General features: G+C 68.3%; 54 protein-coding genes, 1 tRNA gene and 1 pseudogene (2 of these 56 running past the window's edge). 24 read left to right on the top strand and 32 right to left on the bottom strand.

All coding sequences use genetic code 11. The annotated features are described in order from the left end of the window. The 13 genes from bpln_RS02545 to mpl all read right to left on the bottom strand — a co-directional run. Window positions 1-402, bottom strand: partial view of an SDR family NAD(P)-dependent oxidoreductase gene (locus tag bpln_RS02545; RefSeq protein WP_042623827.1) — the 5' portion only. Its footprint begins 387 nt before the window's first position; only the first 402 of its 789 coding nucleotides appear in the window; it begins with the start codon at window positions 400-402; its stop codon lies beyond the left edge, outside the window. A 22-nt stretch (window positions 403-424) separates the two neighbouring features. Then, window positions 425-1,441, bottom strand: coding sequence for an L-arabinose ABC transporter permease AraH (araH, locus tag bpln_RS02540; RefSeq protein WP_042623826.1), 1,017 nt, complete (start codon window positions 1,439-1,441; stop codon window positions 425-427). Between the two features lie 71 nt (window positions 1,442-1,512). Further along, window positions 1,513-3,024, bottom strand: coding sequence for an L-arabinose ABC transporter ATP-binding protein AraG (gene araG / locus bpln_RS02535; RefSeq protein ID WP_055138013.1), 1,512 nt, complete (start codon window positions 3,022-3,024; stop codon window positions 1,513-1,515). Between the two features lie 90 nt (window positions 3,025-3,114). Further along, complete coding sequence (locus bpln_RS02530) at window positions 3,115-4,110, bottom strand: arabinose ABC transporter substrate-binding protein (protein ID WP_042623824.1); 996 nt, start codon at window positions 4,108-4,110, stop codon at window positions 3,115-3,117. A gap of 129 nt (window positions 4,111-4,239) precedes the next feature. Further along, window positions 4,240-5,019, bottom strand: coding sequence for an SDR family oxidoreductase (locus bpln_RS02525; protein WP_055138012.1), 780 nt, complete (start codon window positions 5,017-5,019; stop codon window positions 4,240-4,242). Continuing rightward, on the bottom strand, window positions 5,016-5,696 hold the full coding sequence (locus tag bpln_RS02520) for a 2-dehydro-3-deoxy-6-phosphogalactonate aldolase (RefSeq protein WP_055138011.1): 681 nt from the start codon (window positions 5,694-5,696) through the stop codon (window positions 5,016-5,018). The genes bpln_RS02525 and bpln_RS02520 overlap by 4 nt, the downstream gene beginning before the upstream one ends. Before the next feature lie 33 nt (window positions 5,697-5,729). Then, a complete protein-coding gene (locus bpln_RS02515; RefSeq protein ID WP_042623821.1) occupies window positions 5,730-6,737 on the bottom strand; it encodes a 2-dehydro-3-deoxygalactonokinase in 1,008 nt (335 codons plus the stop codon). After that, the gene (locus bpln_RS02510; protein ID WP_055138010.1) at window positions 6,734-7,651 is read right to left on the bottom strand and encodes an IclR family transcriptional regulator; all 918 of its coding nucleotides are present in this window, start codon (window positions 7,649-7,651) and stop codon (window positions 6,734-6,736) included. Before bpln_RS02510 ends, bpln_RS02515 begins: the two co-directional genes overlap by 4 nt. A gap of 494 nt (window positions 7,652-8,145) precedes the next feature. Continuing rightward, window positions 8,146-8,904: a monofunctional biosynthetic peptidoglycan transglycosylase gene (mtgA, locus tag bpln_RS02505; RefSeq protein WP_055138009.1), complete on the bottom strand. Its 759-nt coding sequence runs from the start codon at window positions 8,902-8,904 to the stop codon at window positions 8,146-8,148. Window positions 8,905-8,934: 30 nt separating this feature from the next. Next, on the bottom strand, window positions 8,935-9,804 hold the full coding sequence (gene aroE / locus bpln_RS02500; RefSeq protein ID WP_042623818.1) for a shikimate dehydrogenase: 870 nt from the start codon (window positions 9,802-9,804) through the stop codon (window positions 8,935-8,937). 31 nt (window positions 9,805-9,835) lie between these two features. Beyond that, the gene (locus bpln_RS02495; RefSeq protein ID WP_055138008.1) at window positions 9,836-11,977 is read right to left on the bottom strand and encodes a ribonuclease catalytic domain-containing protein; all 2,142 of its coding nucleotides are present in this window, start codon (window positions 11,975-11,977) and stop codon (window positions 9,836-9,838) included. 120 nt (window positions 11,978-12,097) lie between these two features. Continuing rightward, window positions 12,098-12,676: a YqiA/YcfP family alpha/beta fold hydrolase gene (locus tag bpln_RS02490; RefSeq protein ID WP_042623816.1), complete on the bottom strand. Its 579-nt coding sequence runs from the start codon at window positions 12,674-12,676 to the stop codon at window positions 12,098-12,100. Next, complete coding sequence (mpl, locus tag bpln_RS02485; RefSeq protein ID WP_420807351.1) at window positions 12,673-14,184, bottom strand: UDP-N-acetylmuramate:L-alanyl-gamma-D-glutamyl-meso-diaminopimelate ligase; 1,512 nt, start codon at window positions 14,182-14,184, stop codon at window positions 12,673-12,675. The genes bpln_RS02490 and mpl overlap by 4 nt, the downstream gene beginning before the upstream one ends. A gap of 204 nt (window positions 14,185-14,388) precedes the next feature. Here mpl and bpln_RS02480 point away from each other — a divergent pair, with 204 nt between their 5' ends. The 10 genes from bpln_RS02480 to bpln_RS02435 all read left to right on the top strand — a co-directional run bounded on the left by bpln_RS02480 (window position 14,389) and on the right by bpln_RS02435 (window position 22,751). Then, window positions 14,389-15,051, top strand: coding sequence for a hypothetical protein (locus bpln_RS02480; RefSeq protein WP_055138006.1), 663 nt, complete (start codon window positions 14,389-14,391; stop codon window positions 15,049-15,051). Next, window positions 15,041-15,586 carry a TlpA family protein disulfide reductase gene (locus bpln_RS02475; protein ID WP_055138005.1) on the top strand — a complete coding sequence of 182 codons (546 nt, stop codon included), beginning with the start codon at window positions 15,041-15,043 and terminating at the stop codon, window positions 15,584-15,586. The genes bpln_RS02480 and bpln_RS02475 overlap by 11 nt, the downstream gene beginning before the upstream one ends. Window positions 15,587-15,779: 193 nt before the next feature. After that, window positions 15,780-16,232: a type II 3-dehydroquinate dehydratase gene (gene aroQ / locus bpln_RS02470; RefSeq protein ID WP_042623812.1), complete on the top strand. Its 453-nt coding sequence runs from the start codon at window positions 15,780-15,782 to the stop codon at window positions 16,230-16,232. A 69-nt stretch (window positions 16,233-16,301) separates the two neighbouring features. Then, a complete protein-coding gene (accB, locus tag bpln_RS02465; RefSeq protein WP_042623811.1) occupies window positions 16,302-16,766 on the top strand; it encodes an acetyl-CoA carboxylase biotin carboxyl carrier protein in 465 nt (154 codons plus the stop codon). A 55-nt stretch (window positions 16,767-16,821) separates the two neighbouring features. Then, a complete protein-coding gene (gene accC, locus bpln_RS02460; protein WP_042623810.1) occupies window positions 16,822-18,189 on the top strand; it encodes an acetyl-CoA carboxylase biotin carboxylase subunit in 1,368 nt (455 codons plus the stop codon). A 2-nt stretch (window positions 18,190-18,191) separates the two neighbouring features. Next, a complete protein-coding gene (prmA, locus tag bpln_RS02455) occupies window positions 18,192-19,094 on the top strand; it encodes a 50S ribosomal protein L11 methyltransferase (protein WP_042623809.1) in 903 nt (300 codons plus the stop codon). Between the two features lie 45 nt (window positions 19,095-19,139). After that, window positions 19,140-20,618 (top strand): DUF3426 domain-containing protein, encoded by a 1,479-nt coding sequence (locus tag bpln_RS02450; RefSeq protein WP_055138004.1) that lies wholly within the window; start codon window positions 19,140-19,142, stop codon window positions 20,616-20,618. A 94-nt stretch (window positions 20,619-20,712) separates the two neighbouring features. Then, window positions 20,713-21,216: a thiol peroxidase gene (gene tpx, locus bpln_RS02445; RefSeq protein WP_042623807.1), complete on the top strand. Its 504-nt coding sequence runs from the start codon at window positions 20,713-20,715 to the stop codon at window positions 21,214-21,216. A 99-nt stretch (window positions 21,217-21,315) separates the two neighbouring features. Continuing rightward, window positions 21,316-22,254 (top strand): carbohydrate kinase family protein, encoded by a 939-nt coding sequence (locus bpln_RS02440; protein ID WP_042623806.1) that lies wholly within the window; start codon window positions 21,316-21,318, stop codon window positions 22,252-22,254. Between the two features lie 20 nt (window positions 22,255-22,274). Further along, complete coding sequence (locus tag bpln_RS02435) at window positions 22,275-22,751, top strand: outer membrane lipoprotein (protein ID WP_042623805.1); 477 nt, start codon at window positions 22,275-22,277, stop codon at window positions 22,749-22,751. A gap of 255 nt (window positions 22,752-23,006) precedes the next feature. Here bpln_RS02435 and bpln_RS33525 read toward each other — a convergent pair whose 3' ends face one another. The 7 genes and pseudogenes from bpln_RS33525 to bpln_RS02405 all read right to left on the bottom strand — a co-directional run bounded on the left by bpln_RS33525 (window position 23,007) and on the right by bpln_RS02405 (window position 30,931). After that, window positions 23,007-23,645 (bottom strand): histone H1-like DNA-binding protein, encoded by a 639-nt coding sequence (locus tag bpln_RS33525; protein WP_042626390.1) that lies wholly within the window; start codon window positions 23,643-23,645, stop codon window positions 23,007-23,009. Window positions 23,646-23,673: 28 nt separating this feature from the next. After that, window positions 23,674-24,001 (bottom strand): annotated as a pseudogene (locus bpln_RS37565) (hypothetical protein). A gap of 75 nt (window positions 24,002-24,076) precedes the next feature. Continuing rightward, a complete protein-coding gene (locus bpln_RS02425) occupies window positions 24,077-25,288 on the bottom strand; it encodes a ribonucleotide-diphosphate reductase subunit beta (RefSeq protein WP_042623804.1) in 1,212 nt (403 codons plus the stop codon). Between the two features lie 367 nt (window positions 25,289-25,655). After that, window positions 25,656-28,661: a ribonucleoside-diphosphate reductase subunit alpha gene (locus bpln_RS02420; RefSeq protein WP_055138003.1), complete on the bottom strand. Its 3,006-nt coding sequence runs from the start codon at window positions 28,659-28,661 to the stop codon at window positions 25,656-25,658. Between the two features lie 458 nt (window positions 28,662-29,119). Beyond that, a complete protein-coding gene (gene ampD, locus bpln_RS02415; RefSeq protein WP_055138002.1) occupies window positions 29,120-29,701 on the bottom strand; it encodes a 1,6-anhydro-N-acetylmuramyl-L-alanine amidase AmpD in 582 nt (193 codons plus the stop codon). Beyond that, window positions 29,698-30,018, bottom strand: a complete 321-nt coding sequence (locus bpln_RS02410; protein WP_055138001.1) for a PP0621 family protein — start codon at window positions 30,016-30,018, stop codon at window positions 29,698-29,700. The genes ampD and bpln_RS02410 overlap by 4 nt, the downstream gene beginning before the upstream one ends. Window positions 30,019-30,031: 13 nt before the next feature. Continuing rightward, on the bottom strand, window positions 30,032-30,931 hold the full coding sequence (locus bpln_RS02405; protein ID WP_055138000.1) for a cytochrome C assembly family protein: 900 nt from the start codon (window positions 30,929-30,931) through the stop codon (window positions 30,032-30,034). An 87-nt stretch (window positions 30,932-31,018) separates the two neighbouring features. On the opposite strand from bpln_RS02405, the gene ffh reads away from it, so the two are divergent. Both ffh and bpln_RS02395 read left to right on the top strand, forming a co-directional pair. Then, the gene (ffh, locus tag bpln_RS02400; RefSeq protein WP_042623799.1) at window positions 31,019-32,386 is read left to right on the top strand and encodes a signal recognition particle protein; all 1,368 of its coding nucleotides are present in this window, start codon (window positions 31,019-31,021) and stop codon (window positions 32,384-32,386) included. 128 nt (window positions 32,387-32,514) lie between these two features. Beyond that, the gene (locus tag bpln_RS02395) at window positions 32,515-33,066 is read left to right on the top strand and encodes a hypoxanthine-guanine phosphoribosyltransferase (protein WP_042623798.1); all 552 of its coding nucleotides are present in this window, start codon (window positions 32,515-32,517) and stop codon (window positions 33,064-33,066) included. 115 nt (window positions 33,067-33,181) lie between these two features. On the opposite strand, the gene bpln_RS02390 is transcribed toward bpln_RS02395, so the two are convergent. Further along, the gene (locus bpln_RS02390) at window positions 33,182-33,784 is read right to left on the bottom strand and encodes a MarC family protein (protein WP_042623797.1); all 603 of its coding nucleotides are present in this window, start codon (window positions 33,782-33,784) and stop codon (window positions 33,182-33,184) included. A gap of 102 nt (window positions 33,785-33,886) precedes the next feature. Continuing rightward, window positions 33,887-35,623: a proline--tRNA ligase gene (locus bpln_RS02385; protein WP_055137999.1), complete on the bottom strand. Its 1,737-nt coding sequence runs from the start codon at window positions 35,621-35,623 to the stop codon at window positions 33,887-33,889. 220 nt (window positions 35,624-35,843) lie between these two features. On the opposite strand from bpln_RS02385, the gene bpln_RS02380 reads away from it, so the two are divergent. Further along, the gene (locus bpln_RS02380; RefSeq protein WP_042623795.1) at window positions 35,844-36,476 is read left to right on the top strand and encodes an RNA pyrophosphohydrolase; all 633 of its coding nucleotides are present in this window, start codon (window positions 35,844-35,846) and stop codon (window positions 36,474-36,476) included. 81 nt (window positions 36,477-36,557) lie between these two features. Beyond that, window positions 36,558-37,127, top strand: a complete 570-nt coding sequence (locus bpln_RS02375; protein ID WP_055137998.1) for a CNP1-like family protein — start codon at window positions 36,558-36,560, stop codon at window positions 37,125-37,127. Between the two features lie 99 nt (window positions 37,128-37,226). Here the strand turns inward: bpln_RS02375 and proB are convergent, their stop codons facing one another. From proB to rplU, 4 genes are all read right to left on the bottom strand, one after another. Continuing rightward, window positions 37,227-38,345 carry a glutamate 5-kinase gene (gene proB / locus bpln_RS02370; protein WP_055137997.1) on the bottom strand — a complete coding sequence of 373 codons (1,119 nt, stop codon included), beginning with the start codon at window positions 38,343-38,345 and terminating at the stop codon, window positions 37,227-37,229. Window positions 38,346-38,539: 194 nt separating this feature from the next. Next, window positions 38,540-39,661, bottom strand: coding sequence for an Obg family GTPase CgtA (cgtA, locus tag bpln_RS02365; RefSeq protein ID WP_055137996.1), 1,122 nt, complete (start codon window positions 39,659-39,661; stop codon window positions 38,540-38,542). Window positions 39,662-39,838: 177 nt separating this feature from the next. Further along, a complete protein-coding gene (gene rpmA / locus bpln_RS02360) occupies window positions 39,839-40,102 on the bottom strand; it encodes a 50S ribosomal protein L27 (protein WP_042623791.1) in 264 nt (87 codons plus the stop codon). Window positions 40,103-40,126: 24 nt separating this feature from the next. Continuing rightward, complete coding sequence (rplU, locus tag bpln_RS02355; protein ID WP_004194344.1) at window positions 40,127-40,438, bottom strand: 50S ribosomal protein L21; 312 nt, start codon at window positions 40,436-40,438, stop codon at window positions 40,127-40,129. A 315-nt stretch (window positions 40,439-40,753) separates the two neighbouring features. Between rplU and bpln_RS02350 the strand changes: the two genes are divergently transcribed. The 9 genes from bpln_RS02350 (at window position 40,754) to bpln_RS02310 (ending at window position 48,602) form a co-directional block, all read left to right on the top strand. Further along, window positions 40,754-41,746: a polyprenyl synthetase family protein gene (locus bpln_RS02350; protein WP_055139426.1), complete on the top strand. Its 993-nt coding sequence runs from the start codon at window positions 40,754-40,756 to the stop codon at window positions 41,744-41,746. A gap of 30 nt (window positions 41,747-41,776) precedes the next feature. Further along, a tRNA-Pro gene (locus tag bpln_RS02345) sits at window positions 41,777-41,853 on the top strand. Window positions 41,854-42,005: 152 nt separating this feature from the next. Beyond that, complete coding sequence (locus bpln_RS02340; RefSeq protein WP_042623790.1) at window positions 42,006-43,301, top strand: HlyC/CorC family transporter; 1,296 nt, start codon at window positions 42,006-42,008, stop codon at window positions 43,299-43,301. A 163-nt stretch (window positions 43,302-43,464) separates the two neighbouring features. Continuing rightward, the gene (locus tag bpln_RS02335) at window positions 43,465-44,691 is read left to right on the top strand and encodes a GspE/PulE family protein (RefSeq protein WP_055137995.1); all 1,227 of its coding nucleotides are present in this window, start codon (window positions 43,465-43,467) and stop codon (window positions 44,689-44,691) included. After that, complete coding sequence (locus bpln_RS02330; protein ID WP_055137994.1) at window positions 44,688-45,896, top strand: type II secretion system F family protein; 1,209 nt, start codon at window positions 44,688-44,690, stop codon at window positions 45,894-45,896. The genes bpln_RS02335 and bpln_RS02330 overlap by 4 nt, the downstream gene beginning before the upstream one ends. A gap of 52 nt (window positions 45,897-45,948) precedes the next feature. After that, entirely contained in the window at window positions 45,949-46,857 is a 909-nt protein-coding gene (locus bpln_RS02325) for a prepilin peptidase (protein ID WP_055137993.1), read from the top strand. A 4-nt stretch (window positions 46,858-46,861) separates the two neighbouring features. After that, a complete protein-coding gene (gene coaE / locus bpln_RS02320) occupies window positions 46,862-47,470 on the top strand; it encodes a dephospho-CoA kinase (protein WP_055137992.1) in 609 nt (202 codons plus the stop codon). A 149-nt stretch (window positions 47,471-47,619) separates the two neighbouring features. After that, window positions 47,620-48,375, top strand: coding sequence for a cell division protein ZapD (gene zapD, locus bpln_RS02315; protein ID WP_042623785.1), 756 nt, complete (start codon window positions 47,620-47,622; stop codon window positions 48,373-48,375). Window positions 48,376-48,383: 8 nt separating this feature from the next. After that, the gene (locus bpln_RS02310; RefSeq protein WP_042623784.1) at window positions 48,384-48,602 is read left to right on the top strand and encodes a DNA gyrase inhibitor YacG; all 219 of its coding nucleotides are present in this window, start codon (window positions 48,384-48,386) and stop codon (window positions 48,600-48,602) included. Between the two features lie 67 nt (window positions 48,603-48,669). On the opposite strand, the gene bpln_RS02305 is transcribed toward bpln_RS02310, so the two are convergent. From bpln_RS02305 to secA, 4 genes are all read right to left on the bottom strand, one after another. Next, entirely contained in the window at window positions 48,670-49,107 is a 438-nt protein-coding gene (locus bpln_RS02305; RefSeq protein ID WP_055137991.1) for an NUDIX domain-containing protein, read from the bottom strand. Further along, window positions 49,104-49,973 (bottom strand): ATP-binding protein, encoded by an 870-nt coding sequence (locus tag bpln_RS02300; RefSeq protein ID WP_042623782.1) that lies wholly within the window; start codon window positions 49,971-49,973, stop codon window positions 49,104-49,106. Before bpln_RS02300 ends, bpln_RS02305 begins: the two co-directional genes overlap by 4 nt. A 65-nt stretch (window positions 49,974-50,038) precedes the next feature. Next, the gene (argJ, locus tag bpln_RS02295; RefSeq protein ID WP_055137990.1) at window positions 50,039-51,280 is read right to left on the bottom strand and encodes a bifunctional glutamate N-acetyltransferase/amino-acid acetyltransferase ArgJ; all 1,242 of its coding nucleotides are present in this window, start codon (window positions 51,278-51,280) and stop codon (window positions 50,039-50,041) included. A gap of 201 nt (window positions 51,281-51,481) precedes the next feature. Next, a complete protein-coding gene (gene secA / locus bpln_RS02290; RefSeq protein ID WP_055137989.1) occupies window positions 51,482-54,271 on the bottom strand; it encodes a preprotein translocase subunit SecA in 2,790 nt (929 codons plus the stop codon). Between the two features lie 360 nt (window positions 54,272-54,631). On the opposite strand from secA, the gene bpln_RS02285 reads away from it, so the two are divergent. Beyond that, window positions 54,632-55,141, top strand: coding sequence for a DciA family protein (locus bpln_RS02285; protein WP_042623779.1), 510 nt, complete (start codon window positions 54,632-54,634; stop codon window positions 55,139-55,141). Between the two features lie 105 nt (window positions 55,142-55,246). On the opposite strand, the gene lpxC is transcribed toward bpln_RS02285, so the two are convergent. Together lpxC and bpln_RS02275 are read right to left on the bottom strand one after the other, a co-directional pair. Continuing rightward, window positions 55,247-56,164 carry a UDP-3-O-acyl-N-acetylglucosamine deacetylase gene (lpxC, locus tag bpln_RS02280; protein WP_042623778.1) on the bottom strand — a complete coding sequence of 306 codons (918 nt, stop codon included), beginning with the start codon at window positions 56,162-56,164 and terminating at the stop codon, window positions 55,247-55,249. 253 nt (window positions 56,165-56,417) lie between these two features. Further along, window positions 56,418-56,698 carry the 3' portion of a peroxiredoxin gene (locus bpln_RS02275; protein WP_055137988.1) on the bottom strand. Its footprint extends 226 nt past the window's final position, so 281 of the gene's 507 nt are visible here — the last part of the coding sequence; its start codon lies off the right edge, out of view — the gene reads right to left on this strand; it ends in the stop codon at window positions 56,418-56,420.

Here is a 56,698-nt window from a genome sequence, read left to right as displayed (position 1 = left end):
GAAGAACTGGTGGCGCAGGTTGACCGCGATCGCCGCGTCGAACGACTCGGGCGTGACGTCCTCGATGCGGTGGCGTTTGTCGTTCGCCGCGTTGTTGACGAGCACCGCGATCGGGCCGGTCTTCACGCGCAGCTCCTCGATCGCGCGGCGCAGCGCGTCGATGTCGGTGATGTCGGCCGCGACGAAGGCCGGCGCGTGGCGCGCGTCGGCCAGCGCCTCGGCGAGCGCGGTGCCGGCCTCGGCGTCGAGATCGACGAAGCCGACCCGCGCGCCCTGCGCCGCGAAGTGCGCGACGAACGCCGCGCCGATGCCGGTGGCGCCGCCCGTGATCAGCACCGCGCGATCGGCGAGGCTCGGGTAGCGCGCGCCGCGCACCGCGTCGGCCGTCATTGCCTGGTTCATCTGGTGTTCCTCCCGGCGCGCGTCAGTCGCGCGTGCCGCGGTTCTTCAACTGGTCGAGCAGCACCGCGGCGAGCAGGATCGCGCCGCGCACGAGGTACTGGTAGAACGCGTCGATGTTGAGCAGGTTCATCACGTTCTCGACCGTGCCCATGATCAGCACGCCGATCACCACGCCCGAGATCGTCGCGCGCCCGCCCAGCAGCGACACGCCGCCGAGCACGCAGGCCGAGATCACGTTGAGCTCGAAGCCCTCGGCCGCATTCGGCTGGCCCGAGGTGATCCGCGAGGCGAGGATCACGCCCGCCAGCGCGGTCACGGCGCCCTGGACCAGGAAGATCCAGACGCGCGTGCGCTCGACGTTGATGCCGGCCAGGCGCGAGGCTTCCGGATTGCCGCCGATCGCGAGCGTGTTGCGGCCGTAGACGGTCTGGTTCAGCATCACGCCGAACACGATGAAACAGAGCAGCGTGACCCAGATCGGCAGCGACACGCCGAACAGCGCGAGGCCGCCCAGCGCGATGAAGGTCTCCGACGAGACGCCCACCGCCTGACCGTGCGAGACGATGAAGCCGAGCCCGCGCACGATCTCCATGGTGGCGAGCGTGGTGATCAGCGCGTTGATGCGCAGGTAGGCGATCACCGCGCCGTTGACGAAGCCGATCGCGGCGCCGGCCGCGATCGCCGCGACGATCGCGATGAAGGTGTTGTCGGTGGCGTTCAGCACCATCGCGCAGAGCACGCCCGAGAACGCCACCGTCGAGCCGACCGACAGGTCGAAGTCGCGCGAGGCGAGACAGAACATCATGGTGCAGGCGACCATGCCGATCTGCGAGATCGACAGCGCGAGCCCGAGCATGTTGTCGATCGAGAAGAAGTGATCGACCGTCACCGACATGGTGATGAACATCACCGCGAAGATCACGATCAGGCTGTAGTCGGTGATCTGCTGCCACCACTTCTGCCGGTCGTTGCTCTGCGGAATCAAGGCTTCGGCCGCGCGTTTGGCGGCTGCCTGCGTGATACTTTCCTTGGCTTGCATCGTGTCGCTCCCTGCGTCGCGCGGCGAGGCCGCGCCATCTCCATGTTGATTGGTTCGCCCGTGCGTGCCGCTCAGGCGGCCTGCCCGGCCGGCCCCTGCGGCAGCGCGAGATTCAGCACCACCTGTTCGTTCGCCTCGGCGCGCGCGACCTCGCCCGCGATCCGGCCTTCGCGCATCACCACGATGCGGTCGGACACGCCGAGCACCTCCGGCAGCTCCGAGGACACCATCACGATCGCGCAGCCGCGTTCGGCCAGCTCGTAGATCACCTGGTAGATCTCGTTCTTGGCGCCCACGTCGATGCCGCGCGTCGGCTCGTCGAGGATCACGACCTTCAGGTCGGGCTCGGCCAGCCAGCGCGAGAGGATCGCCTTCTGCTGGTTGCCGCCCGACAGGAAGCGGATCTTCTGGCGGCGGCTCGGCGTCTTGATCTTCAGCAGCTTGATGAAGCGCTCGGCGGTCTGCGCCTCCTGCCGGCCGTTCAGGAACATCCCGGCGCGCAGCGAATGGCGGCGGCAGCTGATGTTGATGTTCTCGGCGACCGTCGCCATCGCGACGATCCCCTCTTCCTTGCGGTCTTCCGGACACAGCACGATGCCGTGGCGGATCGCGTCGCCGGTGCGGCGCACGTCGATGCGCTTGCCGTCGAGCGTGACGGTGCCGCCGCGCTTGCGGTCGGCGCCGTAGATCACGCGCATCAGCTCGCTGCGCCCGGCGCCCACCAGCCCGAAGAAGCCGACGATCTCGCCGGCGCGCACCGTGAAGCTGGCCGGCGCGCGCAGTTTGTCGGCGGCCAGGCCATCCACCTCGAGCCGCTGCTCGCCGAGCGCGCGCGGCCGGTAATGATAGATATCGTTGATCTCGCGGCCGACCATCTGGCTCACCAGCTGCTCGCGCGACACCTCGGCCAGTTCCGGGTGCGAGGCGATCCGGCGGCCGTCGCGGAAGATCGTGCAGGCGTCGCAGAGCCGGTAGATCTCGTCCATCCGGTGCGAGATGTAGATCAGCGCGCGGCCCTGCGCGCGCAGGTCGTCGACCAGCTTGAACAGCACCTCGGTCTCGCGGTGCGACAGCGAACTGGTGGGCTCGTCGAGCGCGATCACGCGCGCGTTGCGCATCAGCGCCTTGCAGATCTCGACCATCTGGCGCTGCGCGATCGACAGGCGCCGCAGCTTGGCCTGCGGATCGAGGTCGACGCCCATCGCTTCCAGGCGCTCGCGCACGTGGCGCCGTGCATCGCCCTTGCGCACCCAGCCGAGCGCGTTCGGCAGCCGGCCGAGCATCAGGTTCTCGGCCACCGTGAGGTCGGGCACGTACTGCAATTCCTGGTGGATCACCGCGATGCCGGCGCCGATCGAGGCCGCCGCGCTGGTGAAGCGCACCGGCTCGCCGTCCACCAGCACGCTGCCCGAATCGGGCTGATATTCGCCGCCGAGGATCTTCAGCAGCGTCGACTTGCCCGCGCCGTTCTCGCCCATGAGGCCGTGGACCTGCCCCGCGTGGACGTCGAACGAAATGCCGTCGAGCGCCCGCACGCCGGGGAAGACCTTGCCGATATTGTCGAAACGCAGAACCGCAGTCACATCGCCTCCACTGTCTTGTTGCCGGGCCGCCGCACGCCGCGGCGGCCCGCTTTCACGCCGGATGCGCGCCGGCCCGAGGCCGGCCGCGCATCAGTTCGACGCGAGACCCATCTCCGTGCGCACCATGTTCACGTTGGTGCGCGTCGCCAGCATGCCGGTCGTCAGCGTCAGCATCGGCGGCATCTTGTTCTGCGTGATCCACGCGTACATCAGGTCCGAGGTTTCCTCGCCGTGACGCTTCGGGCTGATGATGACGGTGCCGTAGAAGCCCGTCGGCTGCGGCTTCTTGAACTCGTTGAGCGCCGAATCCGAACCGCCGATGCCGATGCCGATCATGTTGTCGGCCTTGAAGCCGCGGCCTTCGGCGGCGCGCACGGCGCCCAGCACCGCTTCGTCGTTCAGGCCGTAGGCCACCCAGTGCTTGAACTGCGGGTTCTTGGTCAGCGCGATGTTGGCCGCGTTGAACGCGTTCTCGGTGTCGGTCTTCGCCTGCGGCGCCGCGATCACGTTCGCCTTCGGGAAGCCGGCCGCCACCAGCGCGTCGGTCGCGCCCGAGGTGCGGTCATGCGCGGTCGGCAGCTGCTCGTAGGTGATGTCGATCGCGCCGACTTCGGCCATGTTCCAGCCGCGCTTCTTGATCTCGGCGGCGATCCCGTCGCCGGCCTGCTTGCCGATGTTGTAGGCGGAAATGCCCATGTGCGGCACCGATTCGATCGGCTTGCCGCTGCCGTCCACGAGGCGGTCGTCCACCGTCATCATCTTCAGGTTGTGCGACTTGGCCTTGGCGACGATGCCCGGCCCGAGCTTCACGTCCGGCGTGCAGATGATGAAGCCCTGCGCCTGCTGCGCCGAAAGGTTGTCGATCGCGCTCATCACCTTTTCGCCCGACGGCGCGCCGATCTTCACGAGCGTGAAGCCCTTGGCCTTGGCGGCCATTTCGGCGAACTTCCATTCGTCCTGGAACCACGGCTCTTCCGGCTGCTTCACGAGGAAGCCGATCTTCACCGGGTCGGCTGCATGGACCACCGGCGCGCCGGCGAGGATGGCCGCCGCCGCGGCGAGCGTGACAAAGGTTCTGCGTTTCATCTGGGTCGTCTCCTGTTGTGCCACTTCTTTCGTTTCCGGCCGCCTGGTTCTGTGACGCAACACGCGCGCGGCCGTCGCGTGCTGCGGTCTTTCCAATCCTGCCTGCCGCCGGCGCGCGGGCCGCCGCCGTCAGTCGTGGTAGAGCGCCGTGCGCCCGCCGTCGATCGTGATGCAGGTGGCGTTGATGAACGGCGCCTCGTCCGAGGCGAGGAACACCGCGGTCATCGCCACTTCTTCGGGCTGCCCGATGCGCTTCATCGGCGGCAGCGCGAGCGTGGCCTCGCGCGCCGCCTGGGGATCGGGCTGAGCGTTCCACCAGTCGTGCGTCAGCTGCGTCTCGATGTAGCCCGGCGCGATCGCGTTCACGCGCACGTTGCGCGGCGCGTATTCGATGCCGAGCGCGCGCGTCAGGCCCAGCACGCCGTGCTTGGCGACCGGGTACGGGAAGCAGCCGGGAATGATCTGGCTCGCGTGCGTCGAGGCGATGTTGACGATGCTGCCGCGACGCCGTTCGACCATGCCCGGCAGCGCCGCGCGGCAACCGTTCCAGACGCCGTCGAGGTCCACCGCGAAGCAGCGCCGCCAGTCCTCGTCGCGCATCGTCAGCGGATCGCAGAACACGTTCACGCCGGCGTTGTTGACCAGCACGTCGAGCGCGCCGAACTCGCGCTCGGCCGCGGCCACCGCGCCGGCCACCGAGGCGCTATCGGTCACGTCGGTGCGCTGCGCGAGCACGCGCGCGCCGGGCACCGCCTGCGCGATCGAGGCGGCCGCCTCGCGGCCCGCCGCCTCGTCGAGCTCGGCGATCACCACCGCCGCGCCCTCGCGCGCGAACGCCAGCGCGATCGCGGCGCCGATGCCGCGGCCCGCGCCCGTCACCAGCGCGGTCTTGCCGGCCAGCCGGTTCATTTGGCGGCTCCGCCGCGCGCGATCGCGAGGCCCTTCACATAGGCCCGCGCGTGCAGCGCCGTGGTGGCCACGCCCTGGCCCGGCCGGTAGAGCGCCGAGCCGAGGCCGAAGCCGTCGGCGCCCGCGCTCAGGTACGGCCCCATGTTGTCGGGCGTCACGCCGCCCACCGGCACCAGCGGCACACGCGCGTCGATCACGGCGCGCCACGCCTTCACGGCCACCGGGCCGAGCTGCTCGGCCGGGAACATCTTCAGCACGTCGGCGCCGGCGCGCAACGCGGCGAACGCCTCGCTCGGCGTGGCCACGCCGGGCGCGCTGGCGAGGCCGAGCGCCTTGGCACGGCGGATCACGTCGGCGTCCGCGTGCGGCATCACGATCAGTTCGCCGCCGGCGCGCGCGACCTCGTCGACGTACTCGGGACGCAGCACGGTGCCGGCGCCCACCAGCACCTCGGCGGGCAGCGCGGCGCGCAGCGCGGCGATGCTCGCGAACGGATCGGGCGAGTTGAGCGGCACCTCGATCAGCCGGAAGCCGGCCTCGACCAGCGCCTCGCCGTGCCCGACCGCCTCGGCCGGCGTGAGGCCGCGCATGATCGCGACCAGCGGACACGCGGCGAACGCGCGAGCGAGCCCCTCGTGCGGCGTGTACGGGGCGGGCAGCGTGAGTTCGGATGACATCGGTTCAATCTCCTGGATGCGGTGGCGCGGCGCTCAGCTCGCCGCGCGGACGGCGGCGCCGACGAGGCCCGCCTGGCTGGCGATGCGCCAGAGCCCGCGCTCGGTCGCGCGCTCGACCACGCGCGCGCCGTCGCAGCCGAACTCGCGCAGCGCCGTCAGATAACGTTCGCACAGCACCACGTCGCCGATCAGGCTCGGCGGCTGCGCGGCCAGCGTGGCGCCGACCCCGGCCAGCATCGCGACCAGCGCGTTCAGTTCGTGGCCGATCAGCAGCCCGGACAGGTAGTCGCCCTGCGCCTGCGGCGCGAGCTGGCCGGTCAAGCCCAGCGTGCGGGTGCTGAAGATGGTGGCGAGCAGGCCCGCATCGCGGCTCTCACGCGCCACGCCGACGCCGCGCCGGAACGCGTCGAGGTCGGCCTCGCCGGCCTGCATGGTGCGGCCGAGGATGGTGTGGTCGCGCAGCGTCGCGAACAGCTCGCCCGTCATGTAGGTGCGGAAGCGCTCGATGCGCCCGTCGCGCACCCAGGCCCACTTGGCGTGCGTGCCGGGCAGGCCGATCAGCGCGCCCGCGGCGCCGCTCGCGAACGCGGCGTCGCCGGCCAGCGCGCCGACGATCTGGGTTTCCTCGCCGCGCATCACGTCGGGCAGCGTGCCCGGCTCCAGCACGCCGGGCACGATCGCCACCGCCACGCCGCGCGAGGATTCGACGCGGATCAGGCCGGCCACCAGCGCGTCGGCGTCGACCGGGGTGTTGACGTAGGGCGCCTCGCGCCAGCCCTGGGCGCTGCCGACCATGCCGGCCGCCAGCACCGGCAGCCCCGGCGCGCGGTCGAGCCAGGCGCCGCAGGCCGACTCGAACGCCGCGTCGAAGGCGGCCGTGCCGCCCGCGCGCGGCAGGTTCATCACGCCGGCCGGATGGGCGTTCGATTCGAGCACGCTGCCGTCGGCGGCGAACAGGAACGCGCGCATCGAGGTGGTGCCCCAGTCGATCGCGATCAAGGCGGGGGCGGCGGGGCTCGGAGCCGGTCGGGACATCGTCATCGCTTGATCCTGCGGGTCGTTTGCGGCGCGCTCCAGCCGAGCTCCGCCGAGATCGCGCGCGCCTCGCGCTGCACGATCGGAATCAGTTCGTCCATCCGGTCGAGCGGCATGTACGGAATCGTGCTGGCCACCGACACCGCCGCGACGATCGCGCCCGACGCGTCGCGCACCGGCGCCGCCACGCAGCGGATCGACGCTTCGTTCTCCTCGAGGTCGAACGTGTAGCCGCCCGCCGCGTAGTGCGCCATGCGCTGCAGGAAGGTCGGCGAATCGGGACGGCGGTCCGGCTTGAAGCTCACGCCGGCCAGCGAGCGGCGCGACGCCTCGAACAGCGCGGCCCAGGTGTCGGGCTTGAGGTCGAGCATCATCGCCTTGCCGATGCCGGTCGAGGCGAGCGGCATCCGGTGGCCGATCCGCGAGCGCATCTCGAGGCCGCGCGTGCCGGGAATCTTGTCGATGTAGAGCACGTCGTCGCCGTCGCGCATGCCGAGGTGGATGGTGTCGAGCGTCGCCTCGGCGAGCGCTTCCAGATGCGGACGCGCCACGGCCGTCAGCGGCATCTGCTCGAGCGCGATGGTGCCGAGCTCGATCAGCTTCGGGCCGAGCAGGTAGCCGCCCTGCACCTGGCGCAGGTAGCGCGCCTGCACCAGGCTGCTGACGAGCCGGTGCGTGGTGCTGCGCGTCGTGCCGAGCGCGGCGCCGATCGCGCGCATGTCGCGCGCGCCGCCCGCGATCGCCTCGAGGATCGCGAGGCCGCGCAGCAGCGTCTGGGTGCCGGCCTGCTGCGCCGCGATGTCGAGCGGCGAGCCGGTCACGCTGATGCTGTCGGCGAGCGCGGCAGGGGCCGCAGGCGCCGGCGCGTCGGCCGGATGGGCGCCGTTGGGCGGTGCGACGGAAATCGGGGTCTTGTTCATGAGGGAGTGGGTCGCGGATGGACGATCGGGAAGCGGTGGCCTACGCGGCACCCGAACATCGGCACGCACGGCGAACGGCGGACTGCTGGATCGGCGTCATCGCGTTGTCTCCTGGTTGCGGCCGGCTGCGGCTTCCTGTTTGCGGATCGCGCCGGCGCATATCGAATGGAGCCGATTGTAGAGGCCGTTCGCGCGGCATCCAATATTTGAATGCATCGACCAAATAATGAGATTTTGCGGGAATGACGGGCGCGCGGGAAGGGGCCGGGAGGCCGCGCGGGCACGCTCTTTTCGTGATGGAACAGGTGGCGGAAATGGCGACGCGCGGGCGGCCGAGGCGGCTCGCGACGGCGATGGGGCGCTCGGCAACGACGGCGGGCGGCCCGCTCGCGGCGGGCGGCGTAACCAGGAAAACGGAGCGAAAGTCCGGCGGGCGGCGGCCTCGGTCCGCGCGTCGGCCGGGCCGGCGAAATGAATGCGCGCGTCGTCGCCCGCTACTGCGAAGCGGGCAGCTCGGCGGCCCCCATGCGCCGCGCGATCACGCGCGTGCGCTGGGCCAGATACGGCGAATTGCGATGCAGGTCGAAGTATTTGGGATTCGGCAGCATCACGGCCAGACGCGCGGCCTGCCCTGCGGTCAGCCGGCTGGCCGGCACCTTGAAGTAATAGCGCGCGGCCGCTTCGGCGCCGTACACGCCGCGGCCGAACTCGACCGAATTCAGGTAGATCTCGAAGATCCGCTCCTTGTCGAGCAGCGTTTCGAGCATCCAGGTGATGATCAACTCCTGCCCCTTGCGCAGGTAGCTCTTCTCGCTCGACAGGAACAGGTTGCGCGCGAGCTGCTGCGAGATCGTCGAGCCGCCGGCAACGATGCGCCCGCGCGCCCGGTTCTTCTCCCAGGCCTGCAGGATCGCGTCGACTTCATAGCCGTTGTTGTTCGCGAAATCGGCATCCTCCGAGGCGATCACGGCGCGCTTCAGATTGCGCGAGATCTGCTCGTAAGGCACCCACTGGTGCTGGATCGCCACCGGCGGCGTCTCGGCCTTCAGCCGCCAGGCGTCGGCGCGCATGAACGCGGTCGAGCCGGGATCGATCACGTTCCACGCCGCGATCTGCGTGAAATAGTAGAGCTGGGTGACGAGCCACGCCCCGAGCAGCACCGCGACCGCGTAGGCGGCCCAGCGCACGAGGCCGCGCCTGCGTGCGGCACGCCCGCCGGCGCGCGCCCGGCCGGTGCCGAACGGGATCACCATGCGCGTGGCCCGGCCGTGCCGGCGCCGGCTTCAGGCCGTGGCGAGCGCATCGCGCAGCGCCGCCAGCACGGGCGCGCCGTCGGGCCGCACGCCGCGCCACAGCCAGAACGATTCGGCGGCCTGCTCGACCAGCATGCCGAGCCCGTCGGCCGTGCGCGCGCCGAGCGAGGCAGCGTGCTGCATGAACACGGTCGGCCGGGCGCCGTACATCATGTCGTAGGCGAGCGTGCCGGCGCCGAACGCGGCCGCGTCGCACTCGGGCAGCGCCGCTTCGAGGCTGCCCGCCGTGGCGTTGACGATCACGTCGTAGGCGCGTCGTTCGACGATCGCCGCGCCGCCGCCCGCCAGCGCGCAGCCGGCGTCGTGCGCGGCCTGCGTGAACTGGCCGACCAGCTCCTCGGCGCGGCTCGCGGTGCGGTTCGAGATCGTGATCGCGAGCGGGCCGCGATCGAGCATCGGCAGCACCACGCCGCGCGCGGCGCCGCCCGCGCCGAGCAGCAGGATCCGCGCGCCGGCCAGCGACACGCCGAGGTTGTGCTCGATGTCGCGCACGAGGCCCGCGCCGTCGGTGTTGTCGCCGTGGATCGCGCCGTCGGCGTCGAAGCGCAGCGTGTTGACGGCACCGGCCGCCGCCGCGCGCGGCGACAGGGTGTCGGCCAGCGCATGCGCCTCGAGCTTGAACGGCACGGTCACGTTCGCACCGCGCCCGCCCTCGGCGATGAAGTCACGCACCGACGCCGCGAAGCCGTCGAGCGGCGCGAGCCGGTGTGCGTAGTCGACCGCCTCGCCGGTCTGCGCGGCGAAGCGCGCGTGGATCGCCGGCGACTTGCTGTGCATGACCGGATTGCCGATCACGACGTAACGGTCGCGCGCGGCCGGATGCTGGATGGATTCGCTCATCGTGCCGTTGCCCGCGAGGGCGTGGTTGGGTTCATTTCGTGTCGTCCTCGCCGCTGCCCGCTGCCTCGGACGAACCGGAAGCCTCCGGCGCGTCGGAGGCGGCGTCGGCACCGGCGCCCGCGTCGGCGGACTCGCCTTCGGCCGCGTCGCCAGCGTCCGCCTCGGCCAGCGCCTCCGCCTCGCTCTCGGCCGAATCGTCGGGCGCGTCCACCAGCGTGTCGTCGCCGTCGCCCTCGGCGTCCTCGTCGGCCGTCTCGGCACCCGACACGCTCGGTGCGTCGAGCACGTTCAGCAGGCGCACCGAGGCCTCGATCGTCAGTTCGTCGATCGACATGACGTCGAGCAGCACGCGCGTACCGCGCGCGTGGACGCCGAGCCCCGGCACGTGCAGCAGCAGCGGCACGTCCTCGAGCCGCACCAGGTCGCCCTTCACGACCGCGGCGACCACCTGCCGGCGGTTCTCCTGACGCAGCCAGCGCAGGCACCAGAAATACTCCATGCGGCGCTGGTGGTCGGCGTAGGCCGTGTAGGTGTCGTCGAAGCCCTGCACCACCGCGTAGAGATCGGCGTCCTTCGGCTTGAACGGCGCGGCCAGCTTGGCCGTCACGCCGTGCTGTACGCAGGCGAGCAGCTGCCACTGGTTGACGAGGTCGACGTAGCGGCGCAGCGGCGAGGTGCTCCAGGCGTACTGCGCGACGCCGAGGCCCTCGTGCGGCGCGGCGCTGGTCTGCATGCGCGTGCGCTTCGGGCCGGTCGGCACGCCGAGCGCGCGCTGCGAGCGGTAGATGCCCGGCACCGTGTGGTCGTGCAGGAACGCGCCCCAGGTCGAGTTCGCGAGGATCGCCAGCTCCGAGACGATCAGGTCGAGCGGCGAACCGCGCCGGCGCGGCGTGATCGAGATGTGCTCGCCCTCGACGTAGAAGTTGTAGTCGGTGTTGCGCTGCACCTCGCGCTTCAGGCCGTAGCCGGCGCGCGCCACCTGGCGCTTCTCGAACAGCGCCTGCGCGAGCGGCCACAGCACCGCAATGTCGTCCTTGTGAGGATAGTCGCCGCTGCCGGCCGCGAGCGTGTCCTCGGTGACCACTTCCTCGAGCGTGTTGTGGCGCAGGTTGCTCTTCACGAACACGTACTCGGCGCGCGTCTCGTTCGCGACGATGTCCTGCGTCTCGCGATCGACGATGATATAGAGCGACAACGCCGGGCGGAAGCCGCCCTCCTTCAGCGTGAATACCTCGACCACGTCGTCGGGCAGCATGGTGATCTTGTCGCCGGGCATGTAGACCGTCGACAGCCGCGCGCGCGCGACCGCGTCGATCTCGTCGCCGCGCGTGATGCCGAGCGCCGGCGCCGCGATGTGGACGCCGATCCGCACGCGGTTCTCGGGCAGGTGCTCGACCGAGAACGCGTCGTCGATCTCGGTGGTGGTCACGTCGTCAATCGAGAACGCGTCGACGTTGGCGCGCGGCAGATCCTCCGGCAGCGCGCCGACCGTCACGGGCGGAAAGCCCGTGCCGTGCGGGAAGTGCTCGGCGAGGAAGCGCGCCTCGTGCAGCGCGCGCGCCGAGGCCACGCCGCCGCAGTCGAGCATCAGCCGTGCCGGCGACACGCCGAGCGCGAGCGCGGCCGCGTCGAGCGCCTTGTATTCGATCGAGTTCTTGTCCGGACGGGTCAGCAGCGCGAGCGCCTTGCCCTCGAACGCGGCCGGCAGCCGGCGCGCCTTCAGTTCCTCTTCGTAGCCGGCCTGCACCAGCGCCTGCTGGCGCTTGCGCTCGAGCGAGGCGAGCGCCATCTTGAGCTGTTCCTCGGGCGCGCGCTGGTACTGGCCGCGCCCCTTGCGGCGGAAATAGACGGGCGAGCCGTGCATGCGCAGCACCAGCGCCGCGCGCTCGACCGGCCCGTAGCCGCTGCCGAAATACTCGTCGGCGAGCGCGCCGTAGGCGAACTCCTCCTGCGGCGCGCATTCCCACAGAAAATCGAGATCGATCTGCTGCGCGGCCGCGTCGGCCTGCTGCATCAGTTCGCCGGCAGCCGGCTTGTCGAACTCGATCAGCACGTCCTTGGCGCGCACCTTGGCGCGCCGCCCGCCCGGCAACTCGACCTGAAAGGCGTCGCCCTGGCGCGACAGCACGCTACCCGCCTTGAAACTGCCCGATTCCTCGAAAAAAACGTTCACTCGGTTACTCTCGTTGAGACTGTCCGGCGCCGCCTGGCGGCGCCCCGTCCGGATTGGATTGAATTGCGTCGTTCGTTCGCTTGCCGGCCGCGCCCCTCGGGCAGGCCGGCGGGCGGCTCGTCAGCGCGCCGGCTCCGCATCGCAGAACGCGAGCACGTCGTCGACGTAGTCGGCGAACTCGCTGATGCCGTGGTCGCTGCCGTCGATCACGCGGGTTCGCGCGCCCGGATAATGCGCGAGCATCTCTCGATAATCGAGCACCTCGTCGCCCGTCGCGGCGATCAGATAGTAGCGTTCCGGGCGCGTCACCGCCGGCACGCGCAGCGCGTCGAGCTCGGCGAGATGGCGCGGCTCGACGACGACGCTGCCGCCGCCGTGCCAGAGCGGCTGCTCGCCCAGATACTGCGCGAGGTCACGCTGCGGCACGGTGGCCGGATTCAGCAGCACCGCGCGCCAGCCGTGCTTCTCGGCGAGCCAGGTCGCGTAATAACCGCCCAGCGAGCTGCCGATCACCGTCACCTCGTGCGGCGCGGCGCCCGCCACTTCGGACTCGGCCAGCGCGACCGCCTCGAGCGGCGAGACCGCCAGCATCGGGCAGCGCCATTCGGCCTCGCGGCCCAGCGCGGCGAGCCGCTCGGCAAGCAGGCGCGACTTGTAGGAACGCGGCGACGAGCGGAAGCCGTGCAGATAGAGGATCACGCGCCGTCTCCCGTGCCGTCTTGCGCACCATGGGCGGCGCCGCGCGCCGACAGCGCATCGAGCAGCTTCTGGTGGACCCCGCCGAAGCCGCCGTTGCTCATCACGAGGATCTGGTCGCCGGGCCGCGCGGCGGCGGCCACCGCCTTCACCAGCGCGTGCAGGTCGTCAAATGCCCGCGCGCGCGCGCCGAGCGGCAGCAGCGCGTCGGCCAGGCTCCAGCCCAGCGCGTCGCGCCCCGTCGCGGCGCCATAGCCGAACACGAGGTCGGCGTCGGCGAGGCTGGCCGGCAGTTGCGCCTTCATGGTGCCGAGCTTCATGGTGTTCGAGCGCGGTTCGAGTACGGCGAGGATCCGGGCGTTTTCGCGGCCGATGCGGGCGCGAAGCCCGGCGATCGTCGTTTCGATCGCGGTCGGATGATGCGCGAAGTCGTCGTAGACGATCACGCCGTCGACGCTGCCGCGAATCTCCATGCGCCGCTTGACGTTGCGGAACGTCGCGAACGAACGCGCGGCCTGCGCCGGCGGCACGCCGACCGAGCGCGCCGCCGCGATCGCGGCCAGCGCGTTCTGGCGGTTGTGCTCGCCCTGCACGCTCCAGGCGACCTCGCCCATCCGCGCGCCCTGCCAATACACCGCGAAGCGCTCGTCCACCGGCACGCCGTCCCCGGCCGGCAGCGCCTGCCAGCCACCCTCCACGCCGAAGCGCTCGACCTCGCTCCAGCAGCCGCGTGCGAGCACGCGGTCGAGCGCGGCCTCGCGACCGTTCGCGACGATCCGGCCGACGCCCGGCACGGTGCGCACGAGGTGATGAAATTGCGTTTCGATCGCGGCGAGATCGGGGAAGATGTCGGCGTGATCGAATTCGAGGTTGTTCAGCACCGCGGTGCGCGGCCGATAATGGACGAACTTCGAGCGCTTGTCGAAGAACGCCGTGTCGTATTCGTCGGCCTCGATCACGAAGAAGCTCGAATCGGTCAGCCGCGCCGACACGCCGAAGTTCAGCGGCACGCCGCCGATCAGGAAGCCCGGGTTCAGCCCCGAATCCTCGAGCAGCCAGGCCAGCATCGAGCTGGTGGTGGTCTTGCCGTGCGTGCCGGCCACGGCCAGCACCCATTTGTCGGCCAGCACGTGCTCGCCGAGCCATTGCGGTCCGGACACGTAGGGCAGCCCACGGTCGAGGATCGCCTCCATCAGCGGATTGCCGCGCGAGACCACGTTGCCGATCACGAACAGGTCCGGCGCCAGGTCGATCTGCTCGGCGCCGTAGCCTTCGATCAGTTGTATACCCTGCGCCTCGAGCTGCGTGCTCATCGGCGGATAGACGCCCGCGTCGCAGCCGGTCACGGTGTGGCCGGCCTCGCGCGCGAGCACGGCCAGACCGCCCATGAAGGTGCCGCAGATGCCGAGAATGTGGATGTGCATAGAGAGCTGTCGTGTCGCGCCGCGCGGGCGCCATTCGAAATCGCGAACCGGAACCGGCGGCCCGCGGCGCTGCCGCGGTTGCCGCACGCACGCATGCTTGCGCCGCGTCCGCTCCGGCCGCCGGGCGCGCGAGATCGCCGCAAATCGGCCATGCACCGGGCCGGCCGGCGGCCGGAGAAAGGCTGCTATTGTAACTGAGCCGTTCAGGCGCGCCCTGCCCGCTTCGCGCTTCCGGCCCCGCCTGCCGGTCGCCCCGGGGCGGCGGCGCCGATCGAGTATGATTGCCGCATCATGCCTCGAAAACCCCTGCTCGACCCGCGCCGAGTCCGCGAGGAAATCGCGCTCAGCGCCGCCCGCCTCATCGCCGAGGACGGGCTCGATTACGCTTCCGCGAAACGCAAGGCCGCGCGCCAGTTGCTCGGCGACAGCCGGATCTCCGGCGAATGGCTGCCCGACAACGACATGCTCGAGGCCGAACTGCACGAATACCTGGCGCTGTTCCAGAGCGAAACGCAGCCGGCCGAGCTGCGCCAGCTGCGACAAATCGCCCTTGACTGGATGGAACGGCTCGCGCCGTTCTCGCCCTATCTGGCGGGCGCCGTGCTGAACGGCACCGCCAACGCGCATTCCGACATCCATCTGCAGACCTTCTCGGACAGCCAGAAGGAAGTCGCGATCTACCTGCTGAACCAGAACATCCAGTACGACGTGTCCGAAACCCGCCATTTCGCGGGCCGCGGCGATGTCGAGACGCTCAGCTTCCTGTGGCGCGCGCGCCGGGATGCAGAGGCGGTCGGCATCCACGTCGCGCTCTACGACAGCGACGATCTGCGCGGCGCGGTGCGAGCCGACGCGCGCGGACGCCTCGCCCGCGCCGATGCCGCGGCCCTGCGCGCGCTGCTCGACGCGCCGGCCGCTCCCCCCCCCTCGATTCGATCCGAAGATGAACAGTAAACGATTAGTCAGCGTTGCCGCGGTGGCCGCGGTCGCAATTGCCGGCGGCCTCGCCACCGGCTACTGGGTGCGTGGCGACGTGTTCGAGAGCAGTGCCGAGGCGGCGCCGGCCAACGACCCCGTCAGCGCGCTGTGGGCCGCCTCGGTCACCGACCCGGACGGCAAGCCGCAGTCGCTCGCCAGCTTCAAGGGCCAGAAAGTTGTCGTGAACTTCTGGGCCTCGTGGTGCGGCCCCTGCGTGAAGGAAATGCCCGAACTCGTCGCGCTTTCGCACGAATACCGGCAGAAGGGCGTGCGTTTCGTCGGCGTCGGCGTCGATTCCGGCCAGAACGTGAAGGCGTTCCTGCAGAAGGTGAAAGTCGACTACCCGGTGGTCGTCAGCGGCTACGCCGGCGCGGACCTGGCCCGCAATTTCGGCAATACCGCCGGCGCGCTGCCGTTCACGGTCGTGATCGACGCAAACGGCAAGGTACGTATGACAAAATTAGGTCAAATCCAGCCCGACGCGCTCAAAAAGACGCTCGATACGCTGTAGCCTGCAAGTTTTCGCACCGCGCGTTGCCGGTGGTTTGCCCCCGGTTGGCGGCAGATTCGCTGAAATTACCGCGATCTGCACGCTACCGCCTGTAATTTCTGCCGACTTGCGCGCCCTTGTCATGCAGCAAAACTGGACAAATTTCTCGGAACGGCGATAAAGTGCGCGCAACTCCGCAGAATTTGAAGCGACCATGACACGTTTGCTGGTATTGCACGGCCCGAACCTGAACCTTCTCGGCACCCGGGAACCGGAGGTGTACGGCCGCGTGACGCTGGCCGAGATCGACCGGGCGCTGGCCGCGCGAGCGAACGAGGCCGGTGCCGAGCTGGCCGCGTTCCAGAGCAACCACGAAGGCGCGCTCGTCGATCGCATCCATGCGGCCCGCGACGAGGGAACCGATTTCATCGTGATCAACCCGGCCGCCTACACGCATACGAGCGTCGCGATTCGCGACGCGCTCGCGGGCGTCGGCATCCCGTTCGTCGAGGTGCATCTGTCGAACGTGCATCGTCGCGAGCCGTTCCGGCACCACTCTTATTTCTCCGATCAGGCCGAAGGGGTGATCTGCGGCCTCGGCTGGAAGGGCTATCTACACGCGCTCGAGTACGCACTCGACAAGCTGCAGGGCGCGCCGCGCGGCTGAGCTTTTTCAGAACCAATGAATCGCAGCCGGCCCGGCCGGCGCTTCACGTATAGACAAGGGGAACTCCCGATGGATCTTCGCAAGCTGAAAACCCTGATCGATCTCGTCTCCGAATCCGGCATCTCCGAGCTGGAAGTGACCGAGGGCGAAGGCAAGGTGCGCATCGTCAAGAACGCGCCGCCCGTCTACATGCAGCCGGCCGCCGGCTACGCACCGCAGGTCAGCGCCGCCGCGCCCGCCACGAGCCCCGCAGGCGAAGGCGCGGCACCGGCCGCCGCGCCGGCACCGGCCGCGCCGCAGGGCCACGTGGTCACCTCGCCGATGGTCGGCACGTTCTACCGCGCGCCGTCGCCGGGCGCCGATCCGTTCATCCAGGTCGGCGACACGGTCAAGGAAGGCCAGACGCTCTGCATCATCGAGGCGATGAAGCTGCTCAACGAGATCGAGTCCGACAAGTCGGGCATCGTCAAGGAAATCCTCGTCGAAAACGGCCAGGCGGTCGAATACGGCCAGCCGCTGTTCGTGGTCGGCTAAAGCCGAACGCGACGCCTCGCGCCAGGGCGCGTCACCGAAAAGACGAATACCCGCTATGTTTGAAAAAATCCTCATTGCCAACCGCGGCGAGATCGCGTTGCGCATTCAGCGCGCGTGCCGCGAGCTGGGCGTCAAGACGGTCGTCGTGTACTCGGAAGCCGACAAGGAAGCCAAGTACGTGAAGCTGGCGGACGAGGCGGTCTGCATCGGCCCCGCTCCGTCGAACCTCAGTTATCTGAACATGCCGGCGCTGATCAGCGCGGCCGAAGTCACCGATGCCCAGGCGATCCATCCGGGCTACGGCTTCCTGTCCGAGAACGCCGATTTCGCCGAGCGCGTCGAGCAGTCGGGCTTCACGTTCATCGGCCCGCGTCCGGACACGATCCGCCTGATGGGTGACAAGGTCACCGCCAAGCAGACCATGATCCGCACCGGCGTGCCGTGCGTGCCGGGCTCGGAAGGCGCGCTGCCGGACGATCCGAAGGAGATCGTCAAGATCGCGCGCGCGGTCGGCTACCCGGTCATCATCAAGGCCTCGGGTGGCGGCGGCGGCCGCGGCATGCGGGTGGTGCATACCGAGGCGGCGCTCGTGAACGCCGTCAACATGACCCGCGAGGAAGCCGGCCGTGCGTTCGGCAACCCGCAGGTGTACATGGAGAAGTACCTCGAGAATCCGCGCCACATCGAGATCCAGGTGCTGGCCGACGCGCACAAGAACGCGCTCTGGCTCGGCGAGCGCGACTGCTCGATGCAGCGCCGCCACCAGAAGGTGATCGAGGAAGCGCCGGCGCCCGGCATCGCGCGCCGCCTGATCGACCGGATCGGCGACCGCTGCGCCGACGCCTGCAAGAAGATGGGCTACCTCGGCGCGGGCACCTTCGAGTTCCTCTACGAGAACAACGAGTTCTACTTCATCGAGATGAACACGCGTGTGCAGGTCGAGCACCCGGTCACCGAGCTGATCACGGGTATCGACATCGTGCAGGAGCAGATCAAGATCGCCGCCGGCGAGAAGCTCGCGATCCGCCAGCGCGACATCCAGTTCCGCGGCCACGCGATCGAATGCCGGATCAACGCCGAGGATCCGTTCAAGTTCACGCCGTCGCCGGGCCGGATCACGTCGTGGCACACGCCGGGCGGCCCCGGCATCCGCGTCGATTCGCATGCGTACAACGGCTATTTCGTGCCGCCGAACTACGACTCGATGATCGGCAAGCTGATCGCCTACGGCGCGACGCGCGAGCAGGCCATCCAGCGCATGCGCATCGCGCTGTCGGAAATGGTGGTCGAGGGCATCCAGACCAACATCCCGCTGCATCGCGAACTGATGCTCGACTCGAAGTTCGTCGAGGGCGGCACCAGCATCCATTACCTCGAAGGCCGGCTCGCCGCGAAGCAGCAGGTCGCCCCGGAAGAGGCCTGAGCATGAGCTATCGGGAACTCGTCGCCGAGCTGGCGCGCGAACATGCGGAAGCGCTGTCCGACGCGCTGATCGAACTCGGCGCGCTGTCCGTGTCGGTGGAGGACGCCGACGCGGACACGCCCGACGAGCAACCGCTGTTCGGCGAACCGGGCCTCACGCCCGAGCGCACCGCGTGGCAGCATTCGCGCGTGATCGCGCTGCTGGCCGATACGCACGATCCGGCCGTGCTGCTGGCGGCCGCCGCCAACGAGGCGGGGCTCGGCGCCACGCCGCCGTTCACGCTGCGCGAGGTCGAGGAACAGGACTGGGTGCGCGTCACCCAATCGCAGTTCGAGCCGATCCCGATCGGCGAGCGGATCTGGGTCGTGCCCTCGTGGCACGACGCCCCCGACCCCGACGCGCTCGTGCTCGAGCTCGACCCGGGCCTCGCGTTCGGCACCGGCAGCCACCCCACCACGCGGCTCTGCATGGAATGGCTCGAGCAGACCGTCGCGGCCGGCCAGTCGGTGCTCGACTACGGCTGCGGCTCGGGGATCCTCGCGATCCTCGCGAAGAAATGCGGCGCGGGCAGCGTGACCGGCATCGACATCGATCCGCAGGCCGTCGAATCGGCGCGCCACAACAGCGAACGCAATCACGCCGAGGTCAGCTACGGCCTGCCCGACGACTGCCCGCCCGGTGAATTCGACATCGTGGTGGCCAACATCCTGTCGAACCCGCTCAAGCTGATGGCCTCGATGCTCGCGTCGAAGGTGCGCCCCGGCGGCCGGATCGCGCTGTCGGGCGTGCTCGCGCGACAGGCGGACGAAGTCGCGAGCGTCTATGCGCGCTATATCGACATTTCGGTCTGGCGTGAACACGAAGGCTGGGTCTGTCTGGCCGGAACACGACGCGAAAGCCATTAGAATAGGCGCTGTCCTTCACTCCGGCCCCCGTGCTGCCCGGCCATCATGCCCCTCGCGACGCGCTGCCCTCACTGTGAAACCGTCTTCCGGATCAGCCCCGAGCATCTGAAGCTGCACGGCGGCCTGGCGCGCTGCGGCCACTGTCAGCAGGTGTTCGACGCGGCGAACGCGCTCGTCGAACCTGATCCCGACCTCGCCCGGCCGGTCGTCGAGCCGCCCGCCACGGCCGGCGGCGCGCCGCAGCCGCCGCGCGTGTTCCCCGCCACCGCGCCGCAAGCCACGACCGCCCACGCGATGGCCGCCAGCTTCACGCCCGGCGCCTGGGACATGTGGGCACCGTGGCTCGACGGCGGCATCGATCCGAAGCTGCGCCACAATGGCGGCAACACCGGGCTCGACCCGCTCGTGCCGGTTGCCGCGGCCGCCGCGCGCGAAGTCCCCGCGAACGAGGTTGGTCTCGCACGCGGTGAGCCGGCGCCGGCCGCGCCGGAAGTCGTACCCGAAGCGCCGTCCGAGTTTGCGCCCGGATTTGCGTCGGTACCCGCGCCCGCATTCGAAGCCCCACCGGAACCCGCGCATGGATCCGAAGCCGCGCCGGAACCCCCGCACGCGCCCTCATCCGAACCTGTAGCGGAATCCGCCCCCGCGCCCTCATCCGAACCTGTAGCGGAATCCGCCCCCGCGCCCTCATCCGGACCGGTGGTGGAATCCGCCCCCGCCCACGAGCCTGCACCGGCCGCCACGTCCGTCGATCATGGTCACGGCCTCGCCGCGGCGGCGCATGCCGCGAGCGACGCCGACATCGCGGCGCTCGTCGCCGCGTTGCCGCGCGACACGGCCGAGCCCTCGTTCGGCGCCGCGCCGCCCGCCGATCCCGACGCCGACGACGAAGTCCGGGTCCACCTCGGCGCCACCGCGTCTGGCTCGCACCGCGAAGCGGAGCCGTTCGCGGCCGAGCCGGAGCCGGACGACCGCATCCATTTCGCGGTGACACGCGAGTCGCCCGCCGGCCGGCGCGGCAGCCGCGGCCGGCAGATCCTCGGCGGCTTCCTCGCGGGGCTGTTGATCGTGGTGCTGGCCGGCCAGCTCGCCTGGTGGCTGCGCGAGCCGCTGCTCGCGAACTGGCCAGCGGGGCAGCCGCTGTTCGCGCAGGCCTGCGCCGCGCTCGGCTGCACGGTCGAGCCGCCGCGCGCGATCGACGGCCTGCGGCTCGGCGCGTCCGACCTGCGCCAACTCGACGGCCCGCGCGTGCTCGAACTGAAGGTGCCGCTGTCGAACCACGCGGCGCTCGCGCTCGCCTATCCGTCGATCGAGCTGACGCTGCTCGACGCCTCGAACCGCGTCGCCGCGCGCCGCGTGCTCGCGCCCGCCGACTACGTCCATCCGGGCACACGCGTCGAGGCGGGCCTCGCCGCCGGCGCGACCGAAACGATGTTCGTGCGGATCGACACGGCGCCGGGTGCCGCCGACGGCGCGCCCGGCATCGCCGCCTCGAACTTCCGCGTACAGATTTTCTATCCGTGACGGGTCCGTCGCGGACCCGTCCTGCACGGCGTGCCCGCATGGCGCGCCGGCCTCAACCTCGGCGTCGCACGACGCCCCTCTCCGGAGTACGAACATGAGCAAAGTCACGCTGGGCGGCAACCCGATCGATCTCGCCGGCGCCTTCCCGACCGTCGGTTCGCAAGCCCCCGATTTCAAGCTGGTCGGCCAGGACCTCGGCGAGCTGACGCTCGCCAGCTTCGCCGGCAAGCGCAAGGTGCTGAACATCGTTCCGAGCCTCGACACGCCGACCTGCGCCACCTCGACGCGCAAGTTCAACGAAGCCGCCGGCAAGCTCGCCGACACGGCCGTGGTGGTGGTGTCGGCCGACCTGCCGTTCGCGGCCAAGCGCTTCTGCACGACCGAAGGCCTCGAGAACGTCTCGACCGCCTCGACGTTCCGCGGCGGCCGCGACTTCGCGCACGCCTACGGCGTGGACGTGACGAGCGGCCCGCTGAACGGCCTGACCGCGCGCGCCGTGGTGGTGATCGACGCGAACGACAAGGTTGTCTACACGGAACTCGTCGACGAGATCAAGAACGAGCCGAACTACGACGCAGCGCTGGCCGCACTGAAGTAAGCTTCGCGCTCCTGCCGCGCCTCGCGCGCGCGGCGCGGCCTTCGCGACGCGCGCGCCACTCCCTCCTTGCACCGCCTCAAACACTGAACAGGAACGACCTTGGCTACGCTGATTTGCGGTTCGATCGCCTACGACAACATCATGACCTTCGAAGGGCGCTTTCGGGAGCACATCCTGCCCGACCAGGTCCACCTCATCAATCTGAGCTTCCTCGTGCCGACCATGCGTCGCGAGTTCGGCGGCTGCGCAGGCAACATCGCCTACGCGCTGCGCGCGCTCGGCGGTGACGCCCGCGTGATGGGCACGATCGGCGCGATCGACGCGCAGCTCTACCTCGACCGCTTCGATGCGCTCGGCCTTGCGCGCGACTACGTGCGGGTGGTGCCGGACACGCACTCGGCGCAGGCGATGATCACGACCGATCTCGACAACAACCAGATTGCCGCGTTCCATCCGGGCGCGATGATGCAATCGCACCTGAACCATGCGGGCGAAGCGCGCGACATCCAGCTCGCGATCGTCGGTCCGGACGGCTTCCAGGGCATGGTCCAGCACGTCGAGGAACTCGCGAAGGCCGGCGTGCCGTTCGTGTTCGATCCGGGCCAGGGCCTGCCGCTGTTCGACCGCGATACGCTGCGGCGCAGCATTGAACTTGCCACCTATCTGGCGGTCAACGATTACGAAGCCAAGCTGGTGAGCGACAAGACGGGCTGGTCGGAAGACGAGATCGCGAGCCGGGTCCAGGCCCTGATCATCACGCGCGGCGAGCACGGCGCCACCCTCCGCCACCGCGACGGCACCGAGCAGATCCCGGTCGTCAAGGCCGAACAGATCGTCGATCCGACCGGTTGCGGCGACGCGTTCCGCGGTGGCCTGCTGTACGGCATCGAGAAGGGGCTGGACTGGGCAACCACCGGCCGCCTCGCGAGCCTGATGGGATCGATCAAGATCGCGCATCCGGGACCGCAAACCTACACGCTCGGCCGAGCCGAAATCCTGTCCCGCTTCCAGAGCGCGTTCGGCTACAGTATCGAATGAGATTCGTTGGAGAACTACCCATGCTGACCAGAAAAACCCTCACGCTCACCGCGATGCTTGCCGCCTCGGTGTCGCTCGCCGGCTGCTTCACGCCGCCAGGTTCGGCCGACGTCTATAGCGCCAGCCAGGCGCAGCGCGAACAGACGGTACGCCTCGGCACGATCGAGAGCGTGCGCGCGGTGCGTATCGAAAGCGACACCGGCGCCGGCTCGACGCTCGGCACGCTCGGCGGCGGCGCGCTCGGCGCCGTGGCCGGCAGCGCGATTGGCGGCGGCAGGGGTTCGATCCTGACCGCGATCGCGGGCGGCCTCGCCGGCGCGGTGGCGGGCAATGCGATCGGTCAGGGCATGAGTACGGCGAACGGTGTCGAGATCACCGTGCGCCTCGATAACGGTGACCTGCGCTCGATCACGCAAGCCACGACACCGGAAGTATTCCGCGCAGGTGACCGCGTCCGCCTGTTGTCGAGCGGCGGCGTGACCCGCGTCACGCACTGAGCGAGGAGACCTCAGCGCGCGGCGAAAGCCGCGATATCCAGCGCATACGCGATTCGTTTCGCGTATGCGTTTTTTTATGCGCGCGCCTCCGGTAACGCGGGAAAGCGCGGGCGCGCTGACACGCACTCCGCATAAAAAAATCCCGTCGCCGGAAATCCGGTGACGGGATTCGATCGTGCCGATGCAGTCGCTGCACCGGCACGACTTCACGCGCCGAGGCGCGCGGGCTTCTTCTCGTATCGAGCCGGTGGCCGATTACGGACGGCCGCTGGTCGGGAACGGCCATGCCGCTGCCGGGTTCAGCGCCGACTTCGCGCCCGATGCCGGAGCAACCGATGCCGTCGACGCCGTCGTCGTCGCGGGCGCCGCCTTCTTCGCAGCAGCCTTCTTCGCCGGTGCGGCCTTCTTCGCCGCCGGTGCCTTCTTCGCCGGTGCCGGCGTCTTCGCCGCGGCCTTCTTCGCCGGTGCGGCTGCCTTCACGGCGGCCTTCTTGGCCGGCGCTGCCTTCTTCGCAGCCGGGGCCTTCTTCGCCGCAACCTTCTTCACGGCGACTTTCTTCGCGGCAACCTTCTTCGCTGCCGGGGCCTTCTTGGCGGCAACCTTCTTCGCCGCGACCTTCTTCACGGCCGCCTTCTTGGCCGGTGCCGCCTTCTTCGCGGCAACCTTCTTCACCGCGACCTTCTTGGCGACAACCTTCTTCGCCGCGACCTTCTTCACGGCCGCCTTCTTGGCCGGCGCTGCCTTCTTGGCGGCAACCTTCTTCACGGCGACCTTCTTCGCCGCAACCTTCTTCACGGCTGCCTTCTTCGCCGGTGCCGCTGCCTTCTTGGCAACCGGAGCCGCCTTCTTCGCTGCTGCCTTCTTGGCAGCCGGTTTCTTCTTGGCAAGTGCCATCATGTACTCCTTCAGGTTCAGATGAGAGTCAGTTCAAACCACACCCTTCGTCAAAACCCGTTTCTCGCGGACGCTGGTTCAGGACGCGCGCTACGAAGCGGGCTATTCATCGGCGTACGCTTCGCAATCGCGCTTACGCTAATGAATACGGTAAGGCGCGCCGTGCCTTTCGGCACCGCGCGCCAGATCAGGTTGGCAGCCGGCACGCTTCGCGCCGTTGCCCCGAATCGCTTGATAAAGACGGCGGCCACACGGCCGGCCGTCTTTTCCGGAGGGAAGTTTGCCCATCCCACTGAAGGGTTCGCAAAGTGCCTGTCATGTCTGTGCGCCGCGTCGGCGCAGGCCATCCTTTGCATCAGGCGTTCTTGCTCCTAAACCTTGGGCCGGGCTCTCGCCCGGCACTCTCATCTTTACCTCGGTGTCGCGCCCGGTTACTCCCAGGACAGCGCGCCGCCCGTCTGATACTCGATCACTCGCGTCTCGAAGAAGTTCCGCTCCTTCTTCAGATCGATCATCTCGCTCATCCACGGGAACGGGTTTTCCTCGTTCGGGTACAGAGCATCGAGACCGATCTGCTGGCAGCGACGGTTCGCGATGAAGCGCAGATAGCTCTTGAACATTGCGGCGTTCAGGCCAAGCACGCCACGCGGCATCGTGTCTTCAGCATAGCGGTACTCGAGTTCGACCGCATGCTTGAACAGTTCGCGGATCTCGGCGCGGAACTCCGGCGTCCAGAGATGCGGGTTCTCGAGCTTGATCTGGTTGATCAGGTCGATGCCGAAATTGCAGTGCATCGACTCGTCGCGCAGGATGTACTGGTATTGCTCCGCGGCACCCGTCATCTTGTTCTGGCGGCCGAGCGCGAGGATCTGCGTGAAGCCGACATAGAAGAACAGGCCTTCCATGATGCAGGCGAACACGATCAGCGACTTCAGCAACTTCTGGTCCGCGTCCTGCGTGCCCGTCACGAACGCCGGATCGGTCAGCGTGTGGATGAACGGGATCAGGAATTCGTCCTTGTCGCGAATCGAGCTGACCTCGTGATAGGCGTTGAAGATCTCGCCTTCATCGAGGCCCAGCGATTCGACGATGTACTGGTAGGCGTGGGTGTGGATCGCTTCCTCGAACGCCTGGCGCAGCAGGAACTGCCGGCACTCGGGCGCCGTGATGTGGCGATAGGTGCCCAGCACGATGTTGTTCGCGGCGAGCGAGTCGGCGGTGACGAAGAAACCGAGGTTGCGCCGGACGATGCGGCGCTCGTCTTCGGTCAGGCCGTTCGGATCCTTCCACAGCGCGATGTCGCGGGACATGTTGATTTCCTGCGGCATCCAGTGGTTCGCGCAACCGGCCAGATACTTTTCCCACGCCCACTTGTATTTGAACGGCACCAACTGATTGACGTCGGTCTTGCCGTTGATGATGCGCTTGTCGGCGATATTGACCCGCTCCTGCGAGCCGGCGACGGTGGCCGACGCGGAAGCATGCGGCGCGACCGCGAGATCACCTTCGAAAATGTCGCGTACCGACGGAACCTGATGAGCGGCAGGCGTCGTGGCCTGCACTCCGACAGCCATTCCTGCGGGAGCGCGCTGCGCTCCGCTCGCGGGAGTTACGGCCGTCTTCTCGTCATCCCAATTGAGCATAAATTCTCACCATCAATTTAGAACGGTTTGTACCATCTTTTCATGAGCGATAAAAGGGTTCGCTCACGAAAATTCCTTTTTCGATTCGCGTTGCGACCTTGATACAACACTTTGCGCAGCGCGGATTCGATCGCGACATGCAGCTCGCGTGTGATGCGATGTGACCGGCGTGTCGGGCGATGATCGTCGCGGGTGCGATCGACCTCGCTCGCGGCACGCGTTGCCGGCATTCGCGAATGCGTGTCGCGAGGCGGCCAAAGTACGGATTCCTTATCCGTTTTGTAGTCGACGGCGGCGCGCAGTTCAACCGTCGATGTCGATTGCTGCCGGGATTGCGCGCGCCGCCTTCGTCACATGCCGGCCGCCGTTACTGGCAGGCCTCGCATTCCTCGAAGCCAGGATCGCCCGGACGCATCATGCAGACCGGGCCATCGATTTCGATCCCCGCCTCGGCCGCCGCCGCGTTGAGCGCGCCGGAGGACGAACCGCCCGCCGCGCCGAAGCCACCGGCCGCGCCTTGCGCGCCGCCCGCGGCACCACCCGCCGAGCCACCGCCGGTGTCACCCGAGGACGGCACGGCGTTCAACGCGCCGTGCGCGACCGTCGACTTCTCGACGTGCGTGGCCGCCATCGTGCGGAGGTAGTAGGTGGTCTTCAGACCACGCAGCCAGGCGAGCTTGTAGATCTCGTCGAGCTTCTTGCCCGAGGCGCCCGCCATGAAGATGTTGAGCGACTGGGCCTGGTCGATCCACTTCTGACGGCGCGAGGCCGCCTCGACCAGCCACTTCGGATCGACTTCGAACGCGGTCGCGTAGATCGCGCGCAGGTCCGACGGGATCCGGTCGATGCGCGAGAGCATGCCGTCGAAGTACTTCAGGTCGGCGACCATCACCTCGTCCCACAGGCCGCGCTCCTTCAGGTCGCGCACCAGGTACTCGTTGACGACCGTGAACTCGCCCGACAGGTTCGACTTCACGAACAGGTTCTGGAAGGTCGGCTCGATGCACGGCGAGACGCCGATGATGTTCGAGATGGTCGCGGTCGGCGCGATCGCGATGCAGTTCGAGTTGCGCATGCCGTGGACCGAGATCCGCTCGCGCAGCGACGCCCAGTCGAGCGAGCTGCTCATGTCGACCTCGACGTAGCCGCCGCGCGCTTCCTCGAGCAGCTTCAGGGTGTCCTGCGGGAGGATGCCGCGATCCCACAGCGAGCCGCGGTAGCTCGAGTAGCGGCCGCGTTCCTGCGACAGCTCGGTCGACGCCCAGTAGGCGTAGTAGCAGACCGCTTCCATCGAGCGGTCGGCGAACTCGACCGCCGCGTCCGACGAGAACGGCGTGCGCAGCAGGTGCAGGCAGTCCTGGAAGCCCATGATGCCGAGGCCGACCGGACGGTGCTTCAGGTTCGAGTTACGCGCCTTGGCGACCGCGTAGTAATTGATGTCGATGACATTGTCGAGCATGCGCATCGCCACGCTGACCGTGCGCTTGAGCTTGTCGTGGTCGAGCGCATAGCTGCCGTCGGCCTGCTTGACCAGGTGCGCGACGAGGTTGACCGAGCCGAGGTTGCAGACCGCGATCTCGGCGTCGCTCGTGTTCAGCGTGATTTCGGTGCAGAGGTTCGACGAGTGGACCACGCCGACGTGCTGCTGCGGCGAGCGCACGTTGCAGGGATCCTTGAACGTGATCCACGGGTGGCCGGTCTCGAACAGCATGCCGAGCATCTTGCGCCAGAGCTGCTGCGCCGGGATCTTCTTGAACAGCTTCAGCTCGCCGCGCGCGACCTTGTCCTCGTAGCCGCGGTAGGCGGCCTCGAACTCGGCGCCGAACTTGTCGTGCAGGTCCGGGCAGGTGGACGGCGAGAACAGCGTCCAGTCGGTGCCTTCCATCACGCGCTTCATGAACAGGTCGGGAATCCAGTTCGCCGTGTTCATGTCGTGGGTGCGGCGGCGGTCGTCGCCGGTGTTCTTGCGCAGCTCGAGGAACTCCTCGATGTCGAGGTGCCAGGTTTCGAGGTACGCGCAGACGGCGCCCTTGCGCTTGCCGCCCTGGTTCACGGCCACCGCCGTGTCGTTGACGACCTTCAGGAACGGCACGACGCCCTGCGACTTGCCGTTCGTGCCCTTGATATGCGAGCCGAGCGCGCGCACGCGCGTCCAGTCGTTGCCGAGGCCGCCCGCGAACTTCGAGAGCAGCGCGTTTTCCTTCAGCGCTTCATAAATGCCGTCGAGATCGTCGGCGACCGTCGTCAGGTAGCACGACGACAGCTGCGAGCGGCGCGTGCCCGAGTTGAACAGCGTCGGGGTGGAGCTCATGAAGTCGAAGCTCGACAGCACGTTGTAGAACTCGATCGCGCGCGCTTCGCGGTCGATCTCGTTCAGCGACAGGCCCATCGCGACGCGCATGAAGAATGCCTGCGGCATTTCGATGCGCGTGCCGTCGACGTGCAGGAAGTAGCGGTCGTACAGCGTCTGCAGGCCGAGATAGCCGAACTGCAGGTCGCGGCTCGCGTCGAGCGCCTCGCCCAGACGCACCAGGTCGAACTGCAGCAGCTTGTCGTCGAGCAGCTCGGCTTCGACGCCGCGCTTCAGGAACTGCGGGAAGTATTCGGCGTAGCGCGCCTGCATCTCGCCCTGCGCGACTTCCTCGCCGAGGATCTCGCGGCGGATCGTGTGCAGCAGGATGCGTGCCGTCACCTGGCTGTAGGCCGGGTCCTTCTCGATCATGGTGCGCGCGGCCAGGATCGCCGAGTCGTAGACCTGGCTCATCGGCACGCCGTCGTAGAGGTTCTTCACCGTCTCGGCGACGATCGGATCCGGGTTGACGGCGCTGCCGAGCCCTTCGCAGGCCGAGGCGATCAGGCCGCGCAGCGCGCCCATGTCGAGCGGACGCGTGACGCCGGCGTCGGTCACGTTGATGCCGGCCGCGCCGGCCTGTGCGTCGGCCGGGGCATCGCTGTGCGCGCGCTCGAGGTGACGCTTCTCGCGGTACAGCACGTAGGCACGCGCGACGTTGTGCTCGCCGCCGCGCATCAGCGCGAGCTCGACCTGATCCTGGATATCCTCGATATGGAACGTGCCGCCGTTCGGGCGGCTGCGCACGAGCGCGCGCACCACGCTCTGCGTCAGCTGCTCGACGAGCTCGCGCACGCGGGCCGACGCGGCGCCCTGGCCGCCATTGACCGCGAGGAACGCCTTCGTCACGGCGATCGCGATCTTCGAGGGCTCGAAAGCCACCACGCTGCCGTTACGGCGGATCACCTTGTAGTCGGCGAACGTCGCTTGCGGCGCGAGCGCGGGCGCGCCCTGCGAAGCCGTGCCAAGAGGGCGGCTCTGGGCGCTCTCGAATTGGGACGTCCCGGTGTCGGTCGTTTGCATGTGCAAAGCTCCTGGTGCTGGATGGTGCGGAGAGATCCGCGGATGTGAACGATTAACGCGCGCGCTGGGGCGCATGCGGCAGAACGAAAAAGCGGCACGGGCCGCGCGATACCGATGATTCGACGTCTGCTTTCGTCATGCGTATCGCGCCCCTTGCCGCTCGTGTCTGCACGGGTCGCGGTGTGCCGGGCCTGGCCGCACACCGCGCCGCGAGTTTCCCGGCATCACCTGCCGGCCGGAGCGGATCGCCTGAAGCGCCCACTCTCTGAACACTACATCTAGTGAGAAACTCATCAACTAGCACCAAGTATAGTGGACGATAGAGCTATCTCAAAATGGAAAATTTGGCCCTGCCCGGCGCGATTTGGCTTGACATCAGGCGAGTGCAGACGGGGCAACGGATCGGGCCGTTTCATGACGCCCTCGGGTCGGCGCGACGCGCGCCGACGTCGCGCCCGTTAGTGACGGTAAGGAAAGGATTCGGGCGGCAGACCGGTATCGGCCGCCAGGCGTTGCCAATCGAAGTGCGGACCGGGATCGGTCTTGCGGCCCGGCGCGATGTCCGAGTGGCCGGCGAGCGCCTCGACCGGATAGCGGGTCGCGAGCGCGCGCACCAGCGCCGCGAGCGTCACGTATTGGGCGGGCTCGAACGGCACGTCGTCGGCGCCCTCGAGCTCGATGCCGATCGAGAAGTCGTTGCAGCGCTCGCGGCCGAGGAAGGTCGAGACGCCGGCGTGCCAGGCACGCGCCTCGCACGACACGAACTGGATCAGCTCGCCGTCGCGCGCGATCAGGAAGTGCGCCGACACGCGCAGTCCGCGCAGGTTCGCGTCGTAATAGGGATGCACGTTGCAGTCGAGCCGGTTCTGGAACAGCGCGACGATCGCGTCGCCGCCGAACTCGCCGGGCGGCAGGCTGATGTTGTGGACCACCACCAGCATCGGCACCACGCCGGCCGGCCGCGCCTCGTGATTCGGCGACGGCGCGTGGCGCGCGCCCGGCACCCAGCCGTCGGCGCCGACCTCGAACACCGCGCTCATTGCGCGTCGCGCGCCGCCGCCGCGTGACGGGCCGCGTGCTCGCGGCTGCAGAAGTAGTCGCCGCCGGCCGCGATCGCGTCTCCCTTCGGCGTATGCACGCCGCACACCGCGCAGCGCACCATCGGCTCCGGCAGCGAGGGCGCGCGGGCCGCCGACGGACGCGGGCCGCCCTGGCCGGGCGCGCGCGCGCCGGCCGGCCAGGAGGCTGCGCCGGGCGCGGCGCCGCCGCGGCTCGTGCGCTCCTGCGCCTGGCGCAGCTTGCGCGAGACCCAGGAGCCGGCGATGAAGAGGAGGATCAACAGCAGAAGGTTACGCATCGCTTTGAGACCATCAGACCACGGAACGGTGCAGCAGCACCTCGAGCACGAAACGGCTGCCGACGTAGGCGAGCAGCAGCGCGCCGAACGAGGCCAGCACCCAGCGCGCGGCACCGCGCCCGCGCCAGCCGGACAGCCGACGCGCGACGAGGATGCCGCCGAACATGAACCACGAGAGGATCGCGAACACCGTCTTGTGGTCGAAGCGCAGCGCGCGCGCATCGACCTGCTCGCTGAACAGGATGCCCGAGGCGAGCGTCAGCGTGAGCAGCACGAAGCCGGCGCCGATCAGGCGGAACAGCAGCTTCTCGAGCGTGAGCAGCGGCGGCAGCGTTTCGAGCCAGCTCGTGAACACGCCCGCCGAGTCGATCCTGCCACCCTGCCGCAACGCCTGCAGACGGCGCTCGGTCATCAGCATCAGCACCGCGTGCAGCGCCGCGATCGCGAACAATCCATAGGCGATGTTCGCGATCAGGAAGTGCATCTTGAACAATGGCGCGGCGGCATAGGGCAGCACGCGCACGCCGCCGAACACGAGCGGCAGCAGCGAGGCGAGGCAGGCGAGCGGCAGCACCAGCAGGCGCAGGCCGTCGAGCGGGAAGAAGAAGCTCTCGATCCAGTAGATGCCCGCGCCGAGCCAGAACATCGCCGACAGCGCGAACGCGAAGCCGAACACCATCGCGTCGTGCGGGAAGATCGTGGCATGCAGCAGCACGCCATGCGCGAGCAGCGCCGCGAACAGCAGCGCGCGGCCCGTGCCGCCCACGGCGGCGGCCGATGCGCCGGGCTCGCCCGGCACCGGCGGCACGCTCGCGGCGAGCGGCTGCACGAGGCCGGAACGGTGCGCCCGCCATCCCGCGACGGCCAGGCCACCGTACAGGAGCGCGGTGAGGGCATACAGTACAATATCCATGTTCGAAGTTTACACTAGGCCCCTTGCCCGCGACGGCTGTCAATATATAGCACGCGCGCCTTCGGGCCCCACTGCCCATCGCTCCCCATGCTCGACAATCTCACCCAACGGATGGCGCGCGTCGTCAAGACGCTGCGCGGCGAAGCCCGTCTCACCGAAGCCAACACGCAGGAAATGCTGCGCGAGGTCCGGCTTGCGCTGCTCGAAGCCGACGTCGCGCTGCCCGTGGTCCGCGAGTTCATCGCGAAGGTCAAGGAAAAGGCGCTCGGCGAGGAAGTGATCAGCTCGCTCTCGCCGGGTCAGGCGCTGGTCGGCGTGGTGCAGAAGGAGCTGACCGCCGTGATCGGCGGCGACTACGAAGGCAAGGCGGTCGAGCTGAACCTGGCCGTCACGCCGCCGGCGATCATCCTGATGGCGGGCCTGCAGGGCGCTGGCAAGACCACCACGGTCGGCAAGCTCGCGAAGCTGCTTCGCGAGAAGCAGAAGAAGAAGGTCCTGACGGTGTCGTGCGACGTCTACCGCCCCGCCGCGATCGCGCAGCTGAAAACGGTGAGCGAGCAGGTCGGCGCCGATTTCTTCCCGTCCACGCCGGACCAGAAGCCCGTCGAGATCGCGCGCGCCGCGCTCGACTGGGCCAGGCGCCACTACCATGACGTGCTGATCGTCGATACGGCCGGCCGGCTCGGCATCGACGAGGCGATGATGAACGAGATCGCCGAGCTGCACGCCGCGATCAATCCGGCCGAGACGCTGTTCGTGGTCGACGCGATGCTGGGCCAGGATGCCGTCAACACCGCGAAGGCGTTCAACGACGCGCTGCCGCTCACCGGCGTGGTACTGACCAAGCTCGACGGCGATTCGCGCGGCGGCGCGGCGCTGTCGGTGCGCAGCATCACCGGCAAGCCGATCAAGTTCGTCGGTGTGGCCGAGAAGCTCGACGGGCTCGAAGTGTTCCACCCGGACCGGATGGCCAACCGCATCCTCGGCATGGGCGACATCCTCGCGCTGGTCGAGGAAGCGCAGCGCGGCGTCGACGTGCAGGCCGCGCAGAAGCTCGCCGACAAGGTCAAGAAGGGCGGCGACTTCGACCTCAACGATTTCCGCGCGCAGATCTCGCAGATGAAAAACATGGGCGGCCTGTCGTCGCTGATGGACAAGCTGCCCGCGCAGTTCCAGCAGGCCGCCGCGGGCGCCGACATGGGCCACGCCGAGAAGCAGATCCGCCGCATGGAGGGCATCATCAACTCGATGACGCCGGCCGAGCGCGCCAAGCCCGATCTGATCAAGGCCACCCGCAAGCGCCGCATCGCGGCCGGCGCGGGCGTGCCGGTGCAGGAGGTCAACCGGATGCTGAACCAGTACGACCAGATGCGCACGATGATGAAGAAGCTCAAGGGCGGCAACATGCAGAAGATGATGCGCGGCCTCAAGGGCATGATGCCGGGCCTGCGTTAATTTTTCGACGCCCCACGCGGCGCGGTGCGCGGTATATCCTAATGGCGCATCGCCCCGCTCGTCGGGGCGCCCCGCCGCGAGTCAATCCGCCGCGGCTTTCGACTGATCCGGATCGCACGCCACCCCTCATGAATCGCGAAGAAGCCCTCCACATATTCCAGCATTCCGAACAGATCGTCTCCGCCGACGAGGTCAGCGCCTCGATCGGCCGGATGGCCTCGGCGATCCGCGACGAAATCGGCGAGGCGTTCCCGCTCGTGCTGTCGGTGATGGGCGGCGCGGCCGTGTTCACCGGCATGCTGCTGCCGCACCTCGACTTCCCGCTCGAGTTCGACTACATCCACCTGACGCGCTACCGCAACACCACCCAGGGCAGCCCCGAGATGCACTGGCGCGTGGCGCCGCGCGAGTCGGTCAAGGACCGCATCGTGATCGTGCTCGACGACATCCTCGACGAAGGCGAGACGATGGCCGCGATCCGCGACCGGATCCTCGACATGGGCGCCAAGCGCTTCCTGTCGGCCGTGCTCTGCGAGAAGACGCTCGCCAAGGCCAAGCCGCTGCACCCCGATTTCTGCGGGTTCTCGGTGCCGGATCGCTACGTGTTCGGCTGCGGGATGGACGCGAAGGGCTACTGGCGCAACCTGCCGACCATCCGCGCGCTGACGGCCGAGGCCTGAGCCTCGGGCCGGCCTGGCCCCTCGGGCGCCCCGGCGGCGCCCCAAAAGCAAAACGGCTCGCGTAGCGCTACGCGAGCCGTTTTTTCATGCGCCGGCCGGGCCGGCGTCCCGCAGCTTACAGCTGATGCGAGAACGCACGGATCCCCGCCAGGATCATCTCCACGGAGATCGCGACGAGCACAAGCCCCATCAGCCGCTCGAACGCCATCACCGTGCGCTCGCCGAGCCAGCTCTGGATCCGTCCCGCGAGCACCAGCACCGCCGCGCAGACCAGCATCGTGACCGTCAGCGCGCCGATCCACTCGACCGTCTTGCCCGGCGCCTGCGAGGTCAGCAGCATCACGGTGGCGAGCGCCGAGGGGCCGGCCAGCGCCGGGATCGCGAGCGGCACGATGAACGGCTCGCCGCCCGCGCGCGGATCGCTGCCGAACGCACCGTCCGGATGCGGGAAAATCATCCGCAGCGCGATCAGGAACAGCACGATCCCGCCGCCGATCCGCAACGACAGGTCGGTGAGGCTCATCATGCGCAGGAAGCGGTCGCCCACTACCATGAACACGAGCAGGATCACGAACGCAATCGCCACCTCGCGCAGGATCACGCGCACGCGCCGCTCGCCCGGCACATCGCGCAGCGCGGCGATGAACAGCGGGATGTTGCCGAGCGGATCGGTGATCAGCAGCAGCAGCACCGTGGCCGACACGAAGTTGTATTCCATCCGCTATCGGCCCTCCCTGCCCGTTCCGATTCCAATTCCGATTCCAATTCCGATTCCAATGCTGCCCGGCATCACACCGTCCCGCCCGCGTCTGTCACGGGCTCAGCGCGCGAGCGCCGCACGCACCGTCCCGATCACGGTCGTGGCCGCACCATCGGCCGGCAGCAGCGTGGCTTCGGTGTCGCGCCGGCCCTGGTACTCGATCTTGCCGTCCTTCAGGCCGCGCTCGCCGATCACGAGACGATGCGGCACGCCGATCAGCTCCCAGTCGGCGAACATCACGCCGGGGCGCTCGCCGCGATCGTCGAGGATCACGTCAATGCCGGCCGCCGACAGTTCCGCGTAAAGCTTGTCGGCCGCCTCGCGCACCAGTTCGCTGCGGTCGTAGCCCATCGGGCAGAGCACGACTTCGAACGGCGCGATCGCCTCGGGCCAGATGATGCCCTTGTCGTCGAAGTTCTGTTCGATCGCCGCGCCCAGGATCCGCGTCACGCCAATGCCGTAGCAGCCCATCTCCATCGGCTGCGGCTTGCCGCCCTCGTCGAGGAAGGTCGCGCTCAGCGCCTTCGAATACTTGGTGCCGAGCTGGAATACGTGGCCGACCTCGATGCCGCGGCAGATGTCGATCTCGCCCTTGCCGTCCGGCGACGGATCGCCCTTCTTCACGTTGCGCAGGTCGGCGACCACCGGCTCCGGCAGGTCGCGACCCCAGTTCACGCCGGCGATGTGGTAGTCGACCTCGTTCGCGCCGACCACGAAATCGCTCATGTTCGCGACCGTGCGATCGGCGATCACCTTGACCGGCTTCTTCGTGCCGACCGGGCCGAGGTAGCCCGGCGGCGTGCCGAACCATTCGACGATCTCGGCCTCGGTGGCCATCCGGTAGCCGGCCAGACCCGGCTGCTTGGCGGCCTTGATCTCGTTGAGATCGTGATCGCCGCGCAGCATCAGCAGCCAGATGGTCGGCTCGGCGCCTTCGTTCTCGGTGGCCAGGATGATCGACTTGATGGTGCGCTCGAGCGGGATGTTCAGCAGCTCGGCCACCGCCTCGCACTTCGCCTTGCCCGGCGTCGCCACTTTCGCCATCGCCTCGGCCGGTGCCGCGCGGCTCGCGATCAGCGGCAGCGCCTCGGCGGCCTCGACGTTGGCGGCGAAGTCGGAGGTCGGGCAGTAGGCGATCGCGTCCTCGCCGGTGTCGGCGATCACGTGGAACTCGTGCGAGCCGCTGCCGCCGATCGAGCCGTTGTCGGCCGCGACCGCGCGAAACTCGAGGCCGATGCGCGTGAACACGCGCACGTAGGCGTCGTACATCTTGCGGTACGACTCCTTGAGGCCGGCCTGATCCTTGTCGAACGAGTACGCGTCCTTCATGATGAATTCACGGCCGCGCATCACGCCGAAGCGCGGGCGAATCTCGTCGCGGAACTTGGTCTGGATCTGGTAGAAGTTCACCGGCATCTGACGGTAGCTCTTGATCTGGTTGCGCGCGATGTCGGTGACGACCTCCTCGTGCGTCGGCCCGATCACGAAGTCGTTGTCCTTGCGGTCCTTGAAGCGCAGCAGCTCCGGGCCGTACTGCTCCCAGCGCCCCGACTCCTGCCAGAGCTCGGCCGGCTGCACCGCCGGCATCAGCAGCTCGATCGCGCCGGCCCGGTTCATCTCCTCGCGCACGATCGCCTCGACCTTGCGGATCGAACGCAGGCCGATCGGCAGATAGTTGTAGATACCGCCGGCGATGCGGCGAATCATGCCGGCGCGCACCATCAGTTTGTGGCTGACGATCTCGGCGTCGGCGGGTGCTTCCTTCAGGGTGCCGATAAAGAAACGGGAGGCTTTCATGCGGACAGTTCCAGAAACGGCGGCCCAATCCGGGCCGCCAGAAAAAAGCGAAAAGTAATGGAAAGCTGCGAGCAAGACGAGGCTGCGCCGCAGATGACGTAGCAGACGAATCGGGGACAGTGTAGCCGACGCACCTCGCCGAGATTCGGCCCATTGCGGTGCGCGGCGCCCGTTATCTGTTTATAATCAAAGCAATTTTAAAGGATTCGAAGGTGGTTGTATGCTGGATCGTGAAGGCTTTCGCCCGAACGTCGGCATCATCCTGCTGAACGCGCGCAATGAGGTGTTTTGGGGCAAACGGCTTCGTGAGCATTCCTGGCAATTCCCGCAAGGGGGCATCAAGTATGGTGAGACCCCGATGCAGGCGATGTTCCGGGAGTTGCACGAGGAAACCGGTCTGTTGCCGGAGCACGTCAAGATCATCGGTCGCACGCGCGACTGGTTGCGTTACGAGGTGCCTGACAAGTTCATCAAGCGCGAGGTCCGCGGGCATTATCGCGGACAGAAGCAGATCTGGTTTCTGCTGCGGATGGTCGGACGCGATTGCGACATTTGCTTGCGCGCAACCGACCACCCGGAGTTCGACGCCTGGCGCTGGAACGAGTATTGGGTGCCGCTCGACGCGGTGATCGAGTTCAAGCGGGATGTCTATCAGTTGGCGTTGACGGAGTTGTCGCGTTTCCTGCGCCGGCCGGCGCAGCGGCCCGACAACAAGATGCGGGTGGCGCGACCGACGCGTTATCCTCGCGTGATCGGCGTCCAGCCGGTCGATCCGTCGCAGATCTGTTCGGAGGTCGAGCCGGGCGCGAGCCCGTTCGATGAAGCACCGGGCGGCTTCCTGTTGCGCGACTGATATCCGGCCGACCGGGTAGGTAAAATCAGGCATGTCCGGGCGCGGCAGCGTTTGCCGCGCCCTTTTTTCGAGGTGTGCAATTTGAAATCGTTCGCTTTTGCCGCGGCGTCGCTTGCCGCGGTTGCCACACTCGCCGGCTGCGCCCATTCGAAGTCGCCCAGCCAGCCGTCCAACAAGGACGACAGCGCGTTCGTCTATCTGCTCGACCGCCAGCCGACCTGGCACGAGAACACCGTCGATACCCTGCCGCCGCTGCCGCAGCCCTCGAACCTGCTGTCGTTCGAGGTCTCGCAGAACTCGCCGCTCAAGTTCTTCGTCGACGAGAAGTCGATCGCCGTCGGCAGTGACGGCATCGTGCGCTACACCTCGGTGATCACGAGCCCGGCCGGCGCGCGCAACGTGATCTACGAAGGGATCCGCTGCGACACCTACGAATGGCGCCAGTACGCGGCGCTGAACGCCGATCACGACGGCTGGGACCGCACCGTCGCAACCGACTGGCAGCGCATCGAGAACGGCAACCTGAACGCGTACCACGCGGCGCTCTATCAGGATTACTTCTGCGCGAACAAGATGCCCGCCGCGAAGACCGGCACGATCATCGACAACCTGCGCGCCCATCGCACGATCCTGAACCAGCAGGTGCGCTGACGCGTCGGCGCCCCGGCGCTTCCCATCGTCAGGAAAACGAAAAGCCCGCGAACGCGGGCTTTTTGTCGTGACGGCGCGTGCCGCGTGCCGTGGGCTGCGTCAGATCAGCACGAGATTGTCGCGATGGATCAGCTCCGGCTCGAGCATGTAGCCGAGCACGGTCTCGATCTCGCCGCTCGGCTTGCGCTGAATCAGCCGGGTCTCGGCGCTGCTGTAGTTCGTGAGGCCCCGCGCGACCTCGCGTCCCGCGTCGTCCACGCAGGCGATCACCTCGCCGCGCGCGAATACGCCCTGCACCGCGACGATGCCGATCGGCAGCAGGCTCTTGCCGCCGGCCGTCAGCTTCTCGACCGCGCCGGCGTCGATGACGACGTGGCCGCGCACCTGCAGGTGATCGGCCATCCACTGTTTGCGCGCGGCCATCCGCGCGGTGCGGGCGATCAGTTGCGTACCAATCGCTTCGCCGTGCGCGAGCCGCACCAGCACTTCGGCCTCGCGCCCGCTCGCGATCACCGTGTTCGCGCCGCTGTGCGCGGCGCGCTTGGCGGCGAGGATCTTGGTCAGCATGCCGCCGCGGCCGAGGCTCGAGCCGGCCCCGCCCGCCATCGCCTCGAGTTCGGGCGCGCCGGCATCGGCCTCGCGCACCATCGTGGCGGCCGGATCCTTGCGCGGATCGGCGGTGAAGAGGCCGGTCTGGTCGGTCAGGATCACGAGCGCGTCGCCTTCGATCAGGTTCGCGACGAGCGCGCCGAGCGTGTCGTTGTCGCCGAACTTGATTTCGTCGGTGACGACCGTGTCGTTCTCGTTGATGATCGGCACCACGCCAAGGCGCAGCAGCGTGAGCAGCGTCGAGCGCGCGTTCAGGTAGCGTTCGCGGTCCGCCAGGTCGGCGTGCGTGAGCAGGATCTGCGCGGTGCGGATGCCGTGCTCGGCGAAGCGGCTCTCGTAGACCTGCGCGAGCCCCATCTGGCCGACCGCGGCGGCGGCCTGCAGCTCGTCGATCTCGCGTGGCCGCTTGCTCCAGCCGAGCCGCTGCATGCCCTCGGCGATCGCGCCGGAGCTGACCAGTACGACCTCCTTGCCGGCGTCGCGCAGCGCCGCGATCTGCGCGGCCCAACGGCCGATTGCCGCATGATCGAGCCCGCGCCCGTCGTTGGTGACGAGGCTGGAACCCACCTTCACAACCAATCGCTTCGAATCGGCGATGATCGAACGCATCGTGCGCGAACTCCTGTCAATGCGGCGCAAGAAAATCGGGGCGCGGCGAACGCTAGCGCGCCGCGCGGCATGCGGACCAGCGCCGATGCGGGCGCGTCGGCACGACGACCGGTGCGAGCGCCGGGTCCGATATCGCGCCGGCCGGCCTGCTTACTGGTCCATTTACCGGTTCAACCACCGGTTCCGAGGCTGGCTTAGCTGCCGGCTTCGGGCTCCGGCGGCGTCTCGCCGGCACTGGGCGCGGGCGTGTCGCGGAAACGCACGTCGGCGGCCAGATCCTCGGCCTCGGAAGCACGGTGCGCGTCCGAATGCTCGGCGAGGTAGTCGTAGACGGCATAAACAAGGTTCTCGCAGCCCTGCCCTGTCAGCGCGGAAATCTCGAACACCGGGCCGTCCCAGCCGAAGCGGCTGACGAAATCGGCGACGCGCGCGGCGCGCTCGTCCTCCGGCACCATGTCGAGCTTGTTCAGTACGAGCCAGCGCGGCTTCCGGTACAGCGATTCGTCGTACTTGCGCAGTTCGCCGACGATTGCCGTCGCTTCCGCCACCGGATCGACGCCTTCGTCGAACGGCGCCAGATCGACCAGATGCAGCAGCACGCCGGTGCGCTGCAGGTGACGCAGGAACTGGTGGCCAAGACCCGCGCCTTCGGCCGCGCCCTCGATCAGGCCTGGAATGTCGGCGATCACGAAGCTCTTGCTCGGCCCGACGCGTACCACGCCGAGGTTCGGCGCGAGCGTCGTGAACGGGTAGTCGGCGATCTTCGGCTTCGCGTTCGACACTGACGAGATGAAGGTGGACTTGCCCGCGTTCGGCATGCCGAGCAGGCCGACGTCGGCCAGCACCTTGAGCTCGAGCCGCACCATGCGGCGCTCGCCGGGCTTGCCTTCGGTCTTCTGGCGCGGCGCGCGGTTCGTGCTCGACTTGAAGTGCAGGTTGCCGAGGCCGCCCGCGCCGCCCTGCGCGACGAGCACCTTCTGCTCGTGCTCGGTCAGGTCGGCGATCAACTCGCCCGTGTCCATGTCGGTGATGATGGTACCGACCGGCATACGCAGCGTGATATCGTCGCCGCCCTTGCCGTAGCAGTCGGAACCGCGGCCGTTCTCGCCGTTGCGCGCCAGGTGTTTCTTCGCGTACCGATAGTCGATCAGCGTGTTGATGTTGCGATCCGCGACCGCGTAGACGCTGCCGCCCCGGCCGCCGTCGCCGCCGTCCGGCCCGCCGAACGGAACGAACTTCTCGCGGCGCATCGACGCGCTGCCATCGCCTCCGTCACCGGCGATGACCTCGATTCGCGCTTCGTCAATGAACTTCATCCGTCAAGCTCCGCCTGAATTGAACCAATATTGTGCCGCGTGGCGCCGCGCTTGACCAATCGGCCGTTCGGCCGGGTTGCCGCGGTCGGACCGACCCGGCGCGCGACGACGCGCAAAAGAAAAGGCCCCGCGTCGCCGCGGGGCCTTTCCGGCTATGCAGCCCGTGCCTGTGCGAACTTACGCGGCGGCCGGAACGACGATAACCGTGTGCTTCTTCGCTGCGCCCTTCGTTGCGAACTTGACGTGGCCGTCGATCAGCGCGAACAGCGTGTGGTCCTTGCCGATGCCGACGTTCTCGCCCGGGTGCATGCGCGTGCCGCGTTGACGGACGATGATGCCGCCGGCGTTGATCGCCTGGCCGCCGTACACCTTCACGCCGAGGCGCTTCGACTCGGAGTCGCGGCCGTTGCGGGAAGACCCGCCTGCCTTTTTGTGTGCCATTTGATAGCTCCTTGACCGGTGCGCTTACGCGTTGATCGCGTCGATGCGCAGTTCGGTGTAGTTCTGGCGGTGGCCGCCGTGCTTTTGGTAGTGCTTCCGGCGACGCATCTTGAAGATGGTGACCTTGGCATGACGACCGTGCGACACAACGGTAGCCTTGACGGAAGCCCCACTGACCAGCGGCGTACCGAACTGAATCGATTCGCCTTCGCCCACTGCGAGAACCTGGTCGAGCGTGATTTCTGCGTCAATGTCTGCCGGTATCTGTTCTACTTTCAGTTTTTCGCCGACGGCAACCTTGTACTGCTTGCCACCGGTTTTTATGACCGCGTACATTGCAAACCTCACTCTAGATCTGTTTTCTCCATGCACCACGCACGGAAAACGCGTGATTATACAGAGAGTTAGCTTGCCGGTCAAAGCCTATTGACGAAACGCGTTCGCGGCACGGCCGCGCACGATACGACCCCGCCAGCGGGCAGGCGGGGCAGGCGATCCGCCTTGATCCACGCCCCAGCCGCATGGCCATACGGCCGCGTGACGCCGGGCGCGCATCACGCGCGCCCGGTCAAAACCGCCCATCCGCCAAGCTTCGGCCCGGCGCGGCGTCGAATCGCCTTATAATCCCGCGCACTACCCAATTCCATGATCATGTCGTCCACTGCCTCCCCTTCCCTCAGCGCCGCGCAACTGCTGGCTCCGATCGCCGACGATATGGAGCAGATCAACCGCGTCATCCGGCAGAGCCTGTCGTCCGACGTGCTGCTGATCAACCAGATTGCCGAATACATCATCGGCGCGGGCGGCAAGCGGCTGCGGCCGGCGCTGCTGCTGCTCGTCGCGGGCGCGCTCGGCGACGCGTCGAGCCACCGGCACACGCTGGCGGCCGTCGTCGAGTTCATCCACACCGCCACGCTGCTGCACGACGACGTGGTCGACGAATCGGAGCTGCGCCGCGGCCGCAAGACCGCCAACGCGCTGTTCGGCAACGCGGCCAGCGTGCTAGTCGGCGACTATCTTTATTCTCGCTCGTTCGAGATGATGGTCGGCGTCGGCAAGATGCGCGTGATGGAGATCCTCTCGGAAGCCACCACGATCATCTCCGAGGGCGAGGTGCTGCAGTTGCTGAACATGCATGACGCCGACGTCGACGAGTCGCGCTACATGCAGGTGATCCGCTACAAGACGGCCAAGCTGTTCGAGGCGTCGGCGCGCCTGGGCGCCGTGCTCGCCGGCGCCGATGCGAGCATCGAGGCCGCCGCCGCCGAATACGGACGCCGCATCGGCACCGCGTTCCAGATCATGGACGACTGGCTCGACTACGCGGGCACCGCCGAATCGATGGGCAAGAACGCCGGCGACGACCTGCGCGAGGGCAAGCCGACGCTGCCGCTGATCCACCTGCTCGAACACGGCACGCCGGAACAGCGAACGCTCGCGCGCGAGGCAATCGAACAGGGCGGCACCGACCGCTTCGACACGATCTTCGACGCGATCACGCGTTCGGGCGCGCTCGATCACACGCTCGAATGCGCGCGTCAGGAAGCGCAGGCCGCCGCCGATGCAATTTTTTCGTTCCCCTCTTCCATTTTCAAAAACTCGCTGCTAAAATTATGTTCTTACTCGATGACACGAAAGTCTTGAACGAGACAGAAGTGGCAAAAGAGTCCAAATCGGGGTGTAGCTTAGCCTGGTAGAGCGCTACGTTCGGGACGTAGAGGCCGGAGGTTCGAATCCTCTCACCCCGACCAGATTTGTAAAAACCGCGCACACGTTGCGCGGTTTTTTTTGCTCAGCAGAGATTTGCCGGCCGCCAGATCCCGACACCCGGGCGTGTGCCGGGTGCCGCGTCACCCTCTGCTATAGTCACCCTCATTGCCGACCCTCACCGATCCCGATCCGCGTGGACCACATTCCCTTATGGGCGCAGATCTGCGCCGTCTTCGTCCTGCTTCTCTGCTCCAGCTTCTTCTCCATCTCTGAAACAGCCATGATGGCGCTCAACCGCCATCGGCTCAAACTGCTCGCGAGCAAGAACGCGCTCGGCGCGAAAACCACGCAGCGCCTGCTGGCGCGCACCGACCAGTTGCTCAGCGTGATCCTGATCGGCAACAACCTGTTCAACACGATCATCCCGGTGCTGACAACCTCGATCGCGCTGCGCACGTTCGGCCACGACAACCTGGTGCTGTCGATCGCCACCGGGATCGTCGCGTTCCTGATCATCGTGTTCGCCGAGATCACGCCGAAGATCGTCGGCGCGACCTACCCCGAGCGCATCGCGCTGCCGGCCAGCCTCGTGATCGCACCGCTGATGCGCGCCATGAAGCCGGTGGTGTGGTTCGTGAACCAGCTCGCGAACGGCATCCTGCGCCTGCTGCGCATCAACACGAAGGGCGCGCGCGACCAGCGGCTCTCGCCCGAGGAACTGCGCTCGATCGTGCTCGAATCGGGCAGCTTCATGCCGACCAAGCACCGCAGCATCCTGCTGAACCTGTTCGATCTCGAGAACATCACCGTCGACGACGTGATGGTCCCGCGCCGCCAGATCGAGTCGCTGAACTTCGACGCGCCGCTCGACGAGATCCTGCATCAGCTCGAGACCTGCTATCACAACCGGCTGATCGTCTATCAGGGCGACATCGACCGCGTGCTCGGCGTGCTGCACGTGCGCAAGACGCTGACCGCGCTGCACAACCAGGAGTTCGACCGCGACACGCTGCGCGGGCTGCTCGCCGAACCGTACTACGTGCCGTCCGGCACCGCGGTATTCCAGCAGCTCCAGTATTTCCAGGAGAGCCGCCAGCGCACCGCGTTGATCGTCAACGAATACGGCGAGCTCGAAGGGCTCGTCACGCCCGAGGACATCATCGAGGAACTGATCGGCGAATTCACGACCTCGACGCCGCGCAGTGGCGGCTCGCGCGGCGGCTGGAACACGAACGGCGAATGCATCGTCGCCGGCAGCATGCCGCTGCGCGAGCTGAACCGCTGGCTGAACCTGAGCCTGCCGACCACCGGGCCGAAGACGCTCAACGGGCTCATCCTCGAAGTGCTCGAGGAAATCCCCGACGGCGACGTCTGCATGAAGATCGGCGACGTGATGCTCGAGGTCATGCGCAGCGACGATCAGGCCGTGCGCACCGTCAAGCTCTTCAAGCCGCGCGCGCCGCGCGGCGTGCGCGGGCTGCTGCGCTGACGGCACGGCCGGCGTCGAGCTTCCGCATCCGACGTTCGACGCCGGCCGCTCCCCGCCCCTGCCCCGACCTCGCGCGTTAGCCGTTCGGCCGACTGCCGGCCACCGCGCGCCGGCGCGATGATCACCGCATCGTGATCAACAGGCGGCCGCGAGGCCGGTCGAAGTGTCCACGCCCTCCACATCCTTTTCCTCCGAAGCAGGCCGGCCCGCGCCGGCCGGCGACGCGCCGGTGGTCGCGCTCGTCAACGAGATCCTGAACGAGGCCGCGCGACGCGACGCGTCCGACATCCACATCGAAGCGGCCGAACGCGACTGGCGCGTGCGGCTGCGCATCGACGGCGCGCTGCATCCGTTCGCGGCACCGCCCGCGCATCTGCGCGACGGCGTGGTCACGCGCCTGAAGGTGCTGGCGCGGATGGACATCGCCGAGCGCCGCGTCCCGCAGGACGGCCGGCTGCGGATCGCGCTCGGCCGCGGCGTGACCGGCGACTACCGGGTCAGCTCGCTGCCCACGCTGCACGGCGAGAAGCTCGTGCTGCGGCGCCTCGATACGCTGCCGGCCGACCTGTCGCTGCCGGCGCTCGGCTTCGATGCGCGCCAGGCCGAGGCCCTGGAGGCGGCGATCGCAGCGCCGCACGGGCTCGTGCTCGTCACCGGCCCGACCGGCAGCGGCAAGACGATAACGCTCTACTGCTGCCTGCAACGGCTCAATCTGGCCTCGCGCAATCTCTGCACGATCGAGGATCCGGCCGAGCTGCAGCTCGACGGGCTCAACCAGGTCAACGTGCGCGACAAGGCCGGGCTCACGTTCGCGGTCGCGCTGCGCGCGTTTCTGCGACAGGATCCGGACGTGATCATGGTCGGCGAGATCCGCGACGCCGAAACGGCTGACGTCGCGCTCAAGGCCGCCCAGACCGGCCACCTCGTGCTCTCGACGCTGCACACCAACGATGCACCGGGCGCGATCGCGCGCCTGCTCGACATTGGCGTGGCGCCGTACCACGTCGCGTCCGCGCTGCGCGTCGTCACCGCGCAGCGGCTCGTCAGGCGGCTCTGCGCCGCGTGCCGGCGGCCGTCGTCCGTGCCGGCCGTGCGCCTTGCCGCCGGCGGGCTTGACGCCGCCGCGCTCGGCGCCGGCTGGCGTCCGTTCGCCGCCGTCGGCTGCGAGGCGTGCCACGGCATCGGCTATCGCGGCCGGATCGGCGTGCATCAAGTGATGACGGTGTCGGACGCGTTGCGCGAGCGGATCGTCGGTCGCGCCGGCAGCCTCGCGCTCGCGCGGCAGGCGCGCGAGGACGGCATGCGCACGCTGCGCGACGCGGCGCTCGAACGCGTGTACGACGGCACGACGAGCCTCGACGAGGCGCTCGCGATCACGGACGCCGCATGAGCGCGCCGCCCGCCGCCGACCGGCGGTTCCGCTGGGCCGGGCTCGCGCGGGACGGCGCGCAGCGGCGCGGCACGCTGATCGCCGTCGACGCGGCCGCGGCGCGCCGGGCGTTGCGCCGGAACGGCATCACGGTGCTGGCGCTCGACGACGGCGGGCCGGCACGCGCCCCGGCCGCCCGCGCGCGCGACGTCACGCGCTTCACGCATCAGTTGGGCGGCCTGCTGCGCGCCGGCCTGCCGCTCGCACCGGCGCTCGAACTGCTGGCCGACGCGGGCGGCCGGCGCGACGTGCCGCGCATCGCCGCCGGGCTGGCCCGCGCGATCGGCGCGGGGCGGCAACTGTCGGAAGCAATGCGCCAGTATCCACGGCAATTCGATCCGATGTTCCGCCAACTGGTGGCGGTCGGCGAGGCATCGGGTGCGCTCGCGCCGCTGCTCGCGCGCGTCGCCGAGGATCGCGAGCGCGGCGCCGCGCAGCGCGCCCGGGTGCGGTCTGCGCTGGCCTATCCGCTCGCGGTGCTGGCCTTCTCGCTCGCGATCAGCGCGGCGCTGCTGGTGTGGGTCGTGCCGACCTTCGCGCAGATCTTCGACGGCTTCGGCGCGAAGCTGCCGGCGCCGACCCGCTTCGTGCTCGCGCTGTCCGGCACGGCCGCGCGAGCCGGGCCGCCCGTGACAATCGCGGCCACCGCCGCCGGATTGACGCTGGCGGCACTGCTGCGCCGCTCGCCCGCGCTGCGCCTCGCCGTCGCGCGCACGACGCTGCGGCTGCCGCTGGTCGGCCCGTTGTTGCGCACGCTGGCCGCCGCGCGCTGGAGCCGCACGCTCGGCACGCTGCTGCGCGCAGGCACGCCGCTCGCCGACGCGTTCGATTCGCTCGCGCAGGCCACCGGCAACCCGGTATTCGATCGCGCGACGGCCACGATCGCCGCCCGGCTGCTGCGCGGCGAGCGGCTCGCGCAAGCGATGCGCGCGGCCGTCTGCTTCCCGGACGAGGTGGTGGAGCCGGTGGCGGTGGCCGAGGAATCGGGCACGCTCGACGCGATGCTGGTCGACATCGCGACGCTCTGCGAGCGGCAGGTCGACGAGCGGATCGGCCTGCTGACGAGCCTCTGCGAGCCGCTCGTCGTGATCGTGCTCGGCGCGCTGGTGGGCGGGCTCGTGGTGGCGATGTACCTGCCGATCGTTCAGCTCGGCAACGTGGTGTAGGATCGCTCCCGGTTGCCGCGCTTCGCTTTTGCCCTTTTCCCGTCCGGTTTCGATGATCTCGTCTTTCGCCCTGCCCGATCCGCCGCTCGCGTTCGCCGCGTTCGCCGCGTTCGCCGCGTTGCCGCCCGCCGTCCGCTACCTGTTCGCGGCCGTGATCGGGCTCGTCGTCGGCAGTTTCCTGAACGTGGTGGGGCACCGGCTGCCGGTGATGATGCAGCGCGCCTGGCAGGCGGAACTCGCCGAGGCGGCCGGCACCGACCCGACGCCCGACGACGGGCTGCCGGCGCGCTACGACCTGTCCGTGCCGCGCAGCGCCTGCCCGCACTGTGGCCACGTGCTGCGCGCCTGGGAAAACGTGCCGGTGTTCAGCTATCTGGCGCTGCGCGGCCGCTGCAGCCAGTGCAGCGCGCCGATCGGCCTCCGCTATCCGCTCGTCGAGCTCGTCTCGGGCGCGCTCGCGGTCGCCTCGCTCGCGGTGTTCGGCCCGGTGCCGGCCGCGCTCGCCGCGTTCGGCCTCTGCGCGATGCTGGTCGCGATGAGCCTGATCGACATCAAGACCGGCTACCTGCCCGATTCGATGACGCTGCCACTGCTGTGGGCCGGCCTCGTCGTCAATCTGTGGGGCAGCTTCGTCGACCTGCGCGAGGCCGTGATCGGCGCGATCGCCGGCTATCTGTTCCTCTGGTGCGTGTTCTGGCTGTTCAAGTGGCTGCGCGGCATCGAGGGCATCGGCTACGGCGACCTGAAGCTGCTTGCCGCGCTCGGCGCCTGGCTCGGCTGGATCGCGCTGCCGCAGATCGTGCTGATCGCGGCGCTGAGCGGCGCGCTGGTGGGACTCGTCGCGATGTGGCGCGGCCGGATGCGTTTCGAGGAGCCGCTGCCGTTCGGACCGTTTCTCGCGCTCGGCGGCATCGCGACGCTGCTCTACGGCACGCCGTTCTATCTGGCGATCGGAGGCTGATTCCATGCTTTCGATCGGCTTGACGGGCGGCATCGGCAGCGGCAAGACCACCATCGCGAACCGCTTCGGCGAGCGCGGCGCGAGCCTCGTCGACACCGACGCGATCGCGCACCGCGTGACCGCGCCCGGCGGCACGGCGATGCCGGCGATCGCGGCGGAGTTCGGCGCCGCGTTCGTGGCCGCCGACGGCTCGCTCGACCGTGCGCGCATGCGCGAGCTCGTGTTCGCCGACAACGACGCGCGGCGCCGCCTCGAGGCGATCACGCATCCGCTGATCCGCGCGGAAACCGAGCGCGAGGCCTCGCTCGCGCGCGGTGCCTACCTGATCTTCGTGGTGCCGCTGCTGGTCGAATCGGGCACCTGGCGCGCGCGCGTCGATCGCGTGCTGGTGGTGGACTGCGAGCTCGAGACGCAGATCGTCCGCGTCATGCGGCGCAACGGCTTCACCCGCGCGCAGGTGGAGGCGATCATCGCGCGGCAGGCCACGCGCGCGGCGCGGCTGGCCGCCGCCGACGACGTGATCGTCAACGAGGCCGCGCCCGACGCGATGCTCGAGGCCCGCATCGACGCGCTGCACGCACGCTATCTCGCGCTCGCCGCATCGAAATCCTGAAGGTGGGCCGTCCCGGCCTGCGGCCGCGCCGAGCAAGCCGCGCGCCCGGGCCGCCGGTGGCAAAAAAGGCGCGATTGCGACGCCTGAGCGTGGGCATTAGAATGTTCGGCAATTCCGGTCCTTTGTCACAACGCCCGAGGCGAGCGCGCTTGATCCTTTACGAGTATCCGTTCAACGAACGCATCCGCACGTTGCTGCGCCTCGAAGATTTGTTCGAGCGCCTGACGTTCTTTCTGGCTCAGGAAGATCCGAGGGAGCATCACGTCGCGCTGACGACGCTGTTCGAGATCGCGGAAGTCGCGGGCCGGGCGGACCTGAAGTCGGATCTGATGAAGGAACTGGAACGCCAGCGGCAGACGCTCGCGCCGTTTCGCGGCAATCCGGGCATCGAGCAGAACGCGCTCGAGGCCGTGCTCGGCGAGATCGAGCAGACGCTCGGCCACCTCGGGCAGATGCAGGGCAAGACCGGCCAGCACCTGACCGACAACGAATGGCTCGGCAGCATCCGCAGCCGCGCGGTGATTCCAGGCGGCACCTGCAAGTTCGACCTGCCGTCCTACTACGCGTGGCAGCAGTGGCCCGCCGAGCAGCGGCGCCAGGACATCACGAAATGGGCGATGCCGCTGCTGCCGCTGCGCGACGCGGCCACCATCGTGCTGCGCCTCGCGCGCGAATCGGGCCAGGCCTCGAAGGTGATGGCGATGCAGGGCAGCTACCAGCAGATGCTGTCCGGGCGTACCTATCAGCTGATGCAGGTGCGCGTGCCGCCCGAACTCCACGTGATCCCCGAAGCGAGCGCCAACAAGTACATGCTGTGGGTGCGCTTCACCGCCCAGGACGGCGACGTGCGGCCCCGCGCGGTCGATATCGACGTGCCGTTCCAGCTGACGCTCTGTAATCTCTGAATATCGCCGTGACTCTCGTCGTCAAATGCCCGGCTTGCGCGAAGGACGTGTCCTGGACGCCGGAAAGCCCGTTCCGCCCGTTCTGCTCGGCCCGCTGCAAGCAGATGGACCTCGGCGCCTGGGCCGCCGAGCGCTACCGGATCGGCGGCACCGACGACGAACCGTCGGACGATGCCGCGGACGGCGAGCCGGACGGCCGCTCGGGCCGCTCCAGCCACCACGACTGACCTCCTGTTTCCGGATCGGCGGAAAAGCCTGCCGGACTGACGCCCGGGCGAACCGCCCTCGGCGTGCCTATGCCTGCGCTTCGCGCGCGAGCAGGTCGAGCACCGGCAGCGCGGCCGGCAGCAGCGGCGCGACGTCTACCGGCAGCGACTGCCAGACGAACGCCTGCCCTTCGCGGCTATGCGGCTCGCCGTCCCAACCCGTGACCTTGCAGAAGAACAGTCGCACGTACGCGTGCGGATAGTCGTGTTCGAGCGTATGCCAGCGCTGACAGGCCGTGACCGAGATCCCGAGCTCCTCGTGCAGTTCGCGCGCGAGTGCCGCCTCCACGCTCTCGCCCGCCTCGAGCTTGCCGCCCGGGAATTCCCAGTAACCCTCGTAGGGCTTGCCGGCCGGCCGCTGCGCGAGCAGATAGCGGCCGTCGGGCTGCACCAGCACGCCGACCGCGACCTCGGTGACCTTGCGCGGCGCGGCACCGCCCGCGCTGGCGTCGGTGGCCGCGCTCATGCCGGCTCCTGGCGGCCGGAGCGGTCGCGCGCGAACTGCCAGGCCACGCGCCCCGAGCGCGAGCCGCGTTCGAGCGCCCAAACCAGCGCGTCGCCGCGCGCCGCCTCGACCTGCGCGTCGTCGCAGCCGAAATGGCGCAGCCAGTGCGCGACGATCGTCAGGTAATCGTCCTGCTTGAACGGATAGAAGCTGACCCACAGGCCGAAGCGCTCGGACAGCGAGATCTTCTCCTCGACCACCTCGCCCGGATGGATTTCGCCGTCCGGCAGGTGCTTGTACGACTCGTTGTCGCTCATGTATTCGGGCAGCAGGTGCCGGCGATTCGAGGTCGCGTAGATCAGCACGTTGTCCGACTGCGCCGAAATCGAGCCGTCGAGCGCGACCTTCAGCGCCTTGTAGCCCGATTCGCCGTCCTCGAACGAGAGGTCGTCGCAGAACACGATGAAGCGCTCGGGGCGTGCCGAAATCAGTTCGACGATGTCGCCGAGATCGTGCAGATCGTCCTTGTCCACCTCGATCAGCCGCAGCCCCTCGGCCGCGTAGGCGTTCAGGCAGGCCTTGATCAGCGAGGACTTGCCGGTGCCGCGCGCGCCCGTCAGCAGCACGTTGTTGGCCGGCCGCTTCTGTACGAACTGGCGCGTGTTCTGTTCGATCAGCGCCTTCTGGCGGTCGATGTTCTGGAGGTCGGCGAGCGCGATCGGCGACACGGCCGGCACCGCCTGCAGATAACCGCGGCCCTGGCGCTTGCGCCAGCGAAACGCGTTCGCCGCGCTCCAGTCGACGTCGGCCGGGGCCGGCGGCAGCAGCGCTTCGAAGCGGCCGATCAGCGCTTCGGCGCGGTCGAGAAACTGTTCGAGCTTGTCCATCTGGGAATCCGGTAGTTCGATGATCGTGGCGGCGCGAGCGCGCCGCCGCTTGGCGTGCGGCCGGCTTACGACCGGTAGTCGGCGTTGATGCTCACGTACTCGTGCGACAGATCGCAGGTCCAGATCGTCGCGCTCGCGTCGCCGCGACCGAGCAGCACGCGGATCGTGATCTCGCTCTGCTTCATCACGCGCTGGCCGTCGGCTTCCTGGTAGTCGGGGTTGCGGCCACCCGCCTTTGCGACCAGCACGTCGTCGAGATAGAGGTCGATCCTGCCGACTTCGAGATCGGCGATGCCGGCATAGCCGATCGCCGCGAGAATCCGCCCGAGGTTGGGGTCCGACGCGTAGAACGCGGTCTTCACGAGTGGCGAATGGCCGATCGCGTAGGCGATCTGCCGGCATTCGGCCACGTCGCGGCCGCCCTCGACCTGCACCGTCATGAACTTCGTGGCGCCCTCGCCGTCGCGCACGATCAGCTGCGAGAGCGTCTGCGCGACCTCGGTCACGGCCTCGCGCAGCGCCGCGTAGGCGGGCGAGTCGGTAGAAGTGACGGCCGGCAGGCTCGACTTGCCCGAGGCGATCAGGATGAAGGAGTCGTTGGTCGAGGTGTCGCCGTCGATCGTGATGCAGTTGAACGAGCGGTTCGCCACGTCCTTCACGAGCTGGTCGAGCACCGGCTGGGCGACGGCCGCGTCGAACGCGAGGAAGCCGAGCATGGTCGCCATGTTCGGCTTGATCATGCCGGCACCCTTGCTGATGCCGGTCAGCGTGACCGTATGGCCGTCGATCGCCACCTGCCGCGAGGCCGCCTTCGGCAGCGTGTCGGTGGTCATGATCGCCTGCGCGGCGTCGTACCAGTTCGCGGCCGCGCGATTCGCGAGCGCGGCGGGCAGGCCGGCTTTCAGGCGATCGACAGGCAGCGGTTCGAGGATCACGCCGGTCGAGAACGGCAGCACCTGCGAAGGCGCGAAGCCGGTCAGGCGCGCGAGTTCGGCGCAGGTCTCGCGGGTCGCGGCGAGGCCCGGCTCGCCCGTGCCGGCGTTGGCGTTGCCGGTGTTCACGACCAGTGCGCGGATCGCCGGCGCGCCGGTGCGCACGCCCGCCAGATGCTCGCGACAGACGATCACCGGCGCCGCGCAGAAGCGGTTCTCGGTGAACACGCCGGCCACCGTCGCCCCCTCCTCCACGGAGATGACGAGCACGTCCTTGCGGTTCGGCTTGCGGATGCTGGCTTCCGCCCAGCCGAGCGTGACGCCGGCGACGGGATGCAGTTGCGCGGGATCGATCGAGGGGAAATTGACAGCCATGGGGACACCTGCCGAAAGGAAAATGCCGGCCGCGGCCGGCATCGGTGAATGAGAACGAAGCGGCGGCGCGCATCGATGCGGGCCGCCGCGGATTCATGTCACGTCATGCTGCGCCGGAGCGTGCGACAGCGGCATGACGCATGGCAAGCGCAACGACGGCGCCGGGCGGATGGATCGCATGCCGCGCCGGCGCCGCCGGGATCAGCTCAGCTTGCCGTGGCAGTGCTTGTACTTCTTGCCGCTGCCGCACGGGCACGGATCGTTGCGCCCGACGCGCGGCACGTCGCCCGCCAGTTCGCCGCCCGCACCCGCCGCCATCGCGCTGCCGACCATCTCGGCCGTGGCCACCGTCGCCACTGCGGCGCCGGTGTCGGAGAAATCGGCATGACGCAGTTCGACGTTCTCGACCAACTGGCCGCCCGATTCCTCGATCTGCTCGGCGACTTCCTCGAGCTGTTCCGGCGACTGAATCTGCACGTTCATGACGATCCGCGTGACTTCCTGCTTGGTCGCCTCGAGCATCGCCGCAAACAGTTCGAACGCCTCGCGCTTGTACTCCTGCTTCGGATTCTTCTGCGCGTAGCCGCGCAGGTGGATGCCTTGGCGCAGATGGTCGAGCGCGGCCAGATGCTCGCGCCAGAGGCGGTCGAGCGTCTGCAGCATGATCGAGCGCTCGAACGAGCTGAACGCCTCGCGGCCGACCAGCGCGACCTTCGCCTCGTAGTGCTCGTCGGCGGCCGTCGTCACGGCTTCGAGGATTTCATCGACGTTGATCGACTGCGATTCGTTGACCATCTCCTGGACCGCGAGATCGAGGCCCCAGTCGTTGCGCAGCGCTTCCTCGAGCTCGGGCAGGTCCCATTGCTCCTCGATGCTGCCCTGCGGCACGTACTGGTGGACGATCTCGGTGATCACGCCATGGCGCATCGCGCCGATGGTCTCGGCGATGTCGTTCGCCTCGAGCAGCTCGTTGCGCTGCTGGTAGATCACCTTGCGCTGATCGTTCGACACGTCGTCGTATTCGAGCAGCTGCTTGCGGATGTCGAAGTTGCGCGCCTCGACCTTGCGCTGCGCCGATTCGATCGAGCGCGTCACGATGCCGGCCTCGATCGCCTCGCCTTCGGGCATCTTCAGGCGGTCCATGATGGCGCGCACGCGGTCGCCGGCGAAGATGCGCAGCAGCGGATCGTCGAGCGACAGGTAGAAGCGCGACGAACCCGGATCGCCCTGGCGGCCCGCACGGCCGCGCAGCTGGTTGTCGATACGGCGCGACTCGTGGCGCTCGGTGCCGATGATGTGCAGGCCGCCCGCGGCCTTCACCTGCTCGTGCAGCGTTTCCCACTCGTCGTGCAGTTGCTGGATGCGCGCGACCTTTTCCTCGGCCGGGATCGCGTCGTCGGCCTCGATGAACGACGCCTGCTTCTCGACGTTGCCGCCGAGCACGATGTCAGTGCCGCGGCCCGCCATGTTGGTGGCGATCGTGATCCGCTTCGGGCGCCCCGCCTCGGCGACGATCGCCGCTTCGCGCGCGTGCTGCTTCGCGTTCAGCACCTCGTGCGGCAGCCCGGCCTGCTTGAGCAGGTGCGAGAGCAACTCCGAGTTCTCGATCGAGGTGGTACCGACCAGCACGGGCTGGCCGCGCTCGTAGCAGTCGCGGATGTCGCGGATCACCGCGTCGTAGCGCTCCTTCGCACTCTTGTAGATCTGGTCCTGCTTGTCGATCCGCTTCGGCGGGCGGTTGGTCGGGATCACGACCGTCTCGAGGCCGTAGATCTCGTTGAACTCGTAGGCTTCGGTGTCGGCCGTGCCGGTCATGCCCGACAGCTTCGCGTACATCCGGAAGTAGTTCTGGAACGTGATCGAGGCGAGCGTCTGGTTCTCGCTCTGGATCTTCGCGTGCTCCTTCGCCTCGACCGCCTGGTGCAGGCCGTCTGACCAGCGCCGGCCCGCCATCAGGCGGCCCGTGAACTCGTCGACGATCACCACCTCGCCGTTCTGCACCACGTAGTGCTGGTCGAGATGGAACAGCGTGTGGGCGCGCAGCGCCGCGTACACGTGGTGCATCAGCGTGATGTTCTGCGGCGCATAGAGGCTTTCGCCCTCGCCGATCAGGCCCCACTCGGCGAGCAGTCGCTCGGCCTTCTCGTGGCCCGACTCGGTGAGGAACACCTGGCGCCCCTTCTCGTCGAGCGTGTAGTCGCCCGGCTTCTCGACGCCGGTGCCGTCGGCCTTCTCCTCGCCGATCTGACGCTCGAGCAGCGGCGGCAGCGCGTTCATGCGCACGTATAGTTCGGTGTGGTCCTCGGCCTGGCCCGAGATGATCAGCGGCGTGCGCGCCTCGTCGATCAGGATCGAGTCCACTTCGTCGACGATCGAGAAGTTCAGCGCGCGCTGCACGCGTGCCTCGGTCTCGTAGACCATGTTGTCGCGCAGGTAGTCGAAGCCGAACTCGTTGTTGGTGCCGTAGGTGATGTCGGCGCCGTAGGCTTCGTGCTTCTGCTCGTGCTCCATGCCGGACAGGTTGATGCCGACCGACAGCCCGAGGAAGTTGTAGAGGCGGCCCATCCACTCGGCATCGCGCTGCGCGAGATAGTCGTTGACGGTCACGACGTGGACGCCGCGGCCCGACAGTGCGTTCAGGTAGGCGGCCAGCGTCGCGACGAGCGTCTTGCCTTCGCCGGTGCGCATTTCGGCGATCTTGCCGTAATGCAGCACCATGCCCCCGATCAACTGCGTATCGAAATGGCGCATCTTCAGCACGCGCCGGCTCGCCTCGCGACAGACCGCGAACGCCTCCGGCAGCAGCTTGTCGAGCGACTCGCCGGCCGCGACGCGCTGGCGGAATTCACCCGTCTTGCCGCGCAACTGGTCGTCCGTCAACTGCTCGATCTGCGGCTCGAGCGCATTGATCGCCGCGACGGTCTTTTGGTATTGCTTGACGAGCCGCTGATTGCGGCTGCCAAAAATCTTCTGGAGAAAACCGGTTGTCATCGATCGGGTCTGCGTCGCAGCAACGGCCCCGGAGCGGATGACACCTACCCCGGCGCGCCGAGCCTTGGCGGCTTAGCGTATGAGTGAATTCAAACGAAGAATTTTAGCACGCGCATTTGCACGCGCCGGTATCGCGCCGGCCCCCGCTTCGCGCCCGGCAAAGGCGCGCCGAATGCGCCGCCGCGACAACCGATATGCGGCCGGAACGACGCCGCATCAAGGCCGTGCGGGAAATCCCGCGCGGGGGGCCGATCGCCCTCCGTCGATCCGGCCCCGGCCACCCGGCCGTCAGCATGCCTCGCGCAGGTTACAATCCGTCCATCGCCATCGCTGCTGCCCCACGAAAATCCGCGCCGCTTCATGAATCGCCCGCCCAGGTCCGCCAAGTCGTCCGCCTACGCATCCGCCCGTGCGGCTGGCTACTCGCGCCCGCAGGTGGCGGCCGACGTGCTCAAGCGCACCGACGCGTTCGCCGCGCTGCGCGCCGGCGTCGAGCAGGTCGCCTCGCTGCAGCGCGATCTGCGCGCGCTGCTGCCCGACTATCTCGCCAATCACGTCGAACCCGGCTCGATCAAGGACGGCGGCCTGACGCTGTTCGCGGCGCACAACGCGCTGGCCGCGCGGCTGCGGCAGGTGGCGCCGCGCCTCGTCGCCGACCTGCAGGCGCGCGGCTGGCACGTCGCGACGCTGAAGGTACGGGTGCGCCCGCAGGATGCGCCGGAGCCGCTGCGGATCAAGCAGGCGCGCATGACGCCCGCGGGCACCGAGGCGCTGCGCGAGCTGGCCGAGGCGCTGGCGCCGTCGCCGCTGCAGGACGCGCTGGCACGCATGGCCGAGCGGCATGCGAAGAAACCGAAGCCGACGCGCTGAGGGGCTCGCCCCTCGATGCGGGTCCCCCATGCGAAAAAGGCAGCCGGATGGCTGCCTTCTTTCATTGTGCCGGGGCCGACGCGTGCCGCCCCGCCCGACGCCCGCTTACGCGAACGCCGTCTGCGCGTCGAAGCCGAAACCGCGCGGCGCGGCCTTCAAATCCTCGAACGTGACCATCTCGTAGGCGTCCTCGTGCGCGAGCAGTTCGCGCAGCAAGGCGTTGTTGAGGCCGTGGCCCGACTTGTAGGCGGTGTACGACGCGAGCAGCGGATGGCCCACCACGTACAGATCGCCGATCGCGTCGAGCATCTTGTGCTTCACGAACTCGTCGTCGTAGCGCAGGCCGTCGTTGTTGAGGATGCGGTACTCGTCGAGCACGATCGCGTTGTCCATGCTGCCGCCGCGCGCCAGGCCCAGCTCGCGCATCATTTCGACCTCGTGGGCGAAGCCGAAGGTGCGCGCGCGTGCGATCTCGCGCACGTAGGACGTATTGGCGAAATCGACCTCGAGTTCCTGACCCGTCTTGTCGACGGCCGGATGGCGGAAATCGATCGTGAACTTGAGCTTGAAGCCGAAATACGGATCGAGCCGGGCGAACTTGTCGCCGTCGCGAATCTCGACCGGGCGCGTCACCTTGATGAAACGCTTCGGCGCGTTCTGCTCCTCGATGCCGGCCGACTGGATCAGGAAGACGAACGACGAGGCGCTACCGTCCATGATCGGGATTTCCTCGGCGGTCACGTCGACGTAGAGATTGTCGACGCCGAGGCCGGCGCAGGCCGACATCAGGTGCTCGACCGTCGAGACACGCGCGCCGTCCTTCTGCAGCACCGACGCGAGGCGCGTGTCGCCGATCGCCATCGCGTTGGCCGGAATCTCGACCGGGGCCGGCAAATCGACGCGCGTGAAGACGATCCCCGTACCCGGCGCGGCCGGGCGAAGCGTCAGTTCGACCTTGCGGCCCGAGTGCAGGCCGATGCCGACGGTCTTCACGATCGATTTGATGGTTCGCTGCTTCAACATGATGTCTTGATTCTTGATTGACGTTATCAATCAGGACTTTTATTCGATAGGCGAGAGTATAGCGCAAAACCGGTAGCGACGTTGGACCGATTGTCGTATCAACTGTTTCTACGCGTTACCCGAGAAAGCGGTATCGGCATCTAGAAAGACGGGCCGACGTCCGGAATGGAGGCGTTTCCGGATGTCGGCCCGTATAGCGGCACCTTGTCTCGCCATGGCGCGTTGCGGCAGCGCAACGGCCACGGCGGCACGCTCAGCGCGTGAGCGCCGCCAGGATGCTTGCCGCGTCGCTGACTTCGAACTTGCCCGGTGCCTCGACCGCCAGCGTCTTGACCACGCCGTCGTCGACCACCATCGCGTAGCGCTGGGAACGGATCCCCATGCCGCGCGCGGACAAATCCTGCGTAAGTCCCAGTGCCTGAGTCAATGCAGCGCTGCCGTCCGCGATCATGCGCACCTTGCCCGCGGTGTGCAGATCCCGTCCCCAGGCGCCCATCACGAATGCGTCGTTGACGGACACGCACCAGATCTCGT

It is taken from the genome of Burkholderia plantarii (genome assembly GCF_001411805.1).
GTDB classification, from domain to species: Bacteria; Pseudomonadota; Gammaproteobacteria; order Burkholderiales; family Burkholderiaceae; genus Burkholderia; species Burkholderia plantarii.
This window is presented reverse-complemented; position numbering and strand designations above follow the sequence as displayed.

Coding starts and splice junctions, on each gene's coding strand:
- bpln_RS02435 (WP_042623805.1), top strand. CDS start 22,275: ATGCTGACCAGAAAAACCCTCACGCTCACCGCGATGCTTGCCGCCTCG.
- bpln_RS02420 (WP_055138003.1), bottom strand. CDS start 28,661: ATGCAAACGACCGACACCGGGACGTCCCAATTCGAGAGCGCCCAGAGC.
- bpln_RS33525 (WP_042626390.1), bottom strand. CDS start 23,645: ATGGCACTTGCCAAGAAGAAACCGGCTGCCAAGAAGGCAGCAGCGAAG.
- accC (WP_042623810.1), top strand. CDS start 16,822: ATGTTTGAAAAAATCCTCATTGCCAACCGCGGCGAGATCGCGTTGCGC.
- cgtA (WP_055137996.1), bottom strand. CDS start 39,661: ATGAAGTTCATTGACGAAGCGCGAATCGAGGTCATCGCCGGTGACGGA.
- lpxC (WP_042623778.1), bottom strand. CDS start 56,164: ATGTTGAAGCAGCGAACCATCAAATCGATCGTGAAGACCGTCGGCATC.
- bpln_RS02475 (WP_055138005.1), top strand. CDS start 15,041: ATGAACAGTAAACGATTAGTCAGCGTTGCCGCGGTGGCCGCGGTCGCA.
- bpln_RS02530 (WP_042623824.1), bottom strand. CDS start 4,110: ATGAAACGCAGAACCTTTGTCACGCTCGCCGCGGCGGCGGCCATCCTC.
- argJ (WP_055137990.1), bottom strand. CDS start 51,280: ATGGCTGTCAATTTCCCCTCGATCGATCCCGCGCAACTGCATCCCGTC.
- bpln_RS02480 (WP_055138006.1), top strand. CDS start 14,389: ATGCCTCGAAAACCCCTGCTCGACCCGCGCCGAGTCCGCGAGGAAATC.
- bpln_RS02515 (WP_042623821.1), bottom strand. CDS start 6,737: ATGACGATGTCCCGACCGGCTCCGAGCCCCGCCGCCCCCGCCTTGATC.
- bpln_RS02410 (WP_055138001.1), bottom strand. CDS start 30,018: ATGCGTAACCTTCTGCTGTTGATCCTCCTCTTCATCGCCGGCTCCTGG.
- ffh (WP_042623799.1), top strand. CDS start 31,019: ATGCTCGACAATCTCACCCAACGGATGGCGCGCGTCGTCAAGACGCTG.
- bpln_RS02380 (WP_042623795.1), top strand. CDS start 35,844: ATGCTGGATCGTGAAGGCTTTCGCCCGAACGTCGGCATCATCCTGCTG.
- bpln_RS02450 (WP_055138004.1), top strand. CDS start 19,140: ATGCCCCTCGCGACGCGCTGCCCTCACTGTGAAACCGTCTTCCGGATC.
- bpln_RS02285 (WP_042623779.1), top strand. CDS start 54,632: ATGAATCGCCCGCCCAGGTCCGCCAAGTCGTCCGCCTACGCATCCGCC.
- secA (WP_055137989.1), bottom strand. CDS start 54,271: ATGACAACCGGTTTTCTCCAGAAGATTTTTGGCAGCCGCAATCAGCGG.
- aroE (WP_042623818.1), bottom strand. CDS start 9,804: ATGAGCGAATCCATCCAGCATCCGGCCGCGCGCGACCGTTACGTCGTG.
- prmA (WP_042623809.1), top strand. CDS start 18,192: ATGAGCTATCGGGAACTCGTCGCCGAGCTGGCGCGCGAACATGCGGAA.
- accB (WP_042623811.1), top strand. CDS start 16,302: ATGGATCTTCGCAAGCTGAAAACCCTGATCGATCTCGTCTCCGAATCC.
- rplU (WP_004194344.1), bottom strand. CDS start 40,438: ATGTACGCGGTCATAAAAACCGGTGGCAAGCAGTACAAGGTTGCCGTC.
- bpln_RS02405 (WP_055138000.1), bottom strand. CDS start 30,931: ATGGATATTGTACTGTATGCCCTCACCGCGCTCCTGTACGGTGGCCTG.
- aroQ (WP_042623812.1), top strand. CDS start 15,780: ATGACACGTTTGCTGGTATTGCACGGCCCGAACCTGAACCTTCTCGGC.
- bpln_RS02390 (WP_042623797.1), bottom strand. CDS start 33,784: ATGGAATACAACTTCGTGTCGGCCACGGTGCTGCTGCTGCTGATCACC.
- bpln_RS02300 (WP_042623782.1), bottom strand. CDS start 49,973: ATGGACAAGCTCGAACAGTTTCTCGACCGCGCCGAAGCGCTGATCGGC.
- bpln_RS02510 (WP_055138010.1), bottom strand. CDS start 7,651: ATGAACAAGACCCCGATTTCCGTCGCACCGCCCAACGGCGCCCATCCG.
- mtgA (WP_055138009.1), bottom strand. CDS start 8,904: ATGGTGATCCCGTTCGGCACCGGCCGGGCGCGCGCCGGCGGGCGTGCC.
- ampD (WP_055138002.1), bottom strand. CDS start 29,701: ATGAGCGCGGTGTTCGAGGTCGGCGCCGACGGCTGGGTGCCGGGCGCG.
- tpx (WP_042623807.1), top strand. CDS start 20,713: ATGAGCAAAGTCACGCTGGGCGGCAACCCGATCGATCTCGCCGGCGCC.
- rpmA (WP_042623791.1), bottom strand. CDS start 40,102: ATGGCACACAAAAAGGCAGGCGGGTCTTCCCGCAACGGCCGCGACTCC.
- bpln_RS02305 (WP_055137991.1), bottom strand. CDS start 49,107: ATGAGCGCGGCCACCGACGCCAGCGCGGGCGGTGCCGCGCCGCGCAAG.
- proB (WP_055137997.1), bottom strand. CDS start 38,345: ATGCGTTCGATCATCGCCGATTCGAAGCGATTGGTTGTGAAGGTGGGT.
- bpln_RS02385 (WP_055137999.1), bottom strand. CDS start 35,623: ATGAAAGCCTCCCGTTTCTTTATCGGCACCCTGAAGGAAGCACCCGCC.
- bpln_RS02425 (WP_042623804.1), bottom strand. CDS start 25,288: ATGCTCAATTGGGATGACGAGAAGACGGCCGTAACTCCCGCGAGCGGA.
- bpln_RS02325 (WP_055137993.1), top strand. CDS start 45,949: ATGATCTCGTCTTTCGCCCTGCCCGATCCGCCGCTCGCGTTCGCCGCG.
- bpln_RS02350 (WP_055139426.1), top strand. CDS start 40,754: ATGTCGTCCACTGCCTCCCCTTCCCTCAGCGCCGCGCAACTGCTGGCT.
- bpln_RS02395 (WP_042623798.1), top strand. CDS start 32,515: ATGAATCGCGAAGAAGCCCTCCACATATTCCAGCATTCCGAACAGATC.
- coaE (WP_055137992.1), top strand. CDS start 46,862: ATGCTTTCGATCGGCTTGACGGGCGGCATCGGCAGCGGCAAGACCACC.
- araH (WP_042623826.1), bottom strand. CDS start 1,441: ATGCAAGCCAAGGAAAGTATCACGCAGGCAGCCGCCAAACGCGCGGCC.
- bpln_RS02330 (WP_055137994.1), top strand. CDS start 44,688: ATGAGCGCGCCGCCCGCCGCCGACCGGCGGTTCCGCTGGGCCGGGCTC.
- bpln_RS02525 (WP_055138012.1), bottom strand. CDS start 5,019: ATGAACCGGCTGGCCGGCAAGACCGCGCTGGTGACGGGCGCGGGCCGC.
- bpln_RS02520 (WP_055138011.1), bottom strand. CDS start 5,696: ATGTCATCCGAACTCACGCTGCCCGCCCCGTACACGCCGCACGAGGGG.